Here is a 56,141-nt window from a genome sequence, read left to right on the forward strand (position 1 = left end):
CCGGTGGCAGTGTCGGGTGCCCTCGCCGACTGCCGACCGGCCCATACGGGGTACGGGACAGGGCCAGCGCTCACCCCGGCCGGACCGGACTCCCTTCGGTGGAGGGGGCGGGTATCGCTGCGGAGTGGCGGACCGGCCCATACCGGGCGCGGGACAGGGCCAGCGCTCACCCGGGTGCACCGGACTTCCTCCGGGACCTGACACCAACTTCGCGCAAGTTGTGTTTCGCCGAACAGGGGGCGCGCGCATTGCCGAATGCGCCTTTTCCAAATTAGGTCCCGGCCCCCCGCCCCCATCCCCACTCCTCACCCATCCCTCATCCCCCATCCCCCATCACCCACCACCCACCACCGTCCACAGGACTGTCCAGGGCCCCGGCCCACAGGACTGTCCGGGGCTCCGGCCCACAGGACTGTCCAGGGTGCTGTCCCAGGACTGTCCGGGGTGCTGCCCGGGGCGCCGTGCTGCGGGTGCGGGACCCCGAGGCCGGGCCGGGCCGGGCCGTGTCTGTCCGACAGCCACATCGCCCCCTGACGCCCGCCCCAGAAGAACCAGTCCGCACCCGGCACCGACACCCGATGACCCAGCCCGCCGAAGCCGTCTGCCCGGCGACCACCCCGCCCCCTTGCGCCCACGCCAGAAGGACTGGTCCGCACCCGGCAGGAAAACCGGACACCCCACTTAAGCTGCTCCGTCGCCCCACCTCGTGGCCGCCCGGTCAATGGCAGCTTCGCGGTGGAGCCCCGCCAGTCAAGGGTGGAGCGAAAGCGGAATCGGCGCAGCCGACGCGACCGACAGGGAGCGCCCTTTACTGGCGGGGCGGAGGCGCCACACTTCCGGGGAACCGGGCGGCCCCGGCAACTAGGCAACGCCCCCGGCCGCCCCCACCTCCCGTCCCCACCTCCCGACCCCACCCGGGGGGCGCCCACACTGCCGGAGAACCGGGCGGCCCCGGCAACCGGGCAACGCCCCCGGCCACCGGAGCCGCCCGCAGCGGCGGTCACTCCGCCGCGCAGTACTGCGACTCCTTGCCGATCGACCGGTACATGCAGTCCGCGTTCTCCAGGAGCTGGAGGACCGCGTCACGGTTGCGGGAGGTCTCCCGTTCGATCACCTCGTCCGGAGGGTAGAAGCCGCCGCCCCCGGCGGACGAGGGGTACATCTCGAAGGTGTAGCTGAAGATCTTCTGGCTGCCCCACAGCCAGTCGTTGATCGACCCGTCGGTGATGTACAGGTCGCTGGACTGCTGCGGCGTGTACCCGTTGCTCGCCGCCATCTTCCGGCCGATCGCCGCGTGCGCGTCACGGTCGTCCTGGGTGAGGCCGGGGCCCGTGTCGGCGTACGTGTAGCCGTAGGGCCACAGGACCAGTTCGCTGTACGTGTGGAAGTCGATGGAGGCCTTGAGCTGCTGCTTGCCGCCGACCACGCGGCTGCGGACGAAGTCGGCGACCACCTTCACCTCGGGGGCCGACTCGCCGGCGCGGCCCCGGTAGGTCTCCGAGCCCGTCGAGCCGGATGAGCCGCCGCAGCAGCCCCAGCGGTAGGCCCAGTTGCGGTTGAGGTCGGTGCCGACGTTCGACGAGCCGCTGTTGGGCTGCCGGTTCTTGCGCCAGCTCCGGTACGAGCCGGTCGCGATGTCGTACTCGCCGCCGTCCGGGTTCAGGTCCGGCACGATCCAGATCTCGCGGGAGTCGACCATGCTCCGCACGCGCGCGTCCGTGGCGTAGTCGTCACCGAGCTCGCGCAGCAGGTACAGCGCCATCTCGACGGTGAGGTGCTCGCGGGCGTGCTGGTGGTGGGTGAAGAGGACCTCCGGCTCGGCCTCGTCCGTACCCACGTTGTCGCTGATCTTGATGGCGACGATGTCCCTGCCCGCGTACGACTTGCCGATGACCCGCTTGCTCATCAGGTTCGGGTGGGCCGCGATGCGCTGGTCGATCTCCGCCGTCATCTCGGCGTAGTTGTGGTAGCGGGCGTCCGCGTTCGGGAAGTCCTTGGGCTCCACGGCCATGCCGTTCGTGCGCTTCGGCGGGCCGGGCAGCGCCTTCAGGCGGTAGCCCGCCTCACGGAGCGAGGCCGCCTCCGCGGCGTCGGCGGAGACGACCACCGCGCGGGCGTCGACCTCGTCGATGGCGACCCCCGTGCGGGCCAGCGCGGTGCGGGCGGCACGGTCGTCGGCCAGGGGTATCTCGTACTGGCGCGTCACCTCGTCGGCGGCCACCGCCGCGTCACGAGGGGCCTCGTCGGCGCCGCCGGGTGAGGCGTTGGCGGAGAGGGGCGCCGCGAGGGCGAGGGCCAGCAGGGCCGCGAGGGCCGCCGATCTCCTGCCGTTCAGGCCGGTGTTCAAGCGTGTACGGAGTCGCATGAAGTCTCCTGGGGGGTGGGGGTGCTCACTGCGACGTGCGGGGTCCCGTACGGGGTCTCGTACGGGACGGCGTACGAGGTGCGGATCGCGCCGCCCCATCGTCGACGTATGGCATGGACCGGTCAACGCTGTCTTTGGCCAACCTCTTGTGCCGCGCCCCCCGATGCGCTTTCTTGATCGGCATGGCTGAAACGACAGGCAGTGGCACCACCACGGGCGGCGCGGCACCACGGCCCCGGAAGTCGAGCTGGAAGTACATCGGGCCCGGCATCGTCGTGGCGGCGACGGGCGTCGGCGCCGGAGACCTCGTCGCGACCCTGATCGCGGGCAGCAACTTCGGCTACACCCTGCTGTGGGCCGCCGTCATCGGCTGCGTCGTGAAGATCTCGCTCGCCGAGGCCGCGGGGCGCTGGCACCTGGCCACCGGCCGCACCCTCTTCGACGGCTGGGCGAGCCTCGGCCGCTGGACGACGTGGTTCTTCGTCGTCTACGTGGTCATCTGGGGATACGTGTACGGCGCTGCCGCCATGTCGTCGTCGGGGCTGCCCCTCCAGGCGCTCTTCCCCGACGTCATGGAGCTCAAGTGGTGGGGCATCCTCACCGGCGTCGTGGGCCTGGTCTTCGTGTGGTTCAACAAGTACGCCGTCTTCGAGAAGGTCATGACGGTCCTCGTCGGCATCATGTTCGTCGTCACCGTCTACCTGGCCATCCGCGTCACCCCGCACCTGGGCGACGCCTTCGCGGGCCTGCTGCCCGTGCTGCCCGATGAGGAGGACTCCATCCTCAACACGCTGGGCCTGATCGGCGGCGTGGGCGGCACGATCACCCTGGCCGCGTACGGCTACTGGGTCAACGCCAAGGGCTGGACCGACGCCGGCTGGATGAAGGTGATGCGGCTGGACAACCGCGTCGCGTACATCACCACCGGCATCTTCGTCGTCGCCATGCTCTTCGTCGGCGCGGAGCTGCTGCACTCCGCGAACGTCGCCATCGCGAGCGGGGACAAGGGCCTCGTACAGCTCTCCGACATCCTGGAGGAGGAGTACGGGAGCGCCACCGCCAAGCTGTTCCTGGTCGGCTTCTTCGCCACGTCGTTCACCTCGCTGATCGGCGTGTGGCACGGCGTGAGCCTGATGTTCGCCGACTTCGTCGAGCGCTACCGCAAGGAGCGCGCGGGCGCCGGCGACAAGGCGCTCTCCGGCGAGGAGGTGGCGTCCGGAGCCCGCGAGAAGTCGGTGCCGTTCCGCGCGTACCTGCTGTGGCTGACCTTCCCGCCGATGATCCTGCTCTTCCAGGGGCAGCCGTTCCGGCTCATCATCATCTACGGCGTCCTCGGCGCGGCCTTCATGCCGTTCCTCGCGCTGACCCTGGTCTGGCTGCTCAACTCGCACCGCACGCCGCGGGAGTGGCGCAACGGCTGGCTCAGCAACGGCATGCTGTGCGTCGCGGGCCTGCTGTTCCTGGTGCTGTGCGTCAAGCAGATCAGCGACCAGGACTGGAGCAGCTTCTTCTAGGGTCCCGCGGAACCCGTCGGGGCCCGGCGGCGCGCAACGAGAACCCTGACCTCCACATGAACAGTGGGAAGTTGGGTGTCGAGTCGACCATGACGTGGATATGGTGCTGAGGCAGGAGTGCACGAGGACCGGGGGTGTACGCGTTGCCGACCGCCATAGCCGTCACCGGCCCCGACTTGGTGCTGCCCTCGCCCGACCGGCACACCCCCTCCGCGGCGGTCCTGCAGTCCGCCGTGCAGTCCCCGCGGACGTACTCGCTGGACCAGGCGCTCACCGAGATGGACACGCTCATCGAGCACCACGGCTACGTGGTCGTCCTCTGCCCCGCCTCCGCGCCCACCTCCGTCACGCACCGGCTGCACGCGGTCCGCTCGGTCCTGGAGAGCGACCGCATCGCCGTCGTCCGCTCCGACCTGCCGCCGCTCGGCCTCGCCGTGCTCGCGCTCCAGCTCCGCCAGCTCTCGATCTGCGACTTCAGCCCGGGGGTCCTCGCCTCAGCGGCACGGCTCCTCTCCCACTACATCTACGCGGGCGCCCTGCTCGGCTCGGTCGCCAAGCTGGACCGCGTCCCCGTCACCCTCCAGTCGCACGCCAAGTCCTGGCTGCCGGGCGCCCAGTTCGCCGTCCTCGCCACGCCGCGGCCCGAGCTGGTCAAGCTCTCGGGGGACGGCGGGGCGACCCTGCCGGGGCCCGGATTCGCCACGAGGATGCTGTACGCCCCGGGGCAGCTGGCACCCGGCTGGGTCACCGAGACCCTGGCGCCCGCCTGGAACTGCCAGGGGGTCACCGAGGTTCGCCCGGCCGCGGAGTCCGCGCGCTGGTGGGCCACCGGCAGGGTCGTCGAGTTCGCGGCGGCCATCCCCGACATCTCCGTCCTCTACCAGCTGGTGTCGTCCGTCCGCCGCGACGACTGCCACTGGTGCGGGCTCGAACTCATCGGCGACCGCTGCGCGTTCTGCGCGGCACCCCTGCCGCCGCCGGTGGACCACGCGCCGCCGCGCACCCTCGCGCCGAGCGGCGCGACCGCACTGCCCCGAGGCGTCACCTAGCCGCCGGGCCGCCCTCGTACCCCGTACGCGACCTACGACCGAACACGCGCCACCACGCTCACCGTCCGTAGCCAACCGCACTCGATCGAGGTAGTCCGGCCCATGAACTCACGCCAGCGCCGCGGCGTCATCCTGCTGGTCCTCTCGGTCCTGTGCGCGCTCGGCGCGTTCGCGGGCGTGCTCTCGGTGATCCGCGACGTGAACTCGAAGGTGGGCCCGGAGGTCGCCGCGTACAAGCTCAAGAGCGACGTCGCGCCCTACAAGGAGCTGACCGCCGACCAGTTCGAGAAGGTCGAGATGCCCGAGCGGTGGCTCTCCGACAACGCCGTCACCGACCTCGGCGAGATCCGCGGCAAGATCGCCGTCACCCAGCTCCGCGCGGGCTCGCTGCTCCAGTCCGACATGATCGTCCGGCGACCCGAACTCGGCCCCGGCCAGCAGGAGATCGCCATCATGATCGACGCGGCCACCGGTGTCGCGGGCAAGATCACACCGGGCGCCAAGGTCAACATCTACGCCACCTTCAAGGGCGAGAGCGACAAGGCGAAGGACCAGTCCAAAGTCATCGTGGAGGGGGCCAAGGTGCTCGACGTCGGCAAGCTGACCCCGCTCGAACCGAACCAGGACGACCGTACGCGCCGCAGGGCGACCGAGGCCGTCCCGATCACCTTCGCCCTCGGCACGGCGGACGCCCAGCGCGTCGCGTACGCCGAGTCGTTCGCGACCCACGTCCGGCTCGCCCTGGTCGGCGCGGGCGGCGACTCCACCGTGCCGCCGCGCGACCGGACGTACACCCTCGACGAGGACAAGTAGGAGGCTCGTATGGCCACCCGAATCCTCCCCGCCGTCGGGGACATCGAGGCCGCCCGCGCGCTGTCCACGCTCGCCGGACAGCTCCCCGACGCCGAACCGGCCCTGCCCCTCGGCGACTCCACCGCGCTCCTCGACACCCTCGCCCGGCTCGCCGCCGAGTCCGTCGACGAACTGCCGGAGGTCGTCCTCGTCCACGAGCGCATCGGGCCCGCCCCCGCGCTCGGCCTCATCAAGGACCTCGTCCTGCGCTTCCCCGCCGTCGGCGTCGTCCTGATCACCGCCGACACCAGCCCGGAACTCCTCACCGCCGCCATGGACTCCGGCGCCCGCGGCATCGTCGGCCTCCCCCTGGCCTACGACGCCCTCGCCGAACGCGTCCAGGCGGCCGCCGCCTGGTCCACGGGCATGCGGCGCCACCTGGGCAGCGGAAACCTCGAACTGTACGGGGGCGGCGGCCCGGCGGGCGCGCCGGGCGCCGGCACGGTCGTCACCGTCAGCGGCGCCAAGGGCGGCGTGGGGACGACGGTCACCGCGGTCCAGCTCGCCCTCGCCGCGCAGGCGTCGGGGCGCACGGCCGCCCTCGTCGACCTGGACCTCCAGTCCGGGGACGTCGCCTCCTACCTGGACGTGCAGTTCCGGCGCTCCATCGCCGACCTCGCCGCCATCAGCGACATCACGCCCCGCGTCCTCCAGGACGCCGTCTACACCCACGAGAGCGGCCTCGGCCTGCTCCTCGCCCCCGCCGACGGCGAACGGGGCGAGGAGGTCACCGACCGGGTCGCCCGCCAGACACTCGGCGCACTGCGCGCCCGGTACGACGTCGTGGTCGTCGACTGCGGCGCGTACGTCACTGCGGCCGGCGCCACCGCCGTCGAACTCGCCGACCACGCCCTGCTCCTCGTCACCCCCGACGTGGTGGCGGTCCGCGCGGCCAAGCGCGTGGTGCGGCTTTGGGACCGCCTCCAGATCCGCAAGGCCGAGGAGACCCTCACCGTCGTCAACCGGCACGGCAGGGGCACCGAGATCCAGCCGTCCCTGGTCGAGCGCGTCACCGGCACCAGGACGGCCCGCACGACCGTCCCCGCCGCGTTCAAGGAGCTCCAGGCCGTGGTCGACGCCGGCCGCATGCAGGACCTGGAGAGCCGTTCCTCGGTGAAGCAGGCGCTCTGGGGCCTCGCGGGCGAACTCGGCCTCGTCGAGCCCCGCACCCAGGGCGGCGGCAGGCGCGGCGCCCTCGCCCTGCGCCGCAGGGCGGCGAGCGGTGACCGGGGCGCGGTCACCCTGGAGTTCGCCGCGATGTTCCCGCTGGTCCTCGTGGTGATGGCGATCCTCTGGCAGTGCGCGCTGTACGGCTACACGTACTCCCTCGCCGGGAACGCGGCGGACGAGGCGGCGCGGGCGGCCACGGCCGCGCACGCGGTGGGCAACGGCGCGGCCGGCGCCTGTTCCGCCGCCGCCGAGGAGCACCTGCCCGCGGCCTGGCAGGACGCGGCGGTGTCCTGCACGGACGAGGGGACGGTGTGGAAGGCCCGGGTGTCGGTGGACGTCCCGGTGTTCTTCCCCGGTTTCGACGCGGGATGGCACGTCGACGGGGAGGCGGGCGCGGCGAAGGAAGGCGAGGCAGGCGGGGAAGGCAGGGAAGGCGGGCAGGGGGCGGCGGGATGAGAGCGCGCACGTACGCGGTACGGCTCCGTGGCCGCGTCCGTCGCCGCCGCTTCGGCGACCGCGGCGTCTCGATGCTGGAGTTCGCGGGATTCCTGCCGGTCCTGCTGCTCGTGGGCCTGGCGGCGATCCAGCTCGGCCTGGTCGGGTACGCCGCGGGACAGGCCGGCTCCGGCGCCAGGGCGGCGGCCCGCGCCGCCTCGCAGGGGGACTCCGGGGAGGCGGCGGGCGCGGCGGCCATGGACGGCGGACTCGACTCCTCCGTCGGTGTCAGCCAGGGCGGCGACACCACGACGGCCACGGTGGAGGTGCAGGTCCCGACGCTGCTGCCGTTCGTCGACGCGGGCTGGAGCGTCACCAAGGAGGCCACGATGCCGAACGACGAGGACGCCGGGTACTGAGACCCCGTACGTCAGAGGGAGGTTGAAGCACGTCATGAGCCTGCGCGACCGCGTGGCACCCGCCCGCGAGACCGAGCCGAGCCGCGACGACGGCCTCGTCGCGGTCTACCGCTCCAAGCTCCTTGAGGAGATCGACCTCGCCGAGATGTCCTCGCTCACGGCCGCGGACCGCCGCGTCCGCCTGGAGCGCGTACTCGGCCACATCATCAGCCGCGAGGGCCCCGTGCTCTCCACCTCCGAGCGCGCCCAGCTCATCCGGCGCGTCGTGGACGAGGCCCTCGGCCTCGGCGTCCTCGAACCGCTCCTCGCCGACGCGTCCATCACGGAGATCATGGTCAACGGACCCGACTCCGTCTTCATCGAACGCAACGGCCGCGTCGAGCAGCTCCCGCTCCGCTTCGCCTCCAACGACCAGCTCATGCAGACGATCGAGCGCATCGTCTCCACGGTCAACCGCCGCGTCGACGAGTCGAACCCCATGGTCGACGCCCGACTACCCACCGGCGAGCGCGTGAACGTCATCATCCCGCCGCTGACCCTCACCGGCGCCACGCTCACCATCCGCCGCTTCCCGCGCGCCTACACGCTGACCGAGCTGATCGGTCTCGGCTCGCTCGACGAGCACATGCTGATGCTGCTCGCCGCGTTCGTGCGCGCCCGCTTCAACCTCATCGTGAGCGGCGGCACCGGCACCGGCAAGACGACGCTCCTCAACGCGCTCTCCGGCCTGATCCCGGCCCACGAGCGCATCATCACCATCGAGGACTCGGCGGAGCTCCAGCTTCAGCAGGACCATGTGATCCGCCTCGAATCCCGCCCGGCGAACGTCGAGGGCAAGGGCCAGATCACCATCCGCGACCTCGTACGGAACAGCCTGCGCATGCGCCCCGACCGCATCATCGTCGGCGAGGTCCGCGGCGGCGAGACCCTCGACATGCTCCAGGCGATGTCGACCGGCCACGACGGGTCCCTCGCCACCGTCCACGCCAACACGGCCGAGGACGCCCTGATGCGCCTGCAGACACTCGGCTCCATGTCGGAGGTGCAGATCCCCTTCGAGGCACTGAAGGACCAGATCAACTCGGCGGTGGACGTCGTCATCCAGCTCGCGCGCCACAGCGACGGCTCGCGCACGATCGCCGAGATCGTGCTGCTCGTCTCGCACGGCCGTCAGCCGTTCCGCATCGTCCCCGTCACCCGCTTCGTGCCCAGCCCGATCGGCCCCGACCGCGTCGTGCACGGCTACTTCGAGCACCTTCCGCTGCCGCGCGAGGTCGCCGACAAGCTGTACGGGGCGGGCGAACCGGTGCCACCGGCGTTCGGCGTGGCCGAGGCCGTCGACGCGATGAACACGAGGGAGGCGACCGGATGACCGCCGGCCGCGCGCGCCGTCCCGAAGGCGGTGCTCGATGAACGATCCCGCGCTGCTCGCCCTGGGCGCCACCCTGCTCACCGGCACCCTCGCCGTCGCCGGGGTGCACACCTACGCCTCGGGGCGCGCCCAGCGCGAGGCCCTGGTGGACCGCCTCGCGCTCGGCCCCGGCAGCGGGGACGGCGGGCCGCCGGGCCGCACGCGCCGCTTCGCCGCCGTCGACCGCAGACTGCGCCGCACCCGCCTCGGCCGCGCCATCCACCTGCGGCTCTCCTCTACGGGGCTCGACCTGACGGCGGGGGAGTTCTTCACGTACGTCGTGGCGGTCGTGGTCGCGCTCTGGGCGATGGCGGCGGCGACGCTCGCCCCCTTCTTCGGCCCGATCGCGGGCGTCGTCGCCGTCTGGAGCGCGGTCGCGTTCCTCAACTGGCAGCGGCAGAAGCGCATCGAGGCGTTCATCAACCAGCTCCCCGACGTGGCCCGCATCCTCGCCAACGCCACGGCCGCGGGCCTCGCCCTGCGCACGTCCCTGGCCATGGCGGCCGAGGAGCTGGAGGCACCGGCGGGCGAGGAGCTCTCGCACGTCGCCGACCAGCTCACGCTGGGCCGCTCGATCGACGACACCCTGGGCGAGCTGGCGCGACGCCTGCCCTCCCGCGAGCTGATCGTCCTGGTCACGACACTCGTCCTCTCCAACAAGGCGGGCGGCACGGTGGTCAACTCCCTCCGCAACCTCACCCAGACCCTTGAGGACAGGAAGGAGACGCGGCGCGAGGTCCGCACGATGCTGTCGGAGGTCCACGCGACGGCGTTCACGGTCCCGCTGCTCGGCCTCGGCTCCCTCCTGCTCATCAACTCCTCCAACGAGGGCGCGCTGGAGCGGGTGACCGGCTCCCCGATGGGCCAGACGCTGATCCTGATCTCCCTGGGCCTCTACGGCATCGGCTTCTTCGTGATCCGACGCCTCGGCAAGATCGAGGTGTGAGGCTGATGAACCGGCCGACCGGGCACCGCTCCACGAAGGGGGTACGTTGATGGCGCTGGCTCTCGCGGTGGCGATGGCCCTGGCCGTGGCGGGTGTCTGCCAGGGCATCCGCATGTACCGCGCGGACGCGAAACTCCCCTCCGACCTCGCCGTGGCCCTGGAGGTCGGCGCGACCCGCGTCTCGGCGGCGGGCTCGGCGGTGGACCGCCTGGGGATGCGGTTCGCCCCCCTCGTGCTGCGCCTGATGGGCCCGAAGCGGGTCGACGCCAAGCGCCGGCGCATCGACATGGCGGGCAACCCCGGCGGCCTCACGATCGACCGCTACGCGGCGCGCCGCGCGGTCTACGGCGTCTTCGGGGCGCTGCTCGGGCTGATCTTCCTCACCAACGGCTCCCCGCTCTTCGCCGTCCTGACCTTCGCCTTCGGCGCCACGGCCGCGGACGGGCTGATCTGGCAGGCGATCCGGGAACGCCGCGAGGTCATCGACCGCACCCTGCCGGACTTCCTCGACGTCCTCGCGGTGGTGGTCTCGGCGGGACTCGGCTTCCGCCAGGCCCTGGACAGGGTCGCCGAGCGGTACGAGGGCCCCTGGGCGGACGAACTCCGCATCACCCTGCGCCAGATGGACATGGGCGTCAGCCGCCGCCAGGCCTTCGACGCGCTGCGCCGCCGCAACGCGTCCGAGCAGGTCGCCCAGTTCGTCTCCGCCCTGCAGCAGGGCGAGGAACTCGGCTCCCCGATCGCGGACACGCTGATCCAGATCGCCACGGACATGCGCCGCACCGACGCCCAGAATTCCCGCCGCAGGGCGGCGAAGACCATTCCCAAGGCGACGATGGTGACCTTGGTCTTCATGCTCCCCGCCACAATGATCCTGATCGCGGCGGGCATGTTCCTGGGCTCGGGCTCCGACTTCGGCTCCATTCTGGGCCGTTGAGCACGATGCCGACACCGACTTCGCGAAACCCCTTCGCGTGTGCAACGCGATGTGGGACAGTCGTTCCTGAGTTCGCGGTTCGCGGAAGGGGGCTTCGTGCATGGTGATCTCACCGAGGGGGAAGAGAACCCGCCAACTTGCCGGGCCGGGACGCACGAAAACCCATCGTCTGCGCAGAGTTGCTGCCGAGTCACGTGTTGTCGCGTACGTTGCCCATGGCGACGCCGACGGTGGTCGCGGTGGTCGCGGAATCGGGTGGGAGAGAAGGGGCCGTCGTGCTGAAGGAACGCGTGCTCGAAGTCTGGGTGAACTGGACATTGACGATCGCGGGTCGCATCCGCGGGCGGGAGCGGGATGCGGGGGCGGGGTTCGTGGAGTATGCGGGGTTGATGATTCTTATTGCGGGGATCTTCACGTTGATCGATCAATTGGGGTTGGACGGCACGATCTCGTCGGCCATCGGGGATGCGGTCGACGACGTGGTGGGCGGTTAGCACACCACCTGCGTGGTGACCGAGGGTCGACCCTCCCCATCTACATCTGGCTGACGGGAATCCTGCTCTTCGTCGCGTTCGCCTTTTTCGCCTTCGCCCAAGCGGCCTCCGCGCGCAATGGCGCGCAGTCCGCTGCGGATGCGGCCGCTCTGGCCGCCGCGCAGGAGGCCAGGGAAGAACTGGTCGAGGGCCTCGGTCTGGCCATCGGTGAGGGCGGGGACTGGCTCGACTGGCTCACAGGGAATGGGCTGACCGGTGCGGGTGCGCAAGAGGCGGGCCAGTCGCTCGCCGCGCTCAACGACGCGAAGGCCACTGTCGTGGCGACCGAAGTAAATGGGTACCCCGGCTTTCAGGCGTCGATCGTGACCAATTATACGGTGGGTGACTCGATCATTCCCGGCACGGAATCCCAGCATGCCAAGGCTGATGCCACTGCGGTCATCAAGCCGCGATGTGACGTTGGCTCGTCGTTCGCCCCGGGGCGGACCGTGCAATTCACGTGCGACGGCGAAGAGCCCATCGAGATCGACCCGGATGACTTCGAAGTGGATGATCTTCCGAAAGCCTCTGTTCTCTTCTCTGTCCACTTGGCCGACTGACCGGCGATCGACGAAAGAAGGAAGCCGTAGCCATGAACTCTCGGCGAACCCTCACGGCCCGTCGGGCGATGACTGCTGTAGCAATCACGACTGGGCTGGTTCTTACGATGGTTGGTTGTGGTGGTGGGGATGACGGAAACGGTAAGGCCGAAGAGCCTTCCACCTCCGCTTCCTCAGGGCAGAAGACCAGGGGCGGTGACGAAAAGGGGCAGAATGACAAGCCCTCCGGCGGCGAGACGTTGGCGGAGGTGAAAGACGGGGACATCAGCGTGAAGATCAGCTCTGCCCTCCGTGACGGGGGCGGATTCGTCACGGTTTCCGGAACGGTGACGAACAACGGAAGTCGGTCCTGGATGGGAGCTGACTGGGCCAGCGATGAGCGGGAACTAAGGTCGAACGGTGGCTCACTTTCCGGAGCCAGCTTGGTCGACAACAAGGGGAAGAAGAAGTATCTGGTCCTTCGGGATACGTCGGGGCGCTGCCTTTGCACCAAGTTCAATGGCCGTGTGCGACAGGGAGGCACCGCCAACTGGTTCGCCCAGTTCCCGGCCCCGCCGGAAGGCACGAGCAAGGTCACCTTCCAGGTGGGGGCGATGCCACCCGCCCCCATCGAACTCTCCGAGGGTGAGTAGACCGGTGAGCAGCGCCAAGAGCCTCCGCCCCCGCCGCCCCGCGGGCACCGCCGCGCTCGCCGCGGTCCTGGTGTTGACGCTCGGGGCCGGGAGCGGATGGGCCGACGAGGGGGAGCCCAGTGTGCCCCCGGGCAGTACCACCAGTTCCCCGCCCCCCGAAGTCGACTCCAACAGCCCCGGCCTCAAGCTCGCCGACGGCGCGACCCTCGCGCCCGCCAAGGTGCTGGACATCAAGTCCGTCGTGGAGGACCTCGGCGGCGAGGAGCGGCGCGAGGACACCAACACGGACGTGAAGTTCGCCCTGCAGGCGGAGGTGCTGTTCCCCAAGGACAGCTCGGAGCTGAACCCCGAGGCGACCGCCCGCATCAAGGCGATCGCGGCGGAGGCCGAGGCGCAGAAGGCCACGGACGTGCGGGTCTTCGGGTTCACGGACGACCTCGGCTCCTACAGCCACGGCAAGAAGCTCTCGCGCCGGCGCGCCGAAGCGGTGCACGACGAACTCGCGAGTCACCTGGGCCCCGAGGTGACCTTCTCCGTACGCGGCTACAGCGAGGACTACCCCATCGCGGACAACAGCTCCGAGGAGGGCCGCAAGAAGAACCGCCGGGTGGAGGTCTCGTTCCCGCGCGGATCGGCCGGCGCGGGCACCGACGAGGGGAGCGGCGCCGGCAGCGAGACCGGTCCCGCGGGCGACAACGGCGATGGCAGCGACGGCAGCGGCAGCGGTAACGGCAACGGTGACGACAGTGACGCCGGCGACTGAGCCTGAGCCGTGGATACCGGCCCGCGTGCCCGCCCCGTAGTCCGGGCCCACACAGCGGGCCGCCGGACGGAAACCGGGATGTGCCGCGGCGGTCGCAATGTCAGGATCGCCCCATGAACAGCCACACCACCCCCGCCCCCCGCGGCTTCGACGACCTCGTCGCGGAAGCCGAGGCCGCCCCCACCGCCGGGTGGGACTTCTCCTGGTTCGAGGGGCGGGCCACCGAGGCGCGGCCCTCGTGGCGGTACGCCGAGGCGATGGCCCGGCGGCTCGCCACCGCTTCGGCCGCGCTCGACATCCAGACCGGCGGCGGTGAGGTCGTCGCGTCGGCCCCGGTCCTGCCGCCGCTCACGGTCGCCACGGAGGGCTGGCCGGCGAACGTCGCCAAGGCCACCGCGCTGCTGCACCCGCGGGGCGTCGCGGTCGTGGCGTCACCGGAGGACGCGCCGCTGCCCTTCGCGGACGGCGCCTTCGACCTGGTCACGAGCAGGCACCCGGTGAAGGCCCACTTCGACGAGATCGCCCGCGTGCTGCGCCCCGGCGGCACGTACTTCGCGCAGCACGTCGGGCCCGCCAGCGTCTTCGAGGTGGTCGAGTACTTCCTCGGGCGGCAGCCGGAGGAGGTCAGGAACAGCCGCCATCCCGAGCTGGAGCGCGCCGAGGCCGAGGCCGCGGGGCTTGAGGTCGTGGACCTGCGGGCCGAGCGGCTCCGGATCGAGTTCTTCGACGTCGGCGCGGTCGTGCACTTCCTGCGCAAGGTCGTGTGGATGGTCCCGGACTTCCGGGTGGAGAAGTACCGGCCGCGCCTGCGCGAGCTGCACGAACAGATCCAGGAGCAGGGTCCCTTCGTCGCCCACAGCACCCGCCACCTCTTCGACCTGCGCAAGCCGTAGCCACTGCCGCGGCCTGAACCGCTGCCGCTGCCGCTGCCGCTGCCGCTGCCGTAGCCACTGCCGCCGCCGCGGCCTGTCGTGCCGAGCCCCGCTGTCGGTAATGTCGGCGCGGAACAGAGGAGTTGACGTGCCGAAGAACAGGGAGCCGTACACCTGCGGGCTCGAAGCCGCGGTGGATGTCGTCGGCGGCAAGTGGAAGCCCTTGATCCTCTGGGCGCTGCACGCGGGCGGGACGCTGCGCTTCGGCGAGCTGCGGCGGCACGTCCCGGGGGTCAGCGAGAAGGTGCTGATCCAGCAGCTCAGGGAGTTGGAGTCGGACCGAGTGGTGCACCGCGAGGTCTACCAGGAGGTGCCGCCGAAGGTCGAGTACTCCCTGACGGACCTCGGCCAGTCCCTCAACACCGCCCTCCTGCCCCTCGGCGCGTGGGGCGACCAGCACATGCGGCAGATCACGGAGGCCAAGTCCGCCGGCCGGCCCGACGGCACGTCCGCCACTCGGCCAGGCACCCGGTCAAGCACCCGGTCAACCACCCGGCCAGGCACCCGGCCCGCCCCCCTGCCCGGCGACCGCTCCGGCCGCCCGGGCGAAACGGTCAAGCCGGCCTCAATGTCCGGTTGATGGGCGTTCCGGGAAGACGGAACGGGTGGCGCACCCCACCCCGTAAGCCCCAAAATCGAAGCCTTGATTCCGCATCGTTATCAATACTGGCTCGATCCTCCCCTCGGCGTCGCGTAAGTTCAGACCAACGCTAATTCGCGCAAGCAAAGTCGCGTGGAGCGGTGCCGTGCGGTGGAGGGGGCCGCGCGGCACCGCGAGCCGTCATCGGGCCACGCGCGAAGCGCCCCGCGCCCCGCGCGCGTCGTTCGTACGCCGCTCCGCACGCCCGGCGCACGCCGTTAGCGCCGGGGACAGCCGGGGCGTCAAGCGTGTGGGCCATCTGGGGGTCACTCCTGTGAGTGGTGCCTCCCGCGGCCGGAAACCGCCCCAGAACCAGGAATTCCGCGGTGGATACGGGCTCTCCCCGTCGTCGCGTGGTCTCGGAGAGTAGTTGTGGCACGCCGATGCACCCGGGATCACTTACGAAGGGTTATGGTGGAAACCCCCCCCTCGGGCCGGTCCGTCTCCCCCCCACGGACCGGCCCGATTTTTGTGCCCGAGCCCGTGCCCCTCGTGTGCCCGGGCCCGTGCCCCTCGCAGGGCCCGGGTCCGGCCGCCGCCGCGGCGGCCGGACCACGCGCTCTCAGCCCCGGCCGGCCCAGATGTTCGTGCCGGGCGTCGACACGGCGAACGCGTCGATGGCCGCCAGCTCCTCGTCGGTGAGCTTCGGCCCCGCCAGTGCCGCCACGTTCTCCTCCAGCTGCCCGACGCTGGACGCGCCGATCAGCGCCGAGGTCATGCGCTCGTCGCGGAGCACCCAGTTCAGGGCGAGCTGGGCGAGGGACTGGCCGCGGCCCGCCGCGATGTCGTTCAGGCCGTTGAGGCGGCGTACGACCTCGTCGCTCAGCAGGTCCGGGTCGAGGGACTTGCCCTGCGTGGCGCGCGAACCCTCCGGGATGCCCTTCAGGTACTTGTTGGTGAGCAGGCCCTGGGCGAGCGGCACGAAGGAGATGCAGCCCATGCCGGCCGCCTCCAGCGTGTCGAGGAGGCCGTCCTCCTCGGTCCAGCGGTTGATCATCGAGTACGACGGCTGGTGGATGAGGGCGGGCACGCCCATCTCCCGCAGCAGCCGCGCCGCTTCGGCGGTCTGCTCGCTGTTGTAGGACGACACGCCGACGTAGAGCGCCTTGCCCTGCTGGACGGCGGACGCGAGCGCGCCCATCGTCTCCTCCAGCGGCGTGTCGGGGTCGAAGCGGTGCGAGTAGAAGATGTCGACGTGGTCGAGGCCCATGCGCGAGAGCGAGGCGTCGAGGGACGACAGCAGGTACTTGCGGCTGCCCCACTCGCCGTACGGGCCGGGGTGCATGAGGTAGCCCGCCTTGGTCGAGATGACCAGCTCGTCGCGGTACGGGGCGAAGTCCTGCGCGAACAGCTTGCCGAAGTTGAGCTCGGCGGAACCGGGCGGTGGGCCGTAGTTGTTGGCCAGGTCGAAGTGGGTGACGCCCAGGTCGAAGGCGCGCCGCAGGATCGAGCGCTGGGTGTCCAGGGCCTTGTCGTCGCCGAAGTTGTGCCAGAGGCCGAGGGAGACCGCGGGCAGCTTCAGGCCGCTGCGGCCGGAGCGCCGGTACTCCATGGAGTCGTAGCGGTCGGATGCCGCGCGATACAGAGACGTGTCGTTCATGGGGATGAAGCTACTTCAGCCACCTGCCCGCGCGTGCGCCCCGAGTTTCTGGGCCAGGCCCGCGCAGCGGTAGGGTGTCGCCCTCGGGGACTGTCCTACGCACACCCCTTGAGGACCGCCATCTGCTGGAGGGGCTGACACACGTGAACCTGCGCGACCTGGTGTACGGACTTTACGCACGCCGGGTGGAAGGCCGCCTCGATCACGACCAGGTGCCCAAGCACATCGGCGTCATCCTCGACGGCAACCGTCGCTGGGCGAAGGCGTCCGGCGGGACGACCGCACAGGGCCACCAGGCGGGCGCGTACAAGATCGAGGAGTTCCTCGGCTGGTGCGCGGAGACGGACGTCGAGGTCGTCACGTTGTGGATGCTCTCCACGGACAACTTCGACCGGCCCGACGAGGAGCTGACGCCGCTCCTCGGCATCATCGAGGCCACGGTCCGCTCGCTCGTCGCCGACGGCCGCTGGCGCGTGCACCACGTCGGCGCGCTCGACCTGCTGCCGGCCCGCACCCAGAGCGTCATGAAGGAAGCCGAGCAGGCCACGCACGGCAACACCGGGATACTGGTCAACGTCGCCGTGGGCTACGGCGGCCGCCAGGAGATCGCCGACGCGGTCCGCTCGCTGCTCCTTGAGCACGCCGAGAAGGGCACCAGCCTGGAGGACGTCGCGGAGAGCGTCGACATCGACCTCATCTCCAAGCACCTCTACACCAGCGGCCAGCCGGACCCCGATCTGGTGATCCGTACGAGTGGGGAGCAGCGACTCTCCGGATTCATGCTCTGGCAGTCCGCTCACTCCGAGTACTACTTCTGCGAAGTCTTCTGGCCGGCCTTCCGCAAGGTCGACTTCCTGCGTGCGCTGCGTGATTACGCCGCCCGCCACCGCCGTTACGGCGGTTGAGCCGCGTCACCCCATGAGGTCGGGGTAACCCAGAGTTAACCAACGCGTCGTCATATGCCCTGGCATGGCTGCGCTTGTTCGAGGGAATAACCCTTCCAGGTCGGCGTCCCAGCAGTATCCGACAGGGGCGCCGTATCTCAGCGGACGGCAATAGGGCCGTCCGCCCGGGAGGCCCTTTGCACCAGGACGACCGTGTGGACAGCACGGGCGGCATGGAGGGCCGGTCCTCGGCCCGCGCATCGCGGCCGTGTCCGGCCTGGTTCACACCCGCCAGCCCGCCCGGCATCCCTCCCGTAGCTCCCCGACCTCATCCGAGGGGGTACGTCCTTCCGTGGTGACCAGCACAAAGCGCCGCATGCCCGACAGGCGCACCTATGTTCTCGACACCAGCGTCCTGCTGGCCGATCCGAACGCCCTGACCCGCTTCGACGAGCACGAAGTCGTGCTGCCGGTCGTCGTGGTGACGGAGCTGGAGGCCAAGAGGCACCATCCGGAGCTCGGTTACTTCGCCCGGCAGGCGCTGCGCCTGCTCGACGACTTCCGTATCCGGCACGGCCGCCTGGACGCCCCGATTCCCATCGGGGACCTGGGCGGCTCGCTGCGCGTCGAGCTCAACCACTCCGATCCCGGCGTGCTCCCGGCCGGCTACCGGTTGGGGGACAACGACTCACGGATTCTCGCCGTAGCCCGCAATCTCCAGGCCGAGGGGTACGACGTCACGGTCGTCTCCAAGGACCTGCCGCTGAGGATCAAGGCGTCCTCGGTCGGACTGCTCGCGGAGGAGTACCGCGCGGAGCTGGCCATCACGGACTCCGGCTGGACCGGCATGTCCGAGCTGACGCTCTCCGGGGAGGAGGTCGACCTCCTCTTCGAGGAGGACAGCCTGTACGTGCCCGAGGCCGCGGACCTGCCCGTCCACACGGGCCTGACCATCCAGTCGGAGCGCGGCAAGGCCCTCGGCCGCGTCACGCCCGAGGGCAACGTCCGCCTCGTACGCGGTGACCGGGAGGCCTTCGGCATCAAGGGCAGGAGCGCCGAGCAGCGGATCGCGCTCGATCTGCTCCTCGACCCGGACGTCGGCATCGTCTCGATGGGCGGGCGCGCGGGCACCGGCAAGTCGGCGCTCGCGCTCTGCGCGGGCCTTGAGGCGGTCCTCGAACGCAGGCAGCACCAGAAGGTGATGGTGTTCCGGCCGCTGTACGCGGTGGGCGGGCAGGAGCTCGGCTATCTGCCGGGCACCGAGGCCGAGAAGATGGGCCCGTGGGCGCAGGCCGTCTTCGACACGCTCGGTTCGGTGGCGGGCAAGGAGGTCATCGAGGAGGTGACCGCGCGCGGGATGCTGGAGGTCCTGCCGCTCACCCACATCCGCGGGCGCTCGCTGCACGACGCGTTCGTGATCGTGGACGAGGCCCAGTCGCTGGAGCGGAACGTCCTGCTGACCGTGTTGTCCAGGATCGGGGCCAACTCCCGCGTCGTCCTCACCCACGACGTCGCCCAGCGCGACAACCTCCGGGTGGGGCGGTACGACGGAGTGGTCGCCGTCGTGGAGAAGCTGAAGGGCCATCCGCTCTTCGCCCACGTCACACTCACGCGCTCCGAACGGTCCCAGATCGCGGCCCTGGTGACCGAGATGCTGGAGGACGGGCACCTCTAGGCCAGTCCACGGCAGTCGCACCGCAGTTGGCGCCGCCCGGCGAAGCGAAGGAGCCTAGCCGGGTGGCGCCTTGCTGTGCCCCCTTTTCCGGAAAACTGCGGGGGCAAACGGGGTGTGAGCTTTAACACGCAACAGAGAATTGCCTTGCGGCGTCCGGCTGCGGCAGAGTCTCAGTCCTGTCAGGCCCCGCATGCGACACACGTGTACCCCCAGTGGTGCGAGACAACAGAACTTCATAGTGGCCGTCGCATGCCGCCCGAGCACCACGCGGCGCTCCCCGTGCGGGAGTTGTCCACCGGGCCCGTGCCTCCCGTGACCGATCGCAAGCGGAGGCCAGCGCCAGGGGCACGATTGCGTCCGCGAGGTCACCTATGCGGGCGATGCTGGAAGGAAACCGTGTGAGCCGGATTTCGGTCCGGGGATTCGCCGTGGCGTCAGCCACCGCGGTCACCACCGTCGGCGCTGTCGTGGGCGTTGCCTCGGGCAACACCCAGCCCTCGAACTCGAACGACTTCGAGGCAGCGGCAAGCGACGCGACGCTCCTCGCAGACATACCCGCGGGTCAGCAGGCCCAGGTCCAGACCGCGTCCCTGACGCAGCAGGCCGACGCGCAGGCCATGGCCGCCGACACCGCGGCGAAGAAGACCGCGGCGGAAGAGGCCCGCAAGCAGGCCGCCGCGTCCGCGATCGAGAAGCAGAAGGCCGCGGAGAAGGCGGAGGCGGCCGAGAAGGCCGAGAAGGCCGCCCTGAAGAAGGAGCGTGAGGAGAAGGCCGAGGCCAAGGCCAGCCGCTCCTCCGCCCGCGACGCCTCCAGCTTCGCGACCAAGAGCTCCTACACGGTCGCCGAGGTCCAGGCGATGGCTCGGCAGATGATCCCCGCCGACCAGTTCCAGTGCTTCAGCAACATCGTCAACCACGAGTCGACGTGGAACTACAAGGCCGTCAACGCCTCCTCGGGCGCGTACGGCCTCGTACAGGCGCTGCCCGGCTCCAAGATGGCCTCGGCCGGCGCCGACTGGCAGACCAACCCGGCCACGCAGATCAAGTGGGGCCTGAACTACATGAACGACCGCTACCAGAGCCCGTGCGGCGCCTGGGACTTCTGGCAGTCCAACCACTGGTACTAGGCCCCCGGCCGTACCGCGCTCGACCCCGCCGGGCCCCTCACCGTTCTCCGGTGGGGGGCCTCGCCCGTGTACGGTCGGTCCGGACGGCTCCAGGGGGGAGTGGTGCGGAAAGACGGGGGTAGAGGACGGATCATGTCGCGAGTGCCAGGGTGGCTCGGCCGGGTCGGTGCCGGACTGAGCGAGATGGGCGAGCGGTTGAACGAGCAGCGCCGCCACCATGACGCCGGCTCCGACACCGAAGAGCCGCAGGACTTCGTCAACGGGGAGCACGAACACGTGCCGCCCCCTCCCGCGTACGCGCCGGACATAGCGGCCCGGCCCGACCCCGTCGCGTCCATCCCGTGGGGCATGCGTGTCGCCGCGGAGGCCGGCTGGCGGCTGCTCGTCCTCGCGGGCACCCTCTGGGTCCTGATGAAGGTCATCAGCGCCGTCCAGCTCGTGGTGCTGGCCTTCGTGGCCGCGCTCCTCATCACCGCGCTGCTCCAGCCCACGGTGGCCCGGCTCAGACGGGTCGGTCTGCCGCGCGGCCTGGCGACGGCGGTCACGGCGATCCTCGGCTTCGTCATCATGGGCCTGGTCGGCTGGTTCGTGGTCTGGCAGGTCATGGAGAACGCCGACGAGCTCTCCGGGCAGGTCCAGGACGGCATCGAGGACCTGCGCAAGTGGCTCCTCAACAGTCCGTTCCACGTGACCGAGGATCAGATCAACGACATCGCCAAGACGCTGCGGGACGCGGTCGGCGCCAACACCGAGGAGCTGACCTCGGCGGGCCTCGAAGGCGTCACGGTCATCGTGGAGGCCCTGACCGGCATCCTGCTCGCGATGTTCTCGACGCTCTTCCTGCTGTACGACGGGAAGCGCATCTGGCAGTGGTTCCTGAAGCTGGTGCCCGCCCAGGCGCGGCCCGGCATCGCGGGCGCGGGCCCGCGGGCGTGGCGCACGCTCACCGCGTACGTGCGCGGCACGGTGATAGTGGCCATGATCGACGCCATCTTCATCGGCCTCGGCATCTACTTCCTCGGGGTGCCGATGGCGGTGCCGCTCGCCGTCATCATCTTTCTCGCCTCGTTCGTGCCGCTGGTCGGCGCCGTGGTCTCGGGCGCCCTCGCGGTGGTCGTGGCGCTGGTGACGCAGGGCGTGTTCACGGCCGTGATGGCGCTGGTGGTGGTCCTCGCCGTGCAGCAGATCGAGGGGCACATCCTCCAGCCGTTCATCCTCGGCCGCGCGGTGCGGGTGCATCCGCTCGCGGTGATCCTCTCGGTCGCCGCGGGCGGCATGGTGGCCGGGATCGGCGGCGCCGTGGTGGCGGTGCCGCTGGTCGCCGTCACGAACACGGTCGTCGGCTACTTGCGGGCGTACTCCAGGGAGGCCGCGCTCAAGCAGGCCCCGCAGCCGCGGGGCGCGACCGCGCTGGACACCGCGTCGACGGAGCCGCCCGCGCCGGAGCCGCCCGCGGAGGACAAGGCGACGTAGCGCCCGGACAGACATCCGTAACGCTCCCGGACTCACGGCGGTCGCACGGACATACGGCAGCGGCCCGGTCCGAAACCTTGGTTTCGGACCGGGCCGCTGCCGTGTGGGGGCTCGTTACGCCAGGACGTCCTCGGAGTCCAGCGTGACGCCGACCGCCTGGATGACCGCGGCGACCTTGAAGGCCTCCTGGATCGTCTCGCGGTCGACACCGGCCTTGCGCAGGACCTGCTCGTGCGAGTCCAGGCACTGGCCGCAGCCGTTGATCGCGGAGACCGCGAGCGACCACAGCTCGAAGTCGACCTTCTCGACCCCGGGGTTGCCGATGACGTTCATCCGCAGACCGGCGCGCATCGTCCCGTACTCCGGGTCGGAGAGCAGGTGGCGCGTGCGGTAGAAGACGTTGTTCATCGCCATGACGGCCGCGGCCGACTTGGCGGCGGTGTACGCCTCGGGGGAGAGGTTCGCCTTCGCCTCGGGCTCCAGCTCGCGCAGCACCTTCGGGGAGCGGGACGCGATGGCGCAGGCCAGCACGGTGCCCCAGAGCTGCTGCTTGGGCAGGTCCGAGTTGCCGATGACCGAGCCGAGGTTCAGCTTCAGGTCCTTGGCGTAGTCCGGTACGGCGGACTTCAGTTCGTCGAGTGCCATGTCAGTGAGCTCCGTTCACTCGCCCGAGAGCAGCGCGACCGGGTCAAGGGTCTCGTCGCCCTGGGTCCAGTTGCACGGGCAGAGCTCGTCGGTCTGGAGCGCGTCGAGGACCCGGAGGACCTCCTTGGGGTTACGGCCCACGGAACCGGCGGTCACCATCGTGAACTGGATCTCGTTGTTCTGGTCGACGATGAAGACGGCGCGCTGCGCGAAGCCGTCCTCGCCCTCGATGCCGAGGTCACGCATGAGCTCGTGCTTGGAGTCCGCCAGCATCGGGAAGGGCAGGTCCGTCAGGTCCGGGTGGTCCTTGCGCCAGGCGTGGTGCACGAACTCGGAGTCACCGGAGAAGCCGAGGATCTGGGCGTCACGGTCGGCGAACTCGTCGTTCAGCTTGCCGAAGGCCGCGATCTCGGTCGGGCACACGAAGGTGAAGTCCTTGGGCCACGCGAAGACGATCTTCCACTTGCCTTCGTAGGTCTTGTGGTTGATCTGCTCGAACTCCTTGCCCTTCTCCAGGGAGACACAGGCGGTCAGGTCGAACTCGGGGAACTTGTCACCGACAGTGAGCACTCGTACTCCTTGCGCGAAGAGAGTCCCTTTTGGGGACTTTCCTGGGGGGTTGGACTGGTGTCGATGGTGGCACAGGGTGCATTGATTAGGGAAATAGCTAGAGTGGGTCGTGTTGATCGGAGGTGGTTATCAGTGCGAGCCATAAATAGGGGCAAGCAGCCCCAAGGCAAGCAGCCGAGTCTGGCGCAGCTGCGCGCGTTCGCGGCCGTGGCCGAGCATCTGCACTTCAGGGACGCGGCCGCGGCGATCGGAATGAGCCAGCCGGCTCTCTCGGGAGCCGTCGCGTCCCTTGAGGAGGCACTGGGTGTCCAGCTCCTGGAGCGGACCACCCGCAAGGTGCTGCTCTCCCCGGCGGGCGAGCGGCTCGCCGTGCGGGTCGGGGCGGTCCTCGGCGAGGTCGAGGCGCTCATGGAGGAGGCCGACGCCGTCAAGGCGCCGTTCACCGGCGCGCTGCGGCTCGGCGTGATCCCGACCGTCGCGCCCTACCTGCTGCCCACGGTCATCACGCTCGTCCACGAGACCTATCCCGACCTGGACCTCCAGGTGCACGAGGAGCAGACCTCGTCGCTGATCGAGGGGCTCACCGCGGGCCGGCTCGACCTGCTGCTCCTCGCCGTCCCGCTCGGCGTGCCCGGCGTCACCGAACTGCCGCTCTTCGACGAGGACTTCGTGCTCGTCACGCCGCTCGACCACTGGCTCGGCGGCCGCGAGGGAATCCCCCGCGAGGCGCTGAAGGAGCTGCGGCTGCTGCTCCTCGACGAGGGGCACTGCCTGCGCGACCAGGCCCTCGACATCTGCCGCGAGGCCGGCCGCGCCGAGGCCCCGGTGACCACCACGGCGGCCGGGCTCTCCACCCTCGTACAGCTGGTGGCCGGCGGGCTCGGCGTGACGCTGCTGCCGCGCACCGCGGTGCGGGTGGAGACCAGCCGCAGCAACCAGCTGCTCACCGGGTACTTCGCCGACCCGGCGCCCACCCGGCGGATCGCCCTGGCGATGCGGACGGGGGCCGCGCGGGCCGCCGAGTACGAGGAGCTGGCCACGGCGCTGCGGGGTGCCGTACGCCCGCTGCCGGTACGGGTGGTGTGACCCACCCGTACCGGCGGCACGGAACCGCTGTCCGCGCTACTCCGTGCGCAGGCCGTCCGGCCGCATCATGCGCCACAGCGGCGGCAGGCTGAGCAGCGTCACGGCCGCGACGAGGACGGCTCCCGCGCCGGTCAGCGGCAGGAAGAGCCACCAGTCGGTGACCGGCTTGTCGATCATGCGGACCATGACCCAGCCGAGGCCGAGGCCGCCGGCGACCGCGAGGGCCAGGCCGATGGCGACCGGGACCGCCGTCTGCCACAGCACCGACCACGCCATCGAGGAGCGCCGGGTGCCGAAGGCGGTGAGCGCCGCGAGGAGCTTCCTGCGCTCGCGCAACTGCTCCAGCATCGACACCAGCATGGACGCCGCGATCAGCACCATCGTGGCCATCGCGCCGATCTGCAGGCCGGTCTGGACGGTGGCGTACTGCTTGTCGCGCTCCACGGCGCGCAACGTCATCACGTCGAGGAACGGGCCGACGCGGGCGGCGGTGTTGCGGATGTACTCCTCGGCGTCCGGTGTGTCCATGTCGACCTTGATCATGGCGGTCGTCGAGGCGTCGACCAGCTCGGCGGGGTCGAGGGCGCCGGGGGTGGCGTAGATGCCGTTGTGCTCCTCGCCGCTCGGGTCGGGACGGGTCCTGACCACGCGGGAGTCGGCGGGCAGCGTCCACGGCATGTGCCGCTGCCCGGCCTTTTCCCAGCTTTCGGCGTTGAGGTCGACCGGCTTGCCGCGGCGGGCCGTCTCGTCGACCCAGTCGTTCATCCCCTGGTCGCCGGTGTGCGCGACGAAGGTGTCGCCGTCCCTGCACCGGCCGATGCGGGCGAGTTCGCGCAGGTTCTCGCAGGTGGCGACCGTCAGCTCCGTGGTGGGCCGGATGTCGTCGCCGCTCTTCACCCGGCCGGGCTTCACGACGTACGTGGTGACCGTGCCGATGACGTGCTCGACGCCCTTGGTCGTACGGAACCGCTCGATCATCTGCTCGGCGAGTTCGCCGTCGCCCACGTCGGCCCTGACCACCAGGCTGGCGCGGCCGGGGGCGTTGTCGGTGGTGCGGTTGAAGTCGTCGTGCATCGCCACGAACAGCATCTGCAGGGCCACCGCGCCCGCGACCGCCACGGTGATGCCGCTGACCGCCCTGGCCGCCGTGCCGCTGCTCAGCTGCAGCCTGCGGACGGCGAGCTGCCAGGGCACGGGGCCGCCGCCGCGCAGCCTGGCCACACTCGCCTCGACGAGCCAGGGCAGCAGCGCGGCCAGGCCCACCAGGGTGAGCGTCGAGCCCAGGCCGATGGCGTAGACCGGCGGGGCGATGTCGCCGCCGACGCGGCCCGCGGCCAGCAGGATGCCGAGCCCGAGCAGCGGCATGACCACGCGCCACCACAGCCGCCGCCTGCGGGGCCTGGTGTTGCGCACGACGCCGAGCGGCTCGATGGAGACGGCCCGCAGGGAGATCAGCGTGACCACGACGGAGGTGACCGGCACGGCGATGAGGACCGTCACGGCGAGGCCGGGCACCGGCACGACGTCGGAGGGGAAGGCGCTGACCTGCCACATGTCGACCAGGCCGAACACTTCACGCACCCCGAGGAACGCGATGCCGCCCACGGCGAGGCCGAGCAGCGCGCCGCACAGGGCCTCGCCCGCGGCGATCCGGCGCACGCTGTGCGCGTCGGCGCCGACCAGGCGCAGCGCGGCGAGCCGCCGGTCGCGCCGCTCGCCGCCGAAGCGGACGGCGGTGCCGATGAAGATGACCACCGGGGTGAGCAGGACCACGCAGATCAGGACGACGAGGACGACGAGGAGCGGGTCGAGGGGCTCACCGGGCTGGGCCCAGCCGAACCGGGCGACGCGGTGGCCGCCCTGGTCGCGGGTGAGGGAGTCGGAACCGGCATAGTAGTAGAGCTCCTTGGGGTGGACGAGGCCCGCGTCGGCGATGGTGCCCGTGATCCGGTACCGGTCGAAGCGCTCCTTGAGCAGGGCGCCGTCGGGGCTTTCCAGGAGGTCCCGCAGGGCGGGGGAGACGATCATCTCGCCGTCGCCCGGCAGCTTCGCGATGCCGGGCGGCACGACGGGGTGCGAGCCCTCGGCGCGCAGCACGCGGCCGCTCACCGTCGAATCGCGGAAGTCGGTCTGCACGTCGCGCTGGAGCACCGTCGAGTCCGACTTCGCGGCGGGCTTGCCGGAGAACTGGTCCTCCGCCGAGCGGGCCACCGAGCGGTCCTCGCGCCGCTGCATCAGCTCGGGCACGGAGGCGGCGCCGAGCAGCAGCGCCACACCGAGACCGACGCCGACCGCGGTGAGCAGCGTGCGGGTCCAGCCCTCGCGGCCGCCGCCGAGGGCGAAGCGCGCGCCCATGGCGAGGTCGCGCAGGAAGGCGCGCGGCCCCTTGCCCGCCGTCTTCCCGGCGGCGGGCGCGGCGGCGGGCGTCGTGGCCCTGGCGCGGGTGTCGAGGCTCATACCGCCCGCTCCATGTCGCGCGACCTGCCGTCGCGCACGACGATCTCGCGGTCGGAGTAGGCGGCGACCCGGGTCTCGTGGGTGACGAGGACGACGGCGGCGTTGGTCGAACGGGCGGCGTCGGTGAGGAGCTCCATGACGCGTTCGCCGTTGAGGGAGTCCAGCGCGCCCGTCGGCTCGTCGGCGAAGACCACACGGGGGCTGGTGGCGAGCGCGCGGGCGACGGCCACGCGCTGGCCCTGGCCGCCGGAGACCTCGCCGGGCCGCTTGGCGGTGACGTCGTCGACCTCCAGGCGCTCCATCCAGGTCCGCGCGGTCGCCTCGGCCTCCTTGCGCCGGACGCCGTTCAGCCGCAGCGGGAGGGCCACGTTCTCGACGCAGGTCAGCTCGGGCACGAGCTGACCGAACTGGAAGACGAAGCCGAACTCGCTGCGCCGCAGCGCGCTCAGCGCGGCGTCCGGCATGCCGGTCAGCTCGCGGCCGTTGTACGTGATGGAGCCCTCGTCGGGCCGGACGATCCCGGCGAGGCAGTGCAGCAGGGTCGACTTGCCGGAGCCCGAGGGGCCCATGACGGCGACGACCTCGCCGGGGTGGATGGAGAAGGCGGCGCCGTCGAGCGCGGCGGTCGGGCCGTAGGTCTTGCGGAGTCCGTCGGCCTGGAGCAGGGAACCAGCGGGGGTCATGCGGGGCGCACCTCCTGGGCGAGCCTGCCGAGGCGTGCGGCGGTCAGTTCGAGCCAGCGCAGATCGGCTTCGAGATGGAAGAGCGCGTGGTCGCAGATGAGCTGGTCGGCGAGGTCGCCCTTGCGCTTGCGGTCGGTGAGGATGCGCATCAGGCGCAGGTGTTCGGCGCGCTGCACGTCGAGGAGTTCGGCGGCGTCGCGCTCGGTGAGGAGCGCGAGCACGACCTTGGTGTAGAGGGTCGACTGGAGGTAGGGCTCCGGCTTCTCCGGGGTGGCGAGCCACCGCTGGACGTCCGTGACGCCGGCCTCGGTGATCGCGTACCGCTTGCGCTCGGGACCGCCGCCCGCCTCTATGCCGTCGACCTCGACGAGGCCGTTCTTCAGCAGGCGGGACATGGTCGAGTAGACCTGCCCGTAGTGCAGGGGCTTGTCGTGCCCGAACCTCTCGTCGAAGGCGCGCTTGAGGTCGTAGCCGTGCCGGGGGCCCGACTCCAGGAGACCCAGAAGGGTGTGGCCAATGGACATGCGACGCACTCTACACGCCGTGTATACGTGGTGTGTATACGCCCGGTGTAGAGCCGGTGGGCGGAAACGGCAGCGCAACCTTCCGGCCCCTGAGACCGTCGGTTCCTGAGGGGCGGGTGCTCATTGTCACGTCCGGAAAAGACCGGATCGAAGGACCTTTGTCCCTTGGTGCGGTGTTAGTTTCATGAGCTGACTTAGCGACCAGATGAGTTGCCAGTGAGAAGACGGCACGTACGGGAAGCACGTGGTAGTGCGAGACGTACGGGTCGTACGAGACGGAAGCGGAGCATCCTCAGTCATGGGCCGAGCCGAAGAACGACAAGCGCGGCAGCGCGGTGCCCGCCGGGCAGCGCGCGGGCGCCCGTCAGGCGGGGGCAAGCCCAGGCGCACCGGCATACGCCGCTTCTTCACCTGGAAGAAGATGCTGGGCACGTTCTTCGGATTCGTGCTGCTCGGCATGCTCGGCTTCGTCGTGCTGTACCTGGTGGTCGACATCCCCGAGGGCAACGCCCTCGCGAAGAAGCAGAGCAACGTCTACAAGTACAGCGACGGCAAGATCATCGCGCGGACCGGTGACGTGAACCGCGAGATCGTCGACCTGGACAAGGTGCCCGAGGACGTACAGAAGACGTTCGTCGCCGCCGAGAACAAGTCCTTCTACAAGGACGAGGGCGTCGACTTCAAGGGCACGGCCCGCGGCGTCCTCAACACGGTGACCGGCAAGGGCAAGCAGGGTGGTTCGACCATCACCCAGCAGTACGTGAAGAACTACTACCTCAGCCAGGAGCAGACCGTCAGCCGCAAGCTGAAGGAACTGGTGGTCTCGCTCAAGGTGGACCGCGAGAAGAGCAAGGACGACATCCTCGCGGGGTACATCAACACCAGCTACTACGGACGCGGCGCCTACGGCATCCAGGCCGCGGCCCAGGCCTACTACGGCGTCGACGCCAAGGACCTGGAGGTGGAGGAGGGCGCCTACCTCGCGGCCCTCCTCCAGGCCCCCAGCCAGTACGACTGGGCGGTCGCGTCGCCGACCGGCAGGAAGCTCGTCAAGCAGCGCTGGAACTACGTACTCGACAACATGGTCGAAGAGGGCTGGCTGGACTCCGGCAAGCGGGCGGGACTCACGTTCGCCAAGCCCGATGACCCGAAGGCACCGCCCGGCCGCGAGGGCCAGATCGGCTACCTCGTGGAGGAGGCGAAGCAGGAGATCCTGCGGAACAGCGACCTCACCGAGGCCGAGTTCGAGGCCGGCGGCTACACCGTCACGCTGAACATCGACCCCGAGAAGCAGAAGCAGCTAGAAGAGGCCGTCGACAAGAAGCTGAACGACCGGCTCGACCGCAAGGACAACAAGGCCGACGCCCGGGTCCAGGCGGGCGCCGCCTCCGTCGACCCCAGGAACGGCAAGGTCCTCGCCATGTACGGCGGCGAGGACTACGTGAAGCACTACACGAACAACGCCACCCGCCGCGACTACCAGGCGGCCTCCACCTTCAAGCCGCTGATCCTCGCCGCGGCCCTGGAGCACGGCGCCACCACGCAGGACGGCAAGCCGATCACCGCGGGCACGGTGTACGACGGCACCAGCGAGCGCCCGGTCAGGGGCAGCGACGTGGGCTTCGCGCCGCCGAACGAGGACGGCGTCGACTATGGCCCCGTCACCGTCCAGAAGGCGATGAACAAGTCCGTCAACTCCGTCTTCGCGCAGATGGGCGTGGACGTCGGGATGCCCGAGGTCATGGAGATGGCGGGCAAGCTCGGCATGAACGTCAAGGGCCTGCCCGCCGTGCCCGCCCAGACCCTCGGCTCCATGGGCGCGAGCCCCCTGGAGATGGCGGGCGTGTACGCCACCCTCGACAACCACGGCAAGAAGGTCACCCCGGCGCTCGTCGCCTCGGTCGAGCACAAGGACCGCACGGTCGACCTGCCCGACCCGATCGGCGACCAGGTGGTCAAGCGCGGCACGGCCGACTCGCTCACCTCGGTCCTGACCGGCGTGGTCGACGACGGCACCGGCAGCGCGGTGCGCAACCCGGCGCAGGACGTGGCGGGCAAGACCGGTACCTCCGACGACAACAAGTCGGCCTGGTTCACCGGCTACACGCCGAAGCTGGTCACCTCCGTCGGCCTGTTCGGCGAGGGCGCCCCCGGCACGCCGGAGAAGAACAAGCAGGTCTCCATGAAGGGCGCGGGCGGCCGCGCACGCGTCGACGGCGGCAGCTTCCCCGCCGACATCTGGGCGGCGTACACCTTCGAGGCGATGGGCTCGCCCAGCGAGTTCGACCTCGACACCGACATGGGCGCCGCCGTCGCGCCGCCCCCGGAGCCGACGACGAAGGCCCCGAAGGCACCGACGACCGAGCCGACGGAGCCCGAGGACGACCCGACGACGAAGCCGCCGTCGGAGACCCCGACGACGAAGCCGCCGTCCGACGACCCGACGACCAGGCCGCCGTCGGAGGACCCGACGACGAAGCCGCCGACCACCGAGCCGGGGCCGAGCGACACGGCCGAGGAGCCGGACGACCCCGACCGGCTGCCCGGCAGGGACTGACGGCTCACAGCACGCGAGGGCGCCCGGAACCGAGAGGTTCCGGGCGCCCTCGCGTGTCCGTGCGGTCAGCTCCGGTTCAGCTCGAACCAGACGACCTTGCCCGTGCTCAGGCGCGTGGCGCCCCACCGCCGGGCCATCTTGTTGACCAGGTAGAGCCCCCGGCCGCCCTCGTCCGTGGCGCGGGCCTGGCGGAGCCTCGGCAGCTGCGGCACGTCGTCGCCGACCTCGCAGCGCAGGACGTCGGTGCGGAGCAGCCGCAGGGTGATCGGCCGGGACGCGTACCGCACGGCGTTGGTGACGACCTCGCTGACGAGCAGCTCCACCGCGTCCGTCATCTCCTCAAGGCCCCAGCGGGCGAGGGCGCTGCGGGCCAGGCGGCGGGCGCGGGACGGCGTGGCGTTCTCCGGTTCCAGGAACCAGTACGCGACGTCGCTCGGCGCGATGCCGTCGAAGCGGGCGGCGAGCAGCGCGATGTCGTCGTCCCGGTCGCCGGGGCCCAGCATGTCGAGCACCTCGTCGCAGAGCGCCTCAAGGGGCGGCGGGTGGTCCGGGCCCGTCAGCTGCGCCGTCGCGGCGAGACGTTCCCGCAACTGCTCTATGCCGGTCCACACGTCCCGCAGCCGGGACTCCACGAGCCCGTCCGTGTACAGGAGCAGCGTCGCGCCCGCCGGGGCGTCGAGCTCCACGGCCTCGAAGTCGACGCCGCCCACGCCGATCGGGGCGCCCGGCGGCACGCGAAGCACCTCGGCGCGCCCGCCCAGGTGCAGCAGGACGGGCGGCGGATGCCCGGCGTTGGCGATGGTGATGCGGTGCGAGACCGGGTCGTAGACCGCGTACAGGCAGGTGGCCATGCGGTCGGAGCCCAGCCGCTGGGCCTGCTCGTCGAGGTGGTGCAGGACCTCCTGCGGCGGCAGGTCGAGCCCGGCGAGGGTCTGCGCCGTCGTCCGGAGCTGGCCCATGATCGCGGCCGAGGTCATCGAGTGCCCCATGACGTCGCCCACCACCAGGGCGACACGGCTGCCGGGCAGCGGGATCGCGTCGTACCAGTCGCCGCCGACCCGGGCGGTCTCGGCCGCCGGCAGATAGCGCGAGGCGAGCCGCACACCGGTCGGGCGCGGCAGCGTCTCGGGGAGCATGGTGCGCTGCAGCTCGTCGGCGATGTACGCCTCGCGGCCGTACAGGACCGCCTTGTCGATGCCGAGCGCGCTGTGCGTGGCCAGCTGGGCGGCGACGAGGAGGTCGTCCACCTCGAAGGCCGGGCGGTCGGGGCGGCGCAGGAACACGGCCGCGCCGATCACCCGCCGCCTGCCCCGCAGCGGCGCGAGGATGGCCCGCTGCCCCGCCGGCACGGTCCGCCCCTCACCGAGGAGTTCGGGCAGCGCCGCCTGGGCCGCCGCCGAGTCCGCGAAGACCGGGCGCACGCCCCGCAGCACCTCGGCGAGCGCGCCGCCCGGCCGCACCTCGCACAGCTCGGCGGTGGCCGTGATGCCCGTGAAGTCGCCGCCCGGCACGATCTGGAGCGAGGACGGCGCGCCGCCGTCGGTGTCCGACTCCTCGACGCCCTCCTCCAGGGAGCGCAGCCGGTCGGCGCGGCGCAGGCGCAGCACCAGCGGGCCCGTGGGCCGCTCGTCGCCGACGGGCAGCGGGTCGCGCAGATAGACGAGGATCGCGTCGGAGAACGTCGGGACCGTGGCGCGGCACAGGCCCATCACGATCTCGTCGAGATCGATGCCGCGGGCGATCCGCCGCGTCGCCGCGCCCACGAACCGCAGCCGGTCGCCGTCGCGCCGCATCGCCACGGGCCCGGCACCCGGCGGCCGCGGCCTGCCGGTGCGCCGCTCCTCGCCGTCCGGCGGCCCCGCCGGCGCCGCGGCGGGCGGGGGCGGCACGGCCTCGGGCGGGCGCGGCCTGCCGGGGTCGGGCTCGGCGGCCGAGGGCTGGGAGTGCTCACCGGCCCCGGGCGCGCCGGAGGAACGCAGCAGCGCCCCGCGGGGGTCCGCGGGGGCGGTCGGCTCGGCAGCGGGTGCCTTGCGACCCTCGTATGGGGTGAGGTGCTCCGTCACGCGTTTCGAATCCGTCCGTCCGGGGCTGCGCGCCGAGCGCGCCGTCCAGCGTTGCGCGTCGCTCAGCCGCGTCGGCAGTGCAGAAAGATCTGTTGCTCGGGTGGTACGTCGGTGCTCGTCGGCGCGTACGAGTACGTGGCCTCGCCGGCGATGTCGAAGCCCGCCTCGCCCACGACCTGACGCAGCTCGTCGCCCAGGTAACCCGATACCCGGATCGTGTGTCCCAGGAACGGGATCGCCACGTCGTCGAGGTCGGCCTCGACCATGGACAGCGCCAGCAGGCCCCCGGGACGCAGCAGCCCGTGCAGCCGCCGCAGCGCCGCGGGGATCTCGGGGCGCGGCAGCATCAGCAGGGCGAAGAAGCAGACGATGCCGTCGAACCGGCCGATTCCCCCCGGCCCGTCGGCCCGCAGGTCCGCGATGTCGATCTGCCGGAACTCCGCCGCGGGGACGTTCTTTTCGGCCAGGCGCAGCATGCCCGCCGAGATGTCCGTGCCGAGGACGGTGTGACCGGCCCCGGTGAGCTGGCGGGCGGTGGGCAGGCCCGTGCCGCAGCCCACGTCGAGCACGCGGGAGCCGGGCGGCAGCGCCTCGATCAGGCGGCGCCCCGCGGCGAGCTGGCCCTCCTTGTGCGGGAAGGCGTCGTCGTAGGACTGCCCGATGCCGTCGAAGGCCTCGGCCTGTCCTCTGCGGTCCACGCTCACGTTCTGCCGCCCCTCGATGACTTCCTGTCAGGCACCGCACGGGTTCGCGGAGTTGCTGCTGTGCGCCCTTGCGGAGGACGATCCTACGTTTGACCCTCGGGGGCGCATCAAGGGTCTCATGACGACACATGCGCGGGCGTACGGTCCCAGTCATCCGGGAGGGAGGGTACGTCCCAGGACGGATCGGGGCGCCAGCGCTGCCAGCCGTCCGAGAACGGTGCCCCCCAGGCCTCGATCACGCCGAGGGCGGCCCGGCCGGCGGCGCGGACGTCAGCGGCCTTCTCGGGGTCCATCAGGCCCACCCGCAGGGCCTGTGCGAACTCGTCCTCGTCGTGCCACTGCCAACTCCGGTCCGGGCGCACGGAGATGTCCAGAAAGTGATCCTCGGAGTCCACCCCGCCCGCCCAGCGCGCCAGGGGCTCCTCCAGGTTCACGTACCAGTTCTTGAACTGCCAGCCGTGGTCCCAGAACAGCCAGACCGACCACGGCTCGCCGGGGTGCGCCAGCTTCAGGACGCCGGTGCCGGCCCAGTGGCTCCTGCTGACCGTGCGCGGCTTGGTGTAGCGGGTGGCGAGCGGCTCGCGGTGCACGGGCGTGCCGTCGGCGAGCACCGGCTTCACGCACTCGGTGCCGGGCGCCATCCACACGGCGAGCAGCGAGGGGGTGTCCTGGACGACGGTGACGGGACGGCAGATGTGGAAGCGGTCCCCGGCGTTCTCCCGGTACCGCCACAGGATGTGGTCGCCGGGGGCCCACCTGGCCGCTCCGCCGTCCGCCGTCTTTCCGTCGAGGTCTGTCATGGACAGATATTAGACGCCGTCACCGTACGGGGCCCGTGTGTTGCCCGAGGTGCGATGTCAGGGATGCGTCATCCGCAGCACGTCCAGGGCCTCGTCGAGCTGCTCCAGGGTGAGGGCGCCCCGCTCGACGTAGCCGGAGTCCAGGACGACCTCGCGGATCGTCCTGCGCTCCGCGAGGGACCTCTTCGCCACCTTCGCGGCCTCCTCGTAGCCGATGTACTTGTTCAGCGGCGTCACGACGGAGGGCGAGGACTCGGCGTACTCCCTGGCCCGCTCCCGGTGGGCGGTGATGCCATCGACGGTGCGGTCGGCGAGGAGCCGCGAGACGTTGGCGAGGAGGCGGACCGACTCCAGGACGTTCTTGGCGATCACCGGCAGCATGACGTTCAGCTCGAAGTTGCCCGCGGCGCCGGCCGCGGCGACCGTCGCGTCGTTCCCCGTCACCTGGGCGGCGACCATCAGGGCGGCCTCGGGGATGACCGGGTTCACCTTGCCCGGCATGATCGAGGAGCCGGGCTGCAGGTCGGGCAGGCTGATCTCGGCGAGGCCCGTGCGCGGGCCCGACGCCATCCACCGCAGGTCGTTGGCGATCTTCGTCAGGCCCACGCCGATGGTCCTGAGCTGCCCGCTGGTCTCCACGATGCCGTCGCGCGCGCCCTGCGCCTCGAAGTGGTCGCGGGCCTCGGTCAGCGGCAGGCCCGTGGCCCGCGCGATCTCCTCGATGACGGCGGCGGAGAAGCCGGGCGGGGTGTTGATGCCGGTGCCCACGGCCGTGCCGCCGAGGGGCAGTTCGGCCAGGCGCGGCAGCGAGGCCCTCAGCCGCTCCACGCCGTACCGCATCTGGGCCGCGTACCCGGCGAACTCCTGGCCGAGGGTCACGGGCGTGGCGTCCATCAGGTGCGTGCGCCCGGACTTCACCACGTCGGCGAACTCCTCGGCCTTGCGCTCCAGGGCGGTGGCGAGGTGCTCCAGGGCCGGGATCAGGTCGCCGGTGACCGCGCCGGTCGCCGCGATGTGGATCGAGGAGGGGAAGACGTCGTTCGAGGACTGCGAGGCGTTGACGTGGTCGTTGGGGTGCACGTCGCGGCCGAGCCGCTCGGTGGCGAGCGTGGCGATGACCTCGTTGGCGTTCATGTTGGACGAGGTGCCGGAGCCGGTCTGGAAGACGTCCACGGGGAAGTGCTCGTCCCAGCGGCCGTCCGCGACCTCGGCCGCCGCGTCCGCGATGGCCTCCGCGACGTCCTCGTCGAGCACGCCGAGGGACGCGTTGACCTTGGCTGCGGCAGCCTTGATCTGCGCGAGGGCCGCGATGTGGGCCCGCTCGATGCGCTGCCCCGAGACGGGGAAGTTCTCCACCGCGCGCTGGGTCTGGGCACGCCACTTGGCGTCCGCGGGGACCCGCACCTCGCCCATCGAATCGTGCTCGGTCCGGTACCCGCCGGTGCGGTCGTCGCTGGTCATGCCGTGAACCTACCTCTCCGCTCGACCCCGTCGAAAAGCATCGAAAAGGTGAGCGCGTGTCTTGATCCGCCTATTCCCCGGCCGACTGCCCGCCGGTACGGGAAGGGCCCCTCCACGCACGCGTGGAAGGGCCCCGCTCTCAGGCTTCGCCGCTGGACCAGGCCCGGGCCGCGCACCGGGATGTGCGTGAACGTCGGCTCGGGGGCCGGGTCCTGGAAGAAGCCGTTCGGCTTGTTCATCTTGCGTGGACCCTCGTGCGATCCCCGGCATGATCACGCGTGCAAGGGTTCTGGGGGCTGTCCGCCTGTCGATCCTGAAGGACGACACGGCCAGTCCCGAGAAGCAGAGGCAGGCCGTAGAGCACTGGACCGCTGGCCCTGCCGTCGACGGCCGTAAGCAATACACAGGGGCACCCGACTAACGTTGGGTGCCCCTTCTCCTTCGTTTCAGCCGAGAACCAGCGGAACGGGATTCGTTGGTTCATCGAGCCAGACTGTCTCACCCTCGGCGGTAACCGTGAGACCGAACCGCTCGAATCCGGGACGCCCCTGCGCGTCCCACCATCCGTAAGCCTTTTCCACTTCGTTCCACAGTTTCCGGGGGCCGGACTGGACGACTTCGAACTCTGCGCGGTCTTTCTCGAAGTCCGCAGTCGCCCATGACGTGACCGCCGTATCCCGAAGCCACAGGGTGTAAGAGCCGTCCGCGTACGATTCCATCCATGGAAACGCCTCGGGGACCTGAACCCCAATGCCGAACATGACGTGCCAGTCGCCCACAGCATCCGGGGAAAGAGTTGTGGTCGACTTGATGCCGTCGGCTGGCCATGGCTTGCCGTTCAGGTATTCGCGGACATGCTTCCGTTTCACGCGCTGGTGGTCTGCTCGACCCACGCGTAGGGGACTCGGCCGATTGAGCATGTGGCGATGACTCGGTCATAAGGCGCTGCCGGGACGTATCCTTCCGCGCCGTCTCCGACGACGGCCAGGGGATGGAATCCGACGTTCTGGAGCCGCTTTCTGGCGTCCGCCGAGACTGCGTCGTCCACTTCGATCGTGACGACGTTTTCGGGTCCTGCGCGGTGCGACAGAAGCCCGGCATTCCAGCCGGTACCTGTCCCGATCTCCAGAACCGTATGGCCTTCGTGAATGCTCAGCGCATCGAGCATCGAAAACACCATGGTGGGCATGGAGTTGGGAGAGGAGGGATCTTGCCTTTGTCCGGCCCGGTGTACGTGCCGTCATCCCATTGCGTCGTGATCGGCGCGTCCGTGTAAACGGCTCGCCGTCATGCGCGGGGTTCCTCGGACCGGATGATCCGGTTCTGTTGGTGGTTACCGTCTGCCGTACCCGGCCAGATCGCATCGGGCACGAACAGGTGGCGCGGTGCCCGCTTGAATGCGGGGAGCCAATCAGACGACAGGACACCCTTTTCCATGAGCGCGGACGCCAACCCTTCCGGGGTGGCGTCCGCTTCGTGGTGCTCGCTCATTCAGCGACCGTCCGCCGGTCCCTGGCCGTCGTTGGTGTTGCCACCCTCGTCCGAGCCGCCGCCGTGCTTGTTGCCGCTGTTGCTGTCGTCCTGCGGGTTCCCGCCGTCCGTCATCGTGAGCCAGTGCTTACGCATTTGGTTACCTCCCGTGGCATGGATGGTGCCTGTCCATCCGTCTCGCTGTCTGCGAAACGGGGTACTGCACCGCCCCTGCCGAAGTCGCGTCCGACAACAGAGGGGGAGCCGGATTAGATATATCCGGCAGGGGCGGAGATCATCGGGGCAGAGTCAGCAGGAAGCCGGCGAGCGTCCAGACCAGAAATGCGGTCAGTCTCCATAAGCTGACACAGTGGCCAAGGCCAAGAGCGGATCGTCGGTCCGTGCGGCAGCGCGGGCATTTCCTCGCAGCGTTGCGCACGCCATGCATGTGGAGGGGTCGACTGGACCGCGCCTGGGTTCTCTCGGCAATCGGTCATCGGCTCTCATTCCCCCTGCTTTCCTGCGCAGCGTTGGCAGTTCGCGACCGAGCACGGAGGGAGCGCATTCGGCGGGAATGCGATCACGCCGGAAGCCGAGTCACGAATTCCCCCGTACTCGGCCCACCAGCCCCTTTCTGACGCCTTCTCGTCGCCGCCAACAAGACTGACTGGGTCCGGCTCGGGTAAGGCGCTCACGCGGGCGCTGACGCGCTTTGCGGGGGCTGTCATGACTGCACCTTGGGGCACTCGGCGTGCCGGTAGGTCACGGCGGGCGCACCGGCCGGCATGGGGGCGGTGCCTCGGATCGCACGCTCAAGGCTCTTGATCGGCTGTTTGCACTCGGGGCAGCAGTAACCCTTGGGGGCGTAGGTCACGTACTCGGGTTGCCGTGCGTCGGTGCCTGCCCTGGTCTGGCTTGCCATCGTCGCCGTCTCCTCGTCTCGGTGCAGAGTGATCGTCGCGCCGTGTGGAAGTCGGGACTAGCGGCCCCGTGTAGGCCAACCGTCGGCCAGACTGGGGCTATGGGGAGCAGCATCGGGGCCAACATCCGGCGTGAGCGCGAACGGCTCCGCTGGAGCCAGGCGCGTTTGGCGGGCGAGGTGTGCCGCCTCGCCGGCGTTCAGGGCGATCCGGTCGGGCGTCAGGAGATCAGTCGATGGGAGACGGGGAAGCGCACCCCCCGTGAATGGCTCCCCATCCTGGCCGCCGCCCTCGGCGTTCCCGTAGACGTGTTGCAAGCCCCCCAGTCGCCCGCTGAACCGCCGCTGCCGACCCTGGCCGACTTCCTGCCCGAGGATGATCCTCTGGCCCCTCTGAGCGGCCGTGAGGGACGCCGTATCGGGTCGGGGCAGATCACCGACCTTCAGCAGCGCGTGCACGGCTTGCGCCTGGCCGACGACTTTTTGGCCGGGGGCGATCTCATTCGGCCCGCGCTGCGGGAGCTGCGACGTGCCGTGAAGCTTTATCGGGAACACGCGCACACCGACGTGATCGGCCGCGATCTGTTGCGGCAGCTCGGGGAGTTGGCGCAGATCGCGGGTTGGATCGCCAGTGACGCGGGTCAGCATGAAGAGGCGGAACGGATCTACCGGCTAGGGATCAGTGCCGCCCGACAGGCCGAGGATTTCACCCTGGCCGGGAACATCGCCGGTTCCCTGGCCTACCAGTTCAGCAACACGGGTCGGGAAGCCGAGGGGGTCACCCTTGCGCAAGCCGCCCTGCATGACGCTGCGGACGCGCCACCGAAAGCCCGCGCCCTGTACCTCGATCGAGTGGCTTGGGCGCACACGAAGGCGAACCAGCCGCAGCCCGCCATGCGCGCACTTGGAGAGGCCGGGGAAGCCTTGACCGCAGACACCCCCGGCACGGAGTCACCCGCCTATCTGTATTGGGTCGACGCGGGGGAACTCCGCGTCATGGAGAGCCGCGTCTACACGGAACTGCGCCGCCCCTTGCGGGCCGTCCCTTTGCTGCGAGAGGTGCTCAAGGAATACGACGCTACGCATACACGGGAAATGGCCCTCTACCTCTCCTGGCTGGCCGTGGCCTATGCCGACGCCAACGAGCCCGCGGAAGCCGCAGCAGTGGCCGAGAGGGTCATCAGTCTGTCGGCGGACGTGGCCAGCGAACGGACGGCTGAGCGGGTGCGCGTGGTGCTTGACCGGCTCTCCGAGTATGCCGACGTGCCCGAGGTTCGGGCAGTGCTGGACAGCGCCGCGTGAGGGCAGGAACGGCGAGAGCCCCCGACCGGCGGCCAGGGGCTCTCTGCGCGGGTCAGGGGTGCGTTACGCCAGGCCAGGCCCCCGGACGGGGATGCTGGTGAACGTCGGCTGCTCGGGTTCCCGGGAAGTGAAGAAGTCGTTGCCCTTGTCGTCGACGACGATGAACGCGGGGAAGTCCTCCACCTCGATCTTCCAGACCGCCTCCATGCCCAGCTCCTCGTACTCGACGACCTCGACCTTCTTGATGCAGTCCTGGGCCAGGCGCGCGGCCGGGCCGCCGATCGAGCCGAGGTAGAAGCCGCCGTGCGCGTCGCACGCGTCGGTGACCTGCTTGCTCCGGTTGCCCTTGGCGAGCATGACCTTGGAGCCGCCCGCCGCCTGGAACTGCTCCACGTAGGAGTCCATGCGCCCGGCCGTGGTCGGTCCGAAGGAGCCGGAGGCGTAGCCCTCGGGGGTCTTCGCGGGGCCCGCGTAGTACACGGGGTGGTCCTTCAGGTACTGCGGCATCTCCTCGCCCGCGTCGAGCCGCTCCTTGATCTTGGCGTGCGCGATGTCGCGGGCCACGACCAGCGGTCCCGTCAGCGACAGGCGGGTCTTCACCGGGTGCTTGGTCAGCTCGGCGAGGATGGCGTCCATGGGCTGGTTGAGGTCGATCCTGACGACGTCCTCCTCGCCCAGGTGCTCGTCCGTGGTCTCCGGCAGGAAGCGCGCCGGGTCCGTCTCCAGCTGCTCGAGGAAGACGCCCTCGGCGGTGATCTTCGCGGTGGCCTGGCGGTCGGCCGAGCAGGAGACGGCGATGGCGACGGGCAGCGAGGCGCCGTGGCGGGGCAGGCGCACGACGCGGACGTCGTGGCAGAAGTACTTGCCGCCGAACTGCGCGCCGATGCCGATCTTCTGCGTCAGCTCGAAGACCTTCTCCTCCAGCTCCTTGTCCCGGAAGCCGTGCCCGGTGGGGGAGCCCTCGGCGGGCAGCTCGTCGAGGTAGTGCGCGGAGGCGTACTTCGCGGTCTTCAGGGCGAACTCGGCGGACGTGCCGCCGACGACGATCGCCAGGTGGTACGGCGGACACGCGGCCGTACCGAGCGAGCGGATCTTCTCCTCCAGGAACTTCATCATGGAGGTCTCGTTCAGGACGGCCTTCGTCTCCTGGTAGAGGAACGACTTGTTCGCCGAGCCACCGCCCTTGGCCATGAAGAGGAACTTGTAGGCGCCGCCGTCGGTCGCGTACAGCTCGATCTGCGCGGGCAGGTTGGAGCCGGTGTTCTTCTCCTCCCACATGGTCAGCGGGGCCATCTGGGAGTACCGGAGGTTGAGCTTCGTGTACGCGTCGTAGATGCCCCGGGAGAGCGCCTCCTCGTCGCCGCCCTCCGTGAGGACGTTCTGGCCGCGCTTGCCCATGACGATGGCGGTGCCGGTGTCCTGGCACATGGGGAGCACGCCGGCGGCGGCGATGTTCGCGTTCTTCAGCAGGTCGAGGGCGACGAACTTGTCGTTGCCCGACGCCTCGGGGTCGTCGATGATGCGCCGGAGCTGGGCCAGGTGCGCGGGCCGCAGGTAGTGCTGGATGTCGTGGATGGCCTCGGCGGCGAGCTTGCGCAGGGCCTCCGGGTCGACCTTGAGGAACGTCCGCCCGTCGGCCTCGAAGGTGGAGACACCCTCGGCGGTCACCAGCCGGTACGGGGTGGTGTCCTCTCCCAGCGGGAGCAGATCGGAGTACGCAAACTCTGGCATTACGGCCATTCCTCACTCGGCAGACAGCGGCGCGGCCTCCATTGGCGACGCGTCAACCAGCGTAAGACGCGCCGGAGGCGCCCGGTCTGTGAGGTAAGGCTCAGTAGGAGGCCCGGCGGCCCACGGCCGGGCGGGGCGCGGGGCGACCCGCCCGGTTGTCCACAGGGGGTAGTCGCGATCTATCGCGAGTGAGTACGCTACGGGCGTGGACCTCGAAAAGCGCCCCTCGCAGCCCGCCCCCGCCGCGGCCGGATCGGCCGGCTCGCTCCGTGCCTCCGACGCCGACCGCGACCGCACGGCCGACATCCTCCGCGAGGCCCTGGCGGAGGGCCGCCTCACCGCGGAGGAGCACTCCGAGCGGATCGACGGGGTCTACAGCGCGAAGACCATGGCCGAGCTGGAGCCGCTGGTCGGCGACCTCCCCGCGGCGCACGGCCGGCCGCGGGCCGCGCACGCCCCCGAGCCCGCGCCGGCCAGGCCGTCGCCGGGCGCCGTCCCGCCGGTCGCCGACGAGAACCTGGTGGCGGTGCTCAGCGGCAGCGTCCGCAGGGGCCGCTGGCGCGTCGCCCGCCGCACGCACGCGTACGCGATATTCGGCAGCGTCGAGATCGACCTGAGCGAGGCGATATTCGAGCAGCGCCAGGTGGTCATCAAGGCGATCGCCGTCTTCGGCTCCATCGAGGTCCACGTCCCGGAGAACGTCTCGCTGCGCGGCAACGGCATGGGTGTCCTCGGCAGCTTCGAGGTGGACACCCTCGACTCGCCCGACCAGGACGCCCCGGTCGTCTTCGTGGACGGCACGGCGATCCTCGGCAGCATCGAGGCGCGGCCGAGGCGCGGCCGCTTCGTGCGTGATCTCCACCGGCAGCTGCGCAAGCACCTGGGGCACTGACGCCCCACGGGTCGCGCACGGCGGGGGCGCGTTCGCGTCGATCGGAACTCAGTGCATAGGCGCGTACACAGCGGGTAGAGCTGCTGCATCGTCTCTCGCTCGCGAAGCCGTCGTCAGGAGTAGGCCGTGCTGCAACCGTCGCATCAGTCCTCGCAGGTCGCCGCAGTTCCGGCCGACGGGGTCTCCCCTTCACGAGGGAACGCGAGCGCGTGGGGAAGAGGCCCAGCGCGGGACCGCGACGACGACGCCCCCTGGCACACGGAGGCGGTGTGCCGGCGTGACGAGGCCGGACTCTTCTTCGCCCCGTCCAAGGAGCCGACCGCGGCGCGGCTCTCGCGCGAGGAGGCGGCCAAGCGGGTCTGCGGCCGCTGCCCCGTGATGGTCGAGTGCCGCGAGCACGCCCTGCTCCAGCCCGAGCCGTACGGCGTGTGGGGCGGTCTCACCGCCGCCGAGCGCCGCGTGGTCCTGGCCCGGCGCCGCCGGCGTGACATGGAGCTCAAGAAGGCGGCGCACTCGATAGCCGCCGCCGGCTGACCGGCGTACGACGAAGGGGGCGCCCCCCGCACGGGGCGCCCCCTCCGCATGTCTGCGCGGTCCGGTGCGCTACTTGGCGCGGTCGAAGTCGATGGCGCTGTAGGCGCGCAGCTTCGAGAGCCGGTGATCGGAGTCGATCTTGCGGATCGTGCCCGACTTGGAGCGCATGACCAGCGACGACGTCGAGGCGGTGGCCGCGCGGTAGCGGACGCCCTGGAGCAGCTCGCCGTCGGTGATGCCGGTCGCGACGAAGAAGACGTTGTCGCCCTTGACCAGGTCGTCCGTCGAGAGCGTGCGGTCGAGGTCGTGGCCCGCGTCGACGGCCCGCTGCCGCTCCTCGTCGTCCTTGGGCCACAGCTTGCCCTGGATGGTGCCGCCCAGGCACTTGATCGCGCAGGCCGAGATGATGCCCTCGGGGGTGCCGCCGATGCCCATGAGCAGGTCGACGCCGGTGCCCTCGCGCACGGCCATGACCGAGCCCGCGACGTCGCCGTCCGAGATGAACTTGATGCGGGCGCCGGTCTCCCGGATCTCCTTGACGATGCCCTCGTGGCGGGGGCGGTCGAGGATCATGACTGTGACGTCCTCGGGCGAGGAGTTCTTGGCCTTGGCGACCCGGCGGATGTTGACCGAGACGGGGGCGTTGATGTCCACGTAGTCGGCGGCCTCGGGGCCGGTGACCAGCTTGTCCATGTAGAAGACCGCGGACGGGTCGAACATCGCGCCGCGGTCGGCGGCGGCGAGCACGGCGATGGCGTTCGGCATCCCCTTCGCACAGAGGGTCGTGCCGTCGATCGGGTCGACGGCGATGTCGACCTCGGCGCCGGTGCTGTCGCCGATGTGCTCTCCGTTGAAGAGCATCGGGGCTTCGTCCTTCTCGCCCTCGCCGATGACGACGACGCCGTTCATCGAGACGGTGGAGACGAGGGTCCGCATGGCCCTGACGGCGGCGCCGTCCGCGCCGTTCTTGTCGCCGCGGCCGACCCAGCGGCCCGCCGCCATGGCGGCGGCCTCGGTGACCCGGACGAGTTCCAGGGCGAGGTTGCGGTCGGGAGCCTCGGGAGAGACCTCTAGCTCGGACGGGAGATGATGCTCGGTCATCGGAAGAGCACCTTTCTGCTGATACAAAAAAGTGGCGCGCCCGTAGGGCGTCCTTGGAAGGGCGGTGGTGCGCGACGGGAGGGCGGCCGGATGAGGGATTGTGAACGACTCTATCCGCAGGCCGACAAAATGAGCAGTGGGCCCCACGCATGAGCGGGGCCGGAGGTGGCCGGCGGCACCCGGGGGCGCCAAGGGCGGCACCGGGGGAAGAGTCGCATTCCGGGCCTGAGACCATGGGGGACGTGGCAGGCAGACAAGGCACCCAGACCGTCAAGAACATGGTGTGGTCGTTGGTGGTGATCGCCCTGGTGGCAGGCGTGATCTACATCTTCGTCCCGCACGACGAGTCCAAGACCCCGGTCAAGCGCGTCGACTACCGGGTCGAGCTGCTGACGGCCCGGCGCGCCGCGGCCTATCCCGTGGCGGCGCCCGAGGGCCTGACGAAGGCGTGGAAGCCGACGTCGGTGCGGTTCAACGGCGCCGAGCACGACAGCTGGCACCTGGGCTTCCTCGACCCCGACGGCGAGTACGTGGCGGTCAAGCAGTCCACCGCCAAGCCGGCCAAGTTCATCCCGCAGGCCACCAAGGAGGCGCGGAAGACCGCCGCCACCGAGGAGATCGACGGCCGCACCTGGCAGCGGTACCGCGGCGACACGTACGACGCCCTGGTGAGTACCGAGAAGGGCGCGACGACGGTGGTCGCGGGCACGGCCTCGTTCGGGCGGCTCGCGAAGATGGCGGAGTCGCTGAAGACGGCGTGACGTCCGGCCGGCACCCGGGGGACGCCCTGGCGGCCCGGGATGCCGGCCGGTCTGCCGCGTCGCGCGGGCCCGGCGCTACTTGAGCATGCGGGCCGCCTCCACCTGGTGGAGGTGGACCACGACGTCGTGCGTCTTCGCGAGCCGGATCTCCGCCGCGTTCCCGTTCCAGGGGTAGGTGGCGGCGATGTTCTTGACGGTGCGGGGCTCGGTGAGCCAGGCGCGGGCCGGGGCCGGGGCCTTGCGCAGGTCCACCACGAAGTCGCGGTGGCGCACCCGGTCGAGGGTGTGCTCGGTGGTGCCGGGCGCGGCCGGGCCGACGGAGAAGCGGTGGACGCCGCCGTCCTGGCCGATGGCGTTGAAGGAGCCCTGGTCGAAGGTGAGGCCGACGCTCAGGTAGTCGCGGCCCAGCCGCTCGCGGAGGAAGTCGCCCTGTACCTTCGGGTGGCTCGCGGGGACGTAGGTCTTGAGCGCGACGTGGCCGTTGTGGGCGGCGAGCAAGATCTTGTCGCCGGTCCGCCGCTGCCACCAGGCGACGTTGTCCGCCATGACCTGGTCGCGGTAGCGCATGGCGTCGGGGACGCGCTGCGGGTCGTCCCAGTCGAAGGCGTACAGCGTGGTCATCTGGTGGATCGCGGTGGCGTGCTGGACGGCCCAGGCGTGCGCCTCGGCGTCGGCACCCCTGCCGGGCCGCTGCTCCAGCAGCCGCACCGCCCGGCCGGTCCGCTCGGCGAGCTCCTCGCGCTCGGCCAGTGGCTTGGCGAGGTAGTCGTTGACGTAGGTCTCGGCGTCGGTGGCGGGCCGCAGGCCCCGGTACAGCTCGGTGAGCTTCGGGGTGAGTTCGGGGCGGGCCTCGGCCGCGTAGCCGCTCACCTCGTCGTACAGCTCGGCACCGGCGAATCCGTTGTCGTCGCCGACGAACCGGACCGGGTCCTTGGAGTGCTCGACGTTGTACGCGCGCATCCACTGGAGCAGATCGCGGTACTCGGCGTTGTTCCAGAACCGGTAGGACCCCTGGAACTCCTCGTCCATGATCTGCTTCAGGTCGCCCTCGCCGCGCGTGAGGTAGGCGTTGAGCCGCAGTCCGGTGCTCCACGGGGCTTCGAGGGCGAAGGCCCGGAAGCCCTTCTTCTCGACCAGGTACCTCAGGACCCGGTGCTTGACGGTGAAGAACTCGTGCGAGCTGTGGGTGGCCTCGCCCAGGCCCACCACCCGGGCGTCGCCGACCATCCGGCCGAACGGGCGGAGGTCGGCCAGGCCGCCGCGGGGCTCGGTGGTGCGCAGCGGGTGGGCCACCCGGTCGAGGGCCGCCTCGGGGGTACGGAACGCGGCGGTCGCGGCCTCCTTCGGGCCGGCGGGCGCGGCGGCGTCGGCGGAGGCCGTCGCGGTGGTCGGGGCGGTCGGGGCCGCGGAGGCGGCAGGGGCGACGGCCAGGGTGGCACCGAGCGGGATGAGCAGGGCGGCGAGCAGGGCCTTGTGCGTGTTCATGGGCCCTACTGTCGCCGGGCGGGGGTGCCCTGGACCATCCGCTGCGCCCCCTGATCGGCCGGGGGTCAGCTACACCCTGCCGAGGGGAGGCCGGTCCCCCTTCGCGAACGGGAAAGGGCCGGCCGGGCGCGCGTCGGTCTGTGCCGACGCGGGCCCGGCCGGCCCGGAAGCTGCCGGGCACCGCGGCGAGCGGGCCGGCAGGACAGGTCCTCAGACCGTGGTGACGACGTCCTCGTAGGACAGGCGCGGGGAGCGCGGGAACCAGGCGTCCTCGCCGGGCTTGCCGATGTTGACGACCATCAGCGGGGTGTGGTCGTCGTCCAGGAACTCCTTCTGGAGGCCGGCCGGGTCGTAACCGGTCATCGGGCCCGCGGCGAGACCGGCGGCGCGCACGCCGATGATGAAGTACGCGGCCTGCAGCGCGGCGTTCAGGAGGGCGGCCTGCTCACGGGCGGGGCGCTCGGAGAAGAAGGCGTCCTTGGCCTGGGGGAAGTGCGGGAACAGTGCCGGGAGCTCCTCGTGGAACTCGTTGTCGGCGGAGAGGATCGCGACCAGCGGCGCCGCCGAGGTCTTCGGGCGGTTGCCCTCGGCCATGTGCTGCACCAGGCGCTCGCGGGCCTCGGGGGAGCGGACCAGGGTGACGCGCAGCGGCGACTGGTTGAAGGCGGTCGGGCCGTACTTGACCAGGTCGTAGATCGCCTGGACCTGCTCGTCGGTGACCGGCTCGTCGGTGAAGGTGTTCGCGGTGCGGGCCTCGCGGAAGAGCAGGTCCTGGGCGGCGGGGTCAAGGGCGAGAGACATGGATCAACCTTCTCGATACGTGTGGATACGTGCGGTGCTGGAGATCAGCCGGCACGACCGACGGTACGACAAGTGACGTTTAAGATTCAACCAAAACGGGGTCCTCGTGATCCGCTTCACAGGGTTCTGTCCGAAACCCGAACGGCTTGGCCGGTCCGTTTCGGTCCACTCCGCCGCCGCGGTCGGGCCGCTCCGGCTCCCGCCGGCGCCGGCCGGCTCCGGTCGGCGCCGCCCCCGGGTCGGTGAGGGATCAGGCCCCGTCCCCGTCCCCGTCCACGTCGTCGACGTCGTCGTCGGCACCGTCTTCGGCGCCGTCCCCGGCGTCCGGTCCCGCGAGGGCCGCGTCCAGGCGGGCGCGGGCGCCGTCGAGCCAGCGGCGGCAGATCCTGGCCAGCTCCTCGCCGCGCTCCCACAGGGCGAGGGACTCCTCCAGGGTCGTCCCGCCCGTTTCGAGGCGGCGTACGACCTCGATCAGCTCGTCCCGCGCCTGCTCGTACCCGAGCGCGTCCGCGGAGCCCGCGTCCTGGTCCGTTGTGCTGGTCATGCGCCCACCCTAGATCTCGGCTCGGTCCGCGTCGGCCGCGGCTTCCTCGGCCGCCGGCGCGGCTCCTGTCGTACGTACGGTGAACTCGCCCTCGGCGACCCGGGCCCGCAGCTCCTCGTCGGCACCCACGTCGCCCGGGGCCCTGACGACCGTGCCGTCCGGCTTCTGGAGCACCGCGTACCCCCGCTGGAGCGTCGCCGCGGGGGAGAGGGCCACCACGCGCGCGTGGGTGTGCGTCAGCTCCGAACCCGCCCGGTCGAGGAGGTGCCCGAGGGTGCGGCGGCTGCGGTCGACGAGGGCGGAGACCTGCTCCTCGCGCTCCTCGATCATGCGGTGCGGATGCTCCATGGAGGGCCGGGCCAGCGCGTGGGCGAGGCCGCGCTCCTCCCGGTCGAGGAAGGCGTCCACGCAGCGCCGGGCGCGGTCCCGCAGCCAGCGCACCCGCTCGTACTCCTCCCCGACGTCCGGCACGACCTTCTTGGCGGCGTCGGTGGGCGTGGACGCGCGCAGGTCCGCCACGAGGTCGAGGAGCGGGCTGTCCGGCTCGTGGCCGATCGCCGAGACCACCGGTGTGCGGCAGGAGGCCACCGCGCGGACCAGCTGCTCGTCGGAGAACGGCAGCAGGTCCTCCACGCTGCCGCCGCCCCGCGCCACGACGATCACGTCGACCTCGGCGAGGGCGTCGAGTTCCTTCACGGCCCGGACGACCTGGGGCACCGCGTGCACGCCCTGCACCGGGACGTTGCGCACCTCGAAGCGGACGGCGGGCCAGCGGTGCCGCGCGTTCTCCAGGACGTCCCGCTCGGCGGCCGATGCCCGGCCCGTGACCAGGCCGACGAGCTGCGGCAGGAAGGGCAGCGGCCGCTTCCTCTCCGGGGCGAAGAGGCCCTCTCCGGAGAGGCGCTTCTTCAGCTGCTCGATGCGGGCGAGCAGCTCGCCGACGCCGACCGGCCTTATCTCGGCGGCCCGCAGGGAGAGCTGCCCCCGCGGGGCGTACCACTCGGGCTTCGCGTGGACGACGACGCGGGCGCCCTCGGAGACGACGTCCGCCACGGCGTCGAACACCTGGCGGTAGCACGTGACGCTGACCGAGATGTCGTGCGAGGGGTCGCGGAGCGTCATGAAGACGACGCCGGCACCGGGCCTCCGGGACAGCTGCGTGATCTGCCCCTCGACCCACACGGCACCGAGCCGATCGATCCAGCCGCCGATGAGCCGCGACACCTGCCCCACGGGCAGCGGCGCGTCGGCGGACGTGTTGAGAGCCATGCGGTGAGCGTAGCGGCAGGGTCTGACAGGGCCGGCGTTCGTCCGGCGCGGGCCCGATGCGGGGAAACGAGCGGGCGGGTGGGTGAGAATCGCCGCGCAGCGGCGGCTCAGTCGGCCCGCCGAGCCCGCTGGACGAGAAGCACGGCCAGCCCCACGGCGAGCCACACCGCCCCGACGACCTGCGCGGACCCCGCGGCCTCCCAGATGACCGCCACGGTGATCACGGCCCCCAGCAGGGGCACGAGGAGATGCCGCCACCAACTGAAGCCGGAGGCCCGGTGGCGGAAGACGAACCACCCCACCACGCTCGCGTGCAACAACAGGAACGCCGTGAGCGCCCCGATGTCGACCACCGACACCAGGTGGTCCATCCCGTCGTCCCGCCGAGCCGCCCACACCGCGGCCACGAGGGTCACGACGGCCGCACAGAGCAGCGCCACCCGCGGCGTACCGGAGTCGGTCCGCGCGAGCCCCTTCGGCAGCCGCCGGTCCCGGGCCATGGCGAAGAGCAGCCGCCCGGCCGCGGCCTGCCCGGCGAGCGCGGCGAACGCGGCCCCGATGGCCTTGCTGACGGCCACCAGGTCGTGCAGCCACGACCCGGCCGCCGAGTCGACCGCATCGTAGAAGGCCGTGCCCTGCTTGACCGGCTCCGCGGCGAGCCGGGCGGAGGACAGCGGTTCGAGGAGGGCCACCAGGTACGTCTGGGCCACGAAGAGCACACCGGCGAGCGCCAGGCAGAACAGCACGGCCCGCGCGACCTTCGCCGAGCCGCCCGTCACCTCCTCGGCGAAGGAGGCGATGGCGTCGAAGCCCAGGTAGGAAAGGACGGCGATGGACACCGCCCCCACCACCGCGGACAGCGCGAACGCGCCTTGTGAGCCGTCTCCGGTCAGCGGCGAGAGCCAGTCCCGCTGGGTGCCGTCCCCGGCGATGACGACCACCGCGGCGACGACGAAGACGAGGAGGACGACGACCTCCATGGCGAGCACGGCGAAGCCGACCCGCGCGGCCGTCCGTACGCCCCACAGGTTCAGCAGGGTCGTGATGAGCACCGCGAGGGCCGTCCACACCCACCGCGACACCGACGGCACCAGGGAGTTCATGGCGATGCCGGAGAAGAGGTAGGCGACCGCGGGGATGAGCAGGTAGTCGAGCATCGCCATCCACCCGGCGACGAACCCGAAGCCCTTTCCGAGACCCGCGCGCGCGTAGGCGAAGACGGAGCCCGCCTGGGGGACGATCCGCACCATCTGGGCGTAGCTGAACGCGGTGAACGCCATGGCGACCGTCGCGATCAGATAGACGAGGGCGACGGCTCCGTGCGACTTCGCGTCGAGCGTCCCGAAGACGCCGACGGGCGCCATGGGGGCGATGAAGAGCAGACCGTAGACGACGAGGTCGCGGAAGCCCAGGCTGCGCCGCAGCCTCGTGTCCCCGGCGGGTCCCTCGCCCGCCTCGTGGGCCCCCTCACCGGCGGTCTGACCGGACATCGTGCCTCCGTGGATCGGCGCGTGGAACTCCGCGGACCCCCAGTCTCCCCAACCGGGCGATCTTTGACGCGCTGGACGCGGCCTTACGATGGGTGGCATGACTGCAACGCCTGGCTCCCGCCGTGTCCTGCTCGCCGCTCCCCGTGGCTACTGCGCGGGCGTGGACCGTGCCGTGATCGCCGTCGAGAAGGCCCTGGAGCAGTACGGGGCCCCGATCTACGTCCGCCACGAGATCGTGCACAACAAGTACGTGGTGAAGACCCTGGAGAAGAAGGGCGCCATCTTCGTGGAGGAGACGGCGGAGGTCCCCGAGGGCTCCATCGTCATGTTCTCCGCGCACGGCGTGGCCCCGACCGTCCACGCGGAGGCCGCCGAGCGCAAGCTGGCGACGATCGACGCGACGTGCCCGCTGGTCACGAAGGTGCACAAGGAGGCCGTCCGGTTCGCCAAGGAGGACTTCGACATCCTCCTGATCGGGCACGAGGGCCACGAGGAGGTCATTGGCACGTCCGGTGAGGCGCCCGAGCACATCACGCTCGTCGACGGCCCCGACGACGTCGCGAACGTCGAGGTCCGCGACCCGGACAAGGTCGTCTGGCTCTCCCAGACCACGCTCTCCGTCGACGAGACGATGGAGACGGTCGACGCCCTCAAGGGCAAGTTCCCGAACCTGCTCTCGCCGCCCAGCGACGACATCTGCTACGCCACGCAGAACCGCCAGACCGCGGTGAAGAAGCTCGCCGAGGACGCCGAGCTGGTCATCGTCGTCGGCTCCAAGAACTCCTCCAACTCGATCCGCATGGTCGAGGTCGCCCTCGACGCGGGCGCCCCCGCCTCGCACCTGGTCGACGGCGCCGACGAGATCGACGAGGCGTGGCTCGAAGGCGTCACGACGGTCGGTCTGACCTCCGGTGCCTCCGTGCCCGACGTCCTGGTGGACGGCGTCGTCGAATGGCTCGCCGAGCGGGGCTTCGGCGACGTCGAGACGGTGAAGACCGCCGAGGAGTCGATCACCTTCTCGCTGCCGAAGGAGCTCCGCAGGGACCTGCGGGCCGAGGCGGCGGAGCTGTCCCGGAGCTGACGGGGACCGGAGCGGTGCGGCTGCGCCGGAGCTGGCGGGAGCCGGAGCGGTGCGGCTGCCCCGGCGGTGACGGGAACCGAAGCGGTGCGGCTGCCCCGGCGCTGACGGGAACCGAGGCGGTGCGGCTGCCGCGGCGCTGGTCCGGGTCGTACGGTGGGGCCATGGAGATCTTCGGTGTGGACATCGGCGGCTCAGGGATCAAGGGCGCTCCCGTGGACCTTGACCGCGGAGACCTGGCCCAGGAGCGGCACAAGGTCCTGACCCCCCATCCGGCGACGCCGGAGGCGGTGGTCGCGGGCGTGTGCGAGGTCGTGGAGCACTTCGGCTGGAAGGGGCCCATCGGCGCCACCTTCCCCGGCGTGATCACCGACGGCACGGCGCGCACCGCGGCCAACGTCGACAAGAGCTGGATCGGTACGGACATCCGGAAGCTGGTCTCGGACCGCCTCGGCGGCGCCCCCGTGACCGTCCTGAACGACGCGGACGCGGCGGGCGTGGCCGAGATGCACTTCGGCGCGGGCAAGGACCGCAAGGGCACGGTCCTCCTCCTCACCCTCGGCACGGGCATCGGCAGCGCCCTGTTCACGGGCGGGCGCCTGGTGCCCAACACCGAGCTGGGCCACCTCGAACTGCACGGCCACGACGCGGAGAAGCGCGCCTCGTCCAAGGCCCGCGAGGACGAGGACCTGAGCTGGGAGCACTGGGCGCACCGCGTGCAGAAGTACCTCGCGCACGTGGAGATGCTGTTCTCGCCGGAGCTGTTCATCATCGGCGGCGGTGTGAGCCGCAAGGCCCACAAGTTCCTGCCGCTGATCGAGGGCATCTCCGCGGAGATCGTCCCGGCGCAGCTCCAGAACAACGCCGGCATCGTGGGAGCGGCGATGGCGGCGAGCGAGGCGTAGCGGCTCGCGGGCGTCAGACGGCGGGGGCGCGCTTCGGGCCCGGCCCCGCCGTCCCCTTCCGCGCGGGCCCCCGCCCGGCCTGCCCGCGCCGCTCGGCCATCAGCCGGACCTTGCGTACGCACACGATGAGCCCGGCGATGAGCGTGCCCCCGTACAGCCAGCCCGCGTGCAGCGCGAGTGACGTCACGAGGCCCATGAGGCGTCCGCCGAAGCCCGTGCCCCCGGAGATCGGCAGAATCCCGGTGGCGAAGGCGATCGGCGCGCCGATGGGCGCGGTGACCAGGTCGGCCGGGCGCACCCACAGTGCGGTCAGCGTGGCGACGGGCAGGAACAGCACCCCGTACGCGACGAGGGCGTCGTCGAACAGCAGTCCCAGCAGGCAGGCGAGCAGGAACAGCACCCCGGTGCAGAACAGTCCGCTGCCGAGCCCGGTCAGCCGCGGGTTCGGCATCCGCCGCAGGGCGCGGACGAGCGGTGCGCGGCGCAGGGCCCGTACCAGCGGAGGCGCGGGCCGGCGCGGGCGCGGCGCGGTCCGCTGCGCCGCTCCGCCCGTCCCGGCCGCCCGGCCCTGCGAGGGCAGCGGGGCGCTCCGACGGGGCCTCGCCACGGAGGGGGCCTTCGGTTCGGTCTGACGGGGACGCGTCCTGTGTTGCTCCACTGGTCCAACCTAGGTCGGCCGCCGCGCGGATTCCGGGGTGAGACACGCCTTTGACGTGACCTTGGCCATCCGTTCGACGCGGCGGCGGCCGCCCGGACGGGCCGGTGGCGACACGCCGTAGACTGGGGGATCGGCCCTTGTGCGAAGCGCGCGTACGCGACATGGATAGGCGTACGAGGCGCGGGCGCGTACCGAAGTTTCCGGTACGCGGCACTCGGGCCGTGCTCCCACCCAGCCCTCACGTACGGGAAGTCGCAACGTGTCGCTCACGATCGGAATCGTCGGTCTGCCGAATGTCGGCAAGTCGACCCTGTTCAACGCCCTGACCAAGAACGACGTGCTGGCGGCCAACTACCCGTTCGCCACGATCGAGCCGAACGTCGGCGTGGTCGGCGTCCCCGACCCGCGCCTGACGAAGTTGGCCGAGATCTTCTCCTCCCAGCGCGTCCTGCCCGCCACGGTCGACTTCGTCGACATCGCCGGCATCGTGCGCGGCGCGAGCGAGGGCGAGGGCCTGGGCAACAAGTTCCTCGCGAACATCCGCGAGTCGGACGCGATCTGCCAGGTCATCCGCGCCTTCAAGGATGAGAACGTCGTGCACGTGGACGGCAAGGTCTCGCCCAAGGACGACATCGAGACGATCAACACCGAGCTGATCCTCGCCGACCTCCAGACGATCGAGAAGGTCCTGCCGCGCCTCCAGAAGGAGTCGCGCATCAAGAAGGACATCGCGCCGAAGGTGGCGGCGGTGGAGTCGGCCAAGGAGATCCTGGAGAAGGGCGACACGCTCTTCTCCGCGGGCATCGTGCAGGGCTCGGAGCGCGCGGAACTCCTCCACGACCTGCACCTCCTCACGACGAAGCCGTTCCTCTACGTCTTCAACGTCGACGAGGACGAGCTGACGGACGACGCCTTCAAGGCCGAGCAGCGCGCCCTGGTCGCCCCCGCGGAGGCGATCTTCCTCAACGCGAAGCTGGAGGCGGACCTCGCGGAGCTGGACGACGAGGAGGCCCTGGAGCTCCTCCAGTCGGTGGGCCAGGAAGAACCGGGCCTCGCCACCCTCGCCCACGTCGGCTTCCGCACCCTCGGCCTCCAGACCTACCTGACGGCGGGCCCGAAGGAATCCCGCGCCTGGACGATCCCCCGGGGCGCCACGGCCCCCGAGGCGGCGGGCGTGATCCACACGGACTTCCAGAAGGGCTTCATCAAGGCGGAGGTCATCTCCTTCGCGGACCTGGTGGAGACGGGCTCGGTGGCGGAGGCCCGCGCGAAGGGCAAGGCGCGCATGGAGGGCAAGGAGTATGTGATGCAGGACGGGGATGTGGTGGAGTTCCGCTTCAACGTCTAGTGCGCGTCATAGCATCGCTGCGGTGACCTGACAAACATGCAGGTCAGTCGGGGTCGCTCGGTTTGCGAGCGACCCCGTCGCTGTGTCTGCTGCTGTTTCCGCGCTGTATGGGGTGACGGGTCGTCACCTGGCGTCGTCCCTGGTCATCCGTACCGCTGCTGGGTCGGAGCTGGGTGTGTCAGTGAGGGCCCGCCGCTGTATTCGGACCTTCTTGACAGTGGATTTCGTCGTAGTCGAATGATGGGGCGACTGGAGTCGTTGCTTACTGCTCCACCCCGGCTAACCGGACAAAGGCACTGGGGGGTGATCGAGTACGTCGTCACGTACGTGCCGCACCTCGGCGTGGAAGAGCGGGCCACCTGGCCTCCGCGTCGGGAGGTGCAGGTCACGGTGACACCGTGGTGATCTTTACTTCCACCCGTCCAGCGATACCTGAGGGCCGTCCGCGAGGTAGCGGTGGACGGCGCTCGCGGTGGTGTCCACGAACTCCACTGGGATGGCATCGGCATCGACCCAGCGAACCTGGGCGTGTTTGCGAGGTTCGCGATTCTCGGGTTCGCCGGTCCATTCGTGGGTGGCGAAGACGACGGTGAGGAAGCCGTTGGGGGCCTCGACGCCCCAGGCGTTATGGATGATGTGGGCGACCTTCAAGGTTTCCGGCTTGACGGTCAGGCCGGTCTCCTCATACAGCTCACGGACCGCAGTCTCGGTGATGGGCTCGCCGGGTTCGCTCTTGCCGACCGGCAGGTCCCACATACCGTGCGCGAACTTGGCGTTCTCGCTGCGCTGGAGGAGGACGACGCGGTTGGTGGCCTTGTCGTGGACGATGACGGCGGCGACCAGCAAGGTCATGGAGTCGAGAGCGGGCGGCAGGGCTTTCGGCTGGTCGTCGGTCTGTGGCTGAGCCACGGCTGGGGTCCCTTCGTCGGCCGGTTGGTGGGCAGCTTAGGTCAGCGCTTCGCGTGCGCGGCGGTCGAGTTCGACGGCTCCAGGCACTTTGCGGCGCTGGTAGACGGCGAGGGTGGAGCGGAGCGAAGTGATCGCCTTGCGGGTGCGGTCGGAGGTCATGCCTTCCATGAGGGACAGGGCCTCGGACCAGGCGGCAACGGCCTCGTCGGCTCGGACCTGAGCAGCCAGGCTGTCGCCCAGGTCAGCGTGGGTGAGGGCATGGACGCGTCGGTACTTCTCCGGGTCCCAGCGGATGAGGGCATCTCGGTGCTGCTGTTCAGTACCCACGTGATCGGCGAGATCGGTCAGTGTGCGCGCGGTGTGGCTGGCCACGGTGCCGGCGGCCGGACCGCTGACGCGGGAGTAGCTCGGCTGTGGGCCGTCGTCGCGTAGGAGGGCGTCTTCGGCGGCGAGCAGGGCGCGGGCCGCTGCGGGCTTCTCGCCTACGGCGGCGTACGCGCGGGCGTGGGTGATGTGGAGCAGTGCCTCGGTCTGGCTGTCGACGTGCCGCAGGCCCCGGGCCAGGGCGCCCTCGACGAGGTCGACGCAATGGTGGGGCTGCTTGAGGCTGAGGGCCTGGCGGGCGAGGGCGCGCATCATCCAGGCGGCGTGGCCGTGTGGGTCGGCTTCGCAGGCGAGTTGATAACCGACCTGGTAGTAACGCTGGGGGGCACCTTCCTGGCCGAGGTCGTGGTGCTTCCACCCCGCGAGGTAGGCGAGTTCTGCAACGGCGCCGAAGGCTGCCCGGCGCAAGTCGTCGTTGCGGAAACGTCCGCGCAGTATGGGAGCCGCGGTGTCGGCGAGGTACGCGGTGACGGTGGTGAGTCCATGGCCGCCGCCAAGACGCTCGTCGGCGGCACTGAAAGCCGCGGTGATCTGGCGTACGACGTCCACGTCCTCCGCTCCTACCTGGGATCCACCAGTGCGAGCTCGAAGCATGCGGGCGGTGGCTTCGTGGTCATAGGCGAGGGGCATCTCGACACCGGCCGCGGTGAAGGCGGCCACGGCCAGGAAGCGTCGCCGTTCGACGTCGGCACGGCCCAGATCGGTTGCGGCGAGGACGGGATCGGCCTGCTCGGTCGGTGCCTCGCCTGAGCGCAGACCGATCTCCGTCTCGGTGACCGTGCGGCCTGCTCGCCGGGACAGCGCCTCGGCCAGGTAGCGGGCGGTCCGGCCGGTCGGCCGGCGCTTGCCGTTCACCCAATGCGAGACAGCGGACTTGTTGGTCTGGAGCGCCTCGCCGTTCTCCGCGGCGATACGGCGGATGTCCTTGGCGAGGACCTCGTAGGTGCAGTCGGCTGCCTCGATGGTCTCGCGCAGGCGGGCGTTGGACTCCCCATGCGCAATCACGGTCCCCTCCGCTCCGGTGCTGTAAACCGCGTATACCGCTTCGCCCACGTCTCACCGTCCCCACTGTGTGTGACGACGTGTTCACTGA

52 protein-coding genes and 1 pseudogene are annotated in these 56,141 nt (G+C 70.7%); 27 read left to right on the top strand and 26 right to left on the bottom strand.

Annotated features, from left to right (window positions below):
* Positions 1–1,000 precede the first annotated feature (1,000 nt).
* The gene (locus AB0I16_RS25835) at positions 1,001–2,365 is read right to left on the bottom strand and encodes a M14 family metallopeptidase (RefSeq protein WP_363251945.1); all 1,365 of its coding nucleotides are present in this window, start codon (positions 2,363–2,365) and stop codon (positions 1,001–1,003) included.
* 182 nt (positions 2,366–2,547) lie between these two features.
* Here AB0I16_RS25835 and AB0I16_RS25840 point away from each other — a divergent pair, with 182 nt between their 5' ends.
* The 14 genes and pseudogenes from AB0I16_RS25840 to AB0I16_RS25905 all read left to right on the top strand — a co-directional run.
* A complete protein-coding gene (locus AB0I16_RS25840) occupies positions 2,548–3,879 on the top strand; it encodes an Nramp family divalent metal transporter (RefSeq protein WP_363251946.1) in 1,332 nt (443 codons plus the stop codon).
* 143 nt (positions 3,880–4,022) lie between these two features.
* Positions 4,023–4,928, top strand: coding sequence for a hypothetical protein (locus AB0I16_RS25845; protein WP_363251947.1), 906 nt, complete (start codon positions 4,023–4,025; stop codon positions 4,926–4,928).
* A 102-nt stretch (positions 4,929–5,030) separates the two neighbouring features.
* Complete coding sequence (gene cpaB, locus AB0I16_RS25850; protein ID WP_363251948.1) at positions 5,031–5,741, top strand: Flp pilus assembly protein CpaB; 711 nt, start codon at positions 5,031–5,033, stop codon at positions 5,739–5,741.
* Positions 5,742–5,750: 9 nt separating this feature from the next.
* On the top strand, positions 5,751–7,406 hold the full coding sequence (locus tag AB0I16_RS25855; protein ID WP_363251949.1) for an AAA family ATPase: 1,656 nt from the start codon (positions 5,751–5,753) through the stop codon (positions 7,404–7,406).
* The gene (locus AB0I16_RS25860) at positions 7,403–7,804 is read left to right on the top strand and encodes a TadE/TadG family type IV pilus assembly protein (RefSeq protein WP_363251950.1); all 402 of its coding nucleotides are present in this window, start codon (positions 7,403–7,405) and stop codon (positions 7,802–7,804) included. Before AB0I16_RS25855 ends, AB0I16_RS25860 begins: the two co-directional genes overlap by 4 nt.
* Positions 7,805–7,838: 34 nt before the next feature.
* Positions 7,839–9,176 carry a CpaF family protein gene (locus AB0I16_RS25865; protein WP_363251951.1) on the top strand — a complete coding sequence of 446 codons (1,338 nt, stop codon included), beginning with the start codon at positions 7,839–7,841 and terminating at the stop codon, positions 9,174–9,176.
* Positions 9,177–9,213: 37 nt separating this feature from the next.
* Positions 9,214–10,161 (top strand): type II secretion system F family protein, encoded by a 948-nt coding sequence (locus tag AB0I16_RS25870; protein ID WP_363251952.1) that lies wholly within the window; start codon positions 9,214–9,216, stop codon positions 10,159–10,161.
* A 49-nt stretch (positions 10,162–10,210) separates the two neighbouring features.
* Complete coding sequence (locus tag AB0I16_RS25875; RefSeq protein WP_363251953.1) at positions 10,211–11,098, top strand: DUF5936 domain-containing protein; 888 nt, start codon at positions 10,211–10,213, stop codon at positions 11,096–11,098.
* 275 nt (positions 11,099–11,373) lie between these two features.
* Positions 11,374–11,592: a hypothetical protein gene (locus tag AB0I16_RS25880; protein WP_103557426.1), complete on the top strand. Its 219-nt coding sequence runs from the start codon at positions 11,374–11,376 to the stop codon at positions 11,590–11,592.
* 62 nt (positions 11,593–11,654) lie between these two features.
* A complete protein-coding gene (locus AB0I16_RS25885; RefSeq protein WP_363252027.1) occupies positions 11,655–12,191 on the top strand; it encodes a pilus assembly protein TadG-related protein in 537 nt (178 codons plus the stop codon).
* 32 nt (positions 12,192–12,223) lie between these two features.
* On the top strand, positions 12,224–12,823 hold the full coding sequence (locus tag AB0I16_RS25890) for a hypothetical protein (protein WP_363251954.1): 600 nt from the start codon (positions 12,224–12,226) through the stop codon (positions 12,821–12,823).
* A gap of 67 nt (positions 12,824–12,890) precedes the next feature.
* On the top strand, positions 12,891–13,586 hold the full coding sequence (locus tag AB0I16_RS25895; RefSeq protein WP_363252028.1) for an OmpA family protein: 696 nt from the start codon (positions 12,891–12,893) through the stop codon (positions 13,584–13,586).
* Positions 13,587–13,699: 113 nt separating this feature from the next.
* Entirely contained in the window at positions 13,700–14,479 is a 780-nt protein-coding gene (locus AB0I16_RS25900; RefSeq protein ID WP_363251955.1) for a class I SAM-dependent methyltransferase, read from the top strand.
* 100 nt (positions 14,480–14,579) lie between these two features.
* Positions 14,580–14,930 (top strand): annotated as a pseudogene (locus AB0I16_RS25905) (helix-turn-helix domain-containing protein); the annotation flags it as partial.
* A 790-nt stretch (positions 14,931–15,720) separates the two neighbouring features.
* On the opposite strand, the gene mgrA reads toward AB0I16_RS25905, so the two are convergent.
* Positions 15,721–16,758 (bottom strand): L-glyceraldehyde 3-phosphate reductase, encoded by a 1,038-nt coding sequence (gene mgrA / locus AB0I16_RS25910; RefSeq protein ID WP_363251956.1) that lies wholly within the window; start codon positions 16,756–16,758, stop codon positions 15,721–15,723.
* A 143-nt stretch (positions 16,759–16,901) separates the two neighbouring features.
* Here mgrA and AB0I16_RS25915 point away from each other — a divergent pair, with 143 nt between their 5' ends.
* From AB0I16_RS25915 to AB0I16_RS25930, 4 genes are all read left to right on the top strand, one after another.
* On the top strand, positions 16,902–17,663 hold the full coding sequence (locus AB0I16_RS25915) for an isoprenyl transferase (RefSeq protein WP_363251957.1): 762 nt from the start codon (positions 16,902–16,904) through the stop codon (positions 17,661–17,663).
* A gap of 331 nt (positions 17,664–17,994) precedes the next feature.
* Positions 17,995–19,317: a PhoH family protein gene (locus AB0I16_RS25920; protein ID WP_363251958.1), complete on the top strand. Its 1,323-nt coding sequence runs from the start codon at positions 17,995–17,997 to the stop codon at positions 19,315–19,317.
* 380 nt (positions 19,318–19,697) lie between these two features.
* Positions 19,698–20,444, top strand: coding sequence for a transglycosylase SLT domain-containing protein (locus AB0I16_RS25925; RefSeq protein ID WP_363251959.1), 747 nt, complete (start codon positions 19,698–19,700; stop codon positions 20,442–20,444).
* Between the two features lie 132 nt (positions 20,445–20,576).
* The gene (locus tag AB0I16_RS25930) at positions 20,577–21,917 is read left to right on the top strand and encodes an AI-2E family transporter (protein ID WP_363251960.1); all 1,341 of its coding nucleotides are present in this window, start codon (positions 20,577–20,579) and stop codon (positions 21,915–21,917) included.
* A gap of 114 nt (positions 21,918–22,031) precedes the next feature.
* Here AB0I16_RS25930 and AB0I16_RS25935 read toward each other — a convergent pair whose 3' ends face one another.
* A complete protein-coding gene (locus AB0I16_RS25935) occupies positions 22,032–22,562 on the bottom strand; it encodes an alkyl hydroperoxide reductase (RefSeq protein ID WP_150216448.1) in 531 nt (176 codons plus the stop codon).
* A gap of 15 nt (positions 22,563–22,577) precedes the next feature.
* On the bottom strand, positions 22,578–23,132 hold the full coding sequence (locus AB0I16_RS25940) for a peroxiredoxin (protein ID WP_363251961.1): 555 nt from the start codon (positions 23,130–23,132) through the stop codon (positions 22,578–22,580).
* A gap of 141 nt (positions 23,133–23,273) precedes the next feature.
* Between AB0I16_RS25940 and AB0I16_RS25945 the strand changes: the two genes are divergently transcribed.
* Complete coding sequence (locus AB0I16_RS25945; RefSeq protein ID WP_363252029.1) at positions 23,274–24,218, top strand: LysR substrate-binding domain-containing protein; 945 nt, start codon at positions 23,274–23,276, stop codon at positions 24,216–24,218.
* Positions 24,219–24,254: 36 nt separating this feature from the next.
* Here the strand turns inward: AB0I16_RS25945 and AB0I16_RS25950 are convergent, their stop codons facing one another.
* From AB0I16_RS25950 to AB0I16_RS25960, 3 genes are read right to left on the bottom strand one after another with little or no spacing between them, the layout of a single operon-like run.
* Positions 24,255–26,675: an ABC transporter permease gene (locus AB0I16_RS25950; protein WP_363251962.1), complete on the bottom strand. Its 2,421-nt coding sequence runs from the start codon at positions 26,673–26,675 to the stop codon at positions 24,255–24,257.
* Positions 26,672–27,358: an ABC transporter ATP-binding protein gene (locus tag AB0I16_RS25955; protein ID WP_363251963.1), complete on the bottom strand. Its 687-nt coding sequence runs from the start codon at positions 27,356–27,358 to the stop codon at positions 26,672–26,674. Before AB0I16_RS25955 ends, AB0I16_RS25950 begins: the two co-directional genes overlap by 4 nt.
* Positions 27,355–27,882, bottom strand: a complete 528-nt coding sequence (locus AB0I16_RS25960) for a PadR family transcriptional regulator (protein ID WP_363251964.1) — start codon at positions 27,880–27,882, stop codon at positions 27,355–27,357. The genes AB0I16_RS25955 and AB0I16_RS25960 overlap by 4 nt, the downstream gene beginning before the upstream one ends.
* Positions 27,883–28,180: 298 nt before the next feature.
* Here AB0I16_RS25960 and AB0I16_RS25965 point away from each other — a divergent pair, with 298 nt between their 5' ends.
* Positions 28,181–30,439, top strand: a complete 2,259-nt coding sequence (locus tag AB0I16_RS25965; protein WP_363251965.1) for a transglycosylase domain-containing protein — start codon at positions 28,181–28,183, stop codon at positions 30,437–30,439.
* A 65-nt stretch (positions 30,440–30,504) separates the two neighbouring features.
* On the opposite strand, the gene AB0I16_RS25970 is transcribed toward AB0I16_RS25965, so the two are convergent.
* The 9 genes from AB0I16_RS25970 to AB0I16_RS26010 all read right to left on the bottom strand — a co-directional run bounded on the left by AB0I16_RS25970 (position 30,505) and on the right by AB0I16_RS26010 (position 37,859).
* A complete protein-coding gene (locus AB0I16_RS25970; protein ID WP_363251966.1) occupies positions 30,505–32,502 on the bottom strand; it encodes an ATP-binding SpoIIE family protein phosphatase in 1,998 nt (665 codons plus the stop codon).
* A gap of 62 nt (positions 32,503–32,564) precedes the next feature.
* On the bottom strand, positions 32,565–33,206 hold the full coding sequence (locus AB0I16_RS25975; RefSeq protein ID WP_363251967.1) for a class I SAM-dependent methyltransferase: 642 nt from the start codon (positions 33,204–33,206) through the stop codon (positions 32,565–32,567).
* Between the two features lie 116 nt (positions 33,207–33,322).
* Entirely contained in the window at positions 33,323–34,006 is a 684-nt protein-coding gene (locus AB0I16_RS25980; RefSeq protein ID WP_363251968.1) for a DUF402 domain-containing protein, read from the bottom strand.
* Between the two features lie 57 nt (positions 34,007–34,063).
* Positions 34,064–35,467, bottom strand: coding sequence for a class II fumarate hydratase (locus tag AB0I16_RS25985; protein ID WP_363251969.1), 1,404 nt, complete (start codon positions 35,465–35,467; stop codon positions 34,064–34,066).
* Between the two features lie 446 nt (positions 35,468–35,913).
* Positions 35,914–36,336 (bottom strand): hypothetical protein, encoded by a 423-nt coding sequence (locus AB0I16_RS25990; RefSeq protein WP_363251970.1) that lies wholly within the window; start codon positions 36,334–36,336, stop codon positions 35,914–35,916.
* Positions 36,333–36,656, bottom strand: coding sequence for a methyltransferase domain-containing protein (locus AB0I16_RS25995; protein ID WP_363251971.1), 324 nt, complete (start codon positions 36,654–36,656; stop codon positions 36,333–36,335). The genes AB0I16_RS25990 and AB0I16_RS25995 overlap by 4 nt, the downstream gene beginning before the upstream one ends.
* A 98-nt stretch (positions 36,657–36,754) precedes the next feature.
* Positions 36,755–36,958 carry a hypothetical protein gene (locus AB0I16_RS26000; protein WP_363251972.1) on the bottom strand — a complete coding sequence of 68 codons (204 nt, stop codon included), beginning with the start codon at positions 36,956–36,958 and terminating at the stop codon, positions 36,755–36,757.
* Positions 36,959–37,093: a hypothetical protein gene (locus AB0I16_RS26005; protein WP_363251973.1), complete on the bottom strand. Its 135-nt coding sequence runs from the start codon at positions 37,091–37,093 to the stop codon at positions 36,959–36,961.
* A gap of 568 nt (positions 37,094–37,661) precedes the next feature.
* Positions 37,662–37,859: a hypothetical protein gene (locus tag AB0I16_RS26010; protein ID WP_363251974.1), complete on the bottom strand. Its 198-nt coding sequence runs from the start codon at positions 37,857–37,859 to the stop codon at positions 37,662–37,664.
* Between the two features lie 99 nt (positions 37,860–37,958).
* Here AB0I16_RS26010 and AB0I16_RS26015 point away from each other — a divergent pair, with 99 nt between their 5' ends.
* The gene (locus AB0I16_RS26015; protein ID WP_363251975.1) at positions 37,959–39,158 is read left to right on the top strand and encodes a helix-turn-helix transcriptional regulator; all 1,200 of its coding nucleotides are present in this window, start codon (positions 37,959–37,961) and stop codon (positions 39,156–39,158) included.
* Positions 39,159–39,221: 63 nt separating this feature from the next.
* Here AB0I16_RS26015 and AB0I16_RS26020 read toward each other — a convergent pair whose 3' ends face one another.
* Positions 39,222–40,889 (bottom strand): fumarate hydratase, encoded by a 1,668-nt coding sequence (locus AB0I16_RS26020; RefSeq protein ID WP_363251976.1) that lies wholly within the window; start codon positions 40,887–40,889, stop codon positions 39,222–39,224.
* Positions 40,890–41,094: 205 nt separating this feature from the next.
* On the opposite strand from AB0I16_RS26020, the gene AB0I16_RS26025 reads away from it, so the two are divergent.
* Together AB0I16_RS26025 and AB0I16_RS26030 are read left to right on the top strand one after the other, a co-directional pair.
* Positions 41,095–41,781 (top strand): DUF1707 domain-containing protein, encoded by a 687-nt coding sequence (locus AB0I16_RS26025; protein WP_363251977.1) that lies wholly within the window; start codon positions 41,095–41,097, stop codon positions 41,779–41,781.
* A gap of 126 nt (positions 41,782–41,907) precedes the next feature.
* On the top strand, positions 41,908–42,315 hold the full coding sequence (locus tag AB0I16_RS26030; protein ID WP_363251978.1) for a WhiB family transcriptional regulator: 408 nt from the start codon (positions 41,908–41,910) through the stop codon (positions 42,313–42,315).
* Positions 42,316–42,384: 69 nt separating this feature from the next.
* On the opposite strand, the gene glpX is transcribed toward AB0I16_RS26030, so the two are convergent.
* Positions 42,385–43,416 carry a class II fructose-bisphosphatase gene (glpX, locus tag AB0I16_RS26035; RefSeq protein ID WP_363251979.1) on the bottom strand — a complete coding sequence of 344 codons (1,032 nt, stop codon included), beginning with the start codon at positions 43,414–43,416 and terminating at the stop codon, positions 42,385–42,387.
* A 242-nt stretch (positions 43,417–43,658) separates the two neighbouring features.
* Between glpX and AB0I16_RS26040 the strand changes: the two genes are divergently transcribed.
* Positions 43,659–44,177, top strand: coding sequence for a DUF4245 domain-containing protein (locus AB0I16_RS26040; protein ID WP_363251980.1), 519 nt, complete (start codon positions 43,659–43,661; stop codon positions 44,175–44,177).
* 75 nt (positions 44,178–44,252) lie between these two features.
* Here AB0I16_RS26040 and AB0I16_RS26045 read toward each other — a convergent pair whose 3' ends face one another.
* From AB0I16_RS26045 to AB0I16_RS26065, 5 genes are all read right to left on the bottom strand, one after another.
* On the bottom strand, positions 44,253–45,662 hold the full coding sequence (locus AB0I16_RS26045; RefSeq protein ID WP_363251981.1) for an erythromycin esterase family protein: 1,410 nt from the start codon (positions 45,660–45,662) through the stop codon (positions 44,253–44,255).
* Between the two features lie 210 nt (positions 45,663–45,872).
* On the bottom strand, positions 45,873–46,463 hold the full coding sequence (locus tag AB0I16_RS26050) for a malonic semialdehyde reductase (RefSeq protein WP_363251983.1): 591 nt from the start codon (positions 46,461–46,463) through the stop codon (positions 45,873–45,875).
* Positions 46,464–46,713: 250 nt separating this feature from the next.
* The gene (locus AB0I16_RS26055; RefSeq protein WP_363251984.1) at positions 46,714–47,007 is read right to left on the bottom strand and encodes an exodeoxyribonuclease VII small subunit; all 294 of its coding nucleotides are present in this window, start codon (positions 47,005–47,007) and stop codon (positions 46,714–46,716) included.
* A 9-nt stretch (positions 47,008–47,016) separates the two neighbouring features.
* Positions 47,017–48,276, bottom strand: a complete 1,260-nt coding sequence (gene xseA / locus AB0I16_RS26060) for an exodeoxyribonuclease VII large subunit (protein WP_363251985.1) — start codon at positions 48,274–48,276, stop codon at positions 47,017–47,019.
* A gap of 107 nt (positions 48,277–48,383) precedes the next feature.
* Entirely contained in the window at positions 48,384–49,766 is a 1,383-nt protein-coding gene (locus tag AB0I16_RS26065) for an APC family permease (RefSeq protein ID WP_363251986.1), read from the bottom strand.
* Positions 49,767–49,854: 88 nt separating this feature from the next.
* On the opposite strand from AB0I16_RS26065, the gene AB0I16_RS26070 reads away from it, so the two are divergent.
* A complete protein-coding gene (locus tag AB0I16_RS26070; RefSeq protein WP_363251987.1) occupies positions 49,855–50,847 on the top strand; it encodes a 4-hydroxy-3-methylbut-2-enyl diphosphate reductase in 993 nt (330 codons plus the stop codon).
* Between the two features lie 161 nt (positions 50,848–51,008).
* Complete coding sequence (gene ppgK / locus AB0I16_RS26075) at positions 51,009–51,749, top strand: polyphosphate--glucose phosphotransferase (protein WP_363251988.1); 741 nt, start codon at positions 51,009–51,011, stop codon at positions 51,747–51,749.
* Positions 51,750–51,762: 13 nt separating this feature from the next.
* On the opposite strand, the gene AB0I16_RS26080 is transcribed toward ppgK, so the two are convergent.
* Complete coding sequence (locus AB0I16_RS26080) at positions 51,763–52,200, bottom strand: DUF6542 domain-containing protein (RefSeq protein WP_363252030.1); 438 nt, start codon at positions 52,198–52,200, stop codon at positions 51,763–51,765.
* A gap of 466 nt (positions 52,201–52,666) precedes the next feature.
* Here AB0I16_RS26080 and ychF point away from each other — a divergent pair, with 466 nt between their 5' ends.
* A complete protein-coding gene (gene ychF / locus AB0I16_RS26085) occupies positions 52,667–53,755 on the top strand; it encodes a redox-regulated ATPase YchF (RefSeq protein WP_363251989.1) in 1,089 nt (362 codons plus the stop codon).
* Positions 53,756–54,163: 408 nt separating this feature from the next.
* Here ychF and AB0I16_RS26090 read toward each other — a convergent pair whose 3' ends face one another.
* Together AB0I16_RS26090 and AB0I16_RS26095 are read right to left on the bottom strand one after the other, a co-directional pair.
* Positions 54,164–54,664 carry an NUDIX domain-containing protein gene (locus tag AB0I16_RS26090; protein ID WP_363251991.1) on the bottom strand — a complete coding sequence of 167 codons (501 nt, stop codon included), beginning with the start codon at positions 54,662–54,664 and terminating at the stop codon, positions 54,164–54,166.
* Positions 54,665–54,700: 36 nt separating this feature from the next.
* Positions 54,701–56,053 carry a helix-turn-helix transcriptional regulator gene (locus AB0I16_RS26095; RefSeq protein WP_363252031.1) on the bottom strand — a complete coding sequence of 451 codons (1,353 nt, stop codon included), beginning with the start codon at positions 56,051–56,053 and terminating at the stop codon, positions 54,701–54,703.
* Between the last annotated feature and the right edge of the window lie 88 nt (positions 56,054–56,141).

The sequence above is a fragment of the Streptomyces sp. NPDC050703 genome, assembly GCF_040654435.1.
Taxonomy (GTDB): Bacteria; Actinomycetota; Actinomycetes; order Streptomycetales; family Streptomycetaceae; genus Streptomyces.

What these genes read in the sequence shown, in the direction of transcription:
- AB0I16_RS25835 (WP_363251945.1), bottom strand. Translation starts at nt 2,365, where the DNA reads ATGCGACTCCGTACACGCTTGAACACCGGCCTGAACGGCAGGAGATCG.
- AB0I16_RS25840 (WP_363251946.1), top strand. Translation starts at nt 2,548, where the DNA reads ATGGCTGAAACGACAGGCAGTGGCACCACCACGGGCGGCGCGGCACCA.
- cpaB (WP_363251948.1), top strand. Translation starts at nt 5,031, where the DNA reads ATGAACTCACGCCAGCGCCGCGGCGTCATCCTGCTGGTCCTCTCGGTC.
- AB0I16_RS25855 (WP_363251949.1), top strand. Translation starts at nt 5,751, where the DNA reads ATGGCCACCCGAATCCTCCCCGCCGTCGGGGACATCGAGGCCGCCCGC.
- AB0I16_RS25860 (WP_363251950.1), top strand. Translation starts at nt 7,403, where the DNA reads ATGAGAGCGCGCACGTACGCGGTACGGCTCCGTGGCCGCGTCCGTCGC.
- AB0I16_RS25865 (WP_363251951.1), top strand. Translation starts at nt 7,839, where the DNA reads ATGAGCCTGCGCGACCGCGTGGCACCCGCCCGCGAGACCGAGCCGAGC.
- AB0I16_RS25870 (WP_363251952.1), top strand. Translation starts at nt 9,214, where the DNA reads ATGAACGATCCCGCGCTGCTCGCCCTGGGCGCCACCCTGCTCACCGGC.
- AB0I16_RS25875 (WP_363251953.1), top strand. Translation starts at nt 10,211, where the DNA reads ATGGCGCTGGCTCTCGCGGTGGCGATGGCCCTGGCCGTGGCGGGTGTC.
- AB0I16_RS25890 (WP_363251954.1), top strand. Translation starts at nt 12,224, where the DNA reads ATGAACTCTCGGCGAACCCTCACGGCCCGTCGGGCGATGACTGCTGTA.
- AB0I16_RS25900 (WP_363251955.1), top strand. Translation starts at nt 13,700, where the DNA reads ATGAACAGCCACACCACCCCCGCCCCCCGCGGCTTCGACGACCTCGTC.
- mgrA (WP_363251956.1), bottom strand. Translation starts at nt 16,758, where the DNA reads ATGAACGACACGTCTCTGTATCGCGCGGCATCCGACCGCTACGACTCC.
- AB0I16_RS25925 (WP_363251959.1), top strand. Translation starts at nt 19,698, where the DNA reads ATGCTGGAAGGAAACCGTGTGAGCCGGATTTCGGTCCGGGGATTCGCC.
- AB0I16_RS25930 (WP_363251960.1), top strand. Translation starts at nt 20,577, where the DNA reads ATGTCGCGAGTGCCAGGGTGGCTCGGCCGGGTCGGTGCCGGACTGAGC.
- AB0I16_RS25935 (WP_150216448.1), bottom strand. Translation starts at nt 22,562, where the DNA reads ATGGCACTCGACGAACTGAAGTCCGCCGTACCGGACTACGCCAAGGAC.
- AB0I16_RS25950 (WP_363251962.1), bottom strand. Translation starts at nt 26,675, where the DNA reads ATGAGCCTCGACACCCGCGCCAGGGCCACGACGCCCGCCGCCGCGCCC.
- AB0I16_RS25955 (WP_363251963.1), bottom strand. Translation starts at nt 27,358, where the DNA reads ATGACCCCCGCTGGTTCCCTGCTCCAGGCCGACGGACTCCGCAAGACC.
- AB0I16_RS25960 (WP_363251964.1), bottom strand. Translation starts at nt 27,882, where the DNA reads ATGTCCATTGGCCACACCCTTCTGGGTCTCCTGGAGTCGGGCCCCCGG.
- AB0I16_RS25965 (WP_363251965.1), top strand. Translation starts at nt 28,181, where the DNA reads ATGGGCCGAGCCGAAGAACGACAAGCGCGGCAGCGCGGTGCCCGCCGG.
- AB0I16_RS25980 (WP_363251968.1), bottom strand. Translation starts at nt 34,006, where the DNA reads ATGACAGACCTCGACGGAAAGACGGCGGACGGCGGAGCGGCCAGGTGG.
- AB0I16_RS25985 (WP_363251969.1), bottom strand. Translation starts at nt 35,467, where the DNA reads ATGACCAGCGACGACCGCACCGGCGGGTACCGGACCGAGCACGATTCG.
- AB0I16_RS25995 (WP_363251971.1), bottom strand. Translation starts at nt 36,656, where the DNA reads ATGCCCACCATGGTGTTTTCGATGCTCGATGCGCTGAGCATTCACGAA.
- AB0I16_RS26000 (WP_363251972.1), bottom strand. Translation starts at nt 36,958, where the DNA reads ATGAGCGAGCACCACGAAGCGGACGCCACCCCGGAAGGGTTGGCGTCC.
- AB0I16_RS26005 (WP_363251973.1), bottom strand. Translation starts at nt 37,093, where the DNA reads ATGCGTAAGCACTGGCTCACGATGACGGACGGCGGGAACCCGCAGGAC.
- AB0I16_RS26010 (WP_363251974.1), bottom strand. Translation starts at nt 37,859, where the DNA reads ATGGCAAGCCAGACCAGGGCAGGCACCGACGCACGGCAACCCGAGTAC.
- AB0I16_RS26015 (WP_363251975.1), top strand. Translation starts at nt 37,959, where the DNA reads ATGGGGAGCAGCATCGGGGCCAACATCCGGCGTGAGCGCGAACGGCTC.
- AB0I16_RS26020 (WP_363251976.1), bottom strand. Translation starts at nt 40,889, where the DNA reads ATGCCAGAGTTTGCGTACTCCGATCTGCTCCCGCTGGGAGAGGACACC.
- glpX (WP_363251979.1), bottom strand. Translation starts at nt 43,416, where the DNA reads ATGACCGAGCATCATCTCCCGTCCGAGCTAGAGGTCTCTCCCGAGGCT.
- AB0I16_RS26045 (WP_363251981.1), bottom strand. Translation starts at nt 45,662, where the DNA reads ATGAACACGCACAAGGCCCTGCTCGCCGCCCTGCTCATCCCGCTCGGT.
- AB0I16_RS26050 (WP_363251983.1), bottom strand. Translation starts at nt 46,463, where the DNA reads ATGTCTCTCGCCCTTGACCCCGCCGCCCAGGACCTGCTCTTCCGCGAG.
- AB0I16_RS26055 (WP_363251984.1), bottom strand. Translation starts at nt 47,007, where the DNA reads ATGACCAGCACAACGGACCAGGACGCGGGCTCCGCGGACGCGCTCGGG.
- xseA (WP_363251985.1), bottom strand. Translation starts at nt 48,276, where the DNA reads ATGGCTCTCAACACGTCCGCCGACGCGCCGCTGCCCGTGGGGCAGGTG.
- AB0I16_RS26065 (WP_363251986.1), bottom strand. Translation starts at nt 49,766, where the DNA reads ATGTCCGGTCAGACCGCCGGTGAGGGGGCCCACGAGGCGGGCGAGGGA.
- AB0I16_RS26070 (WP_363251987.1), top strand. Translation starts at nt 49,855, where the DNA reads ATGGGTGGCATGACTGCAACGCCTGGCTCCCGCCGTGTCCTGCTCGCC.
- ppgK (WP_363251988.1), top strand. Translation starts at nt 51,009, where the DNA reads ATGGAGATCTTCGGTGTGGACATCGGCGGCTCAGGGATCAAGGGCGCT.
- AB0I16_RS26080 (WP_363252030.1), bottom strand. Translation starts at nt 52,200, where the DNA reads ATGCCGAACCCGCGGCTGACCGGGCTCGGCAGCGGACTGTTCTGCACC.